We start from the raw sequence: 51,365 nt of genomic DNA on the forward strand, positions 1-51,365 counted from the left end.
CACCCGTCCGCCGCTAATCTCAAGGAGCAAGCTCCCATCGATTCGCTCGACTTGCATGTATTAGGCACGCCGCCAGCGTTCGTCCTGAGCCAGGATCAAACTCTCCATAAAAGAGAAATTCGAATAGCTCGAGTTTCTTGCTGGCATCTTGTTAAGATGTCAATTTTGAATCCGAAGATTCGTTTTGTCTCTTCCGCCGACGGGGTCGGCTTTGAGACTTTATTTGTTGACGTTTTGCTGTTCAGTTTTCAAGGTTCATTTCGTTACCTCTTAGAGAAGCAACTCTTATATAATATCACTTTGCGTTTTTCATGTCAACAACTTTTCTAAAAAACTTTTAAAGTTGTTTTTGTTTGTTTCGTTTATTGGAAACGCAACGTTATTTACTATATCAGCTTGTCTTTTTGAATGCAATACTTTTTCCGGAAAAAGAATATTCTTTTATTTCCTCGAAAAGAAAAGCTGCACAAGGCTTATGTATCCAGCATTGTACAGCTTTATAACTTATTCTTTTGAGCGCATCTGAGGGAATAGAAGGATATCGCGAATTGATTGTGCATTTGTCAACAGCATGACAAGACGATCGACACCTATGCCGAGTCCTCCTGTTGGCGGCAAACCATATTCTAATGCTTCTATGAAATCTTCATCCATTTCATGTGCTTCATCATTGCCTTGTTCTTTTTCAATTAACTGCGCTTCGAAACGTTTGCGCTGATCGATTGGATCGTTCAGTTCAGTGAAGGCGTTCGCATGCTCACGTCTTACAATAAACAACTCAAAGCGATCTGTGAATCGGCTGTCTTCTGAATTTTTCTTAGCTAAAGGAGAAATCTCAACCGGATGTCCATAGATGAATGTTGGTTGAACAAGTTGCTCTTCCACTTTCTGTTCAAAAAACTCATTTAAAATATGTCCGACTTCCATCATATTCGTAATTTCAATGCCGTGTTCCTTTGCAAGTTCACGTGCCTCTTCAACAGACATCTCTTTCCAGAAATCTACACCTGTATATTCTTTTACGGCATCCGCCATGTGCAGACGCTTCCAGCCAGGAGATAAATCAATGATATCTTCACCGTACTGCACTTGTGTTGTTCCTAAAACTTCTTGTGCAATATGGGCGATCATATTTTCCGTCAGTTCCATGATATCTTTGTAATCAGCATACGCTGCATATAGCTCAATCATTGTAAATTCCGGATTATGGCGAGTCGATATCCCTTCGTTTCGGAAAACCCGCCCGATTTCATATACTTTTTCAAGACCGCCGACAATAAGGCGTTTCAAATGAAGTTCGATCGCAATTCGCATATAGAGCGTCATGTCCAATGCGTTGTGATGAGTAATGAAAGGGCGTGCACTTGCTCCGCCGGCAATCGAATGCAACATTGGCGTCTCCACTTCAAGATAGCCTTGTCCATCCAAATAGCGGCGCATCGATTGGATAATACGACTTCTTGTAATAAACGTCTCCCTGCTCTCTTCAGAAGAGATTAAATCTAAGTATCTTTGGCGATATCTTTGCTCAATGTCTTTTAAGCCATGAAACTTATCCGGCAACGGACGGAGTGCTTTCGTTAAAAATGTAAACTCAGTTGCTTTAATGGAAAGTTCTCCAACCTTCGTTTTGAAAACATTCCCTTTTACTCCGACAATGTCGCCGAGATCAGCGTCAGTGAATAATTCATACGCTTCTTCTCCCACGGCATCTTGACGGACATATATTTGAATTTGGCCACCAAGGTCTTGAAGGTGGGCAAAGCCAGCTTTTCCTTTGCCGCGTTTTGTCATGATCCGTCCCGCAATGCTTACTTCATGAGGTGTTTCATCCAACTCCTCTTTAGAAAGTTCATCATATGCTTCACGAACCTCATTAGAAAGATGGGTCCTTTCATATCTTGAGCCGAATGGATCCAAACCTTTTTCCCTAAGTTCATCCATCTTCTGGCGTCTCACCAAAAGCTGATCGTTCAATTCATCCAAATGGGACATTTCCTTCACTCCTTCTTCAGTTATCCCTCACGCCGGATGGCATGTTCCTATTGTACACAATCTTTCTATGTAAAAAAAGCCGCCACAATTATGGCGGCATCGTTTGTCAACCACTTATAGCGGTCGTTCTCCTTTAGTCGTTTGCTTTCGACACCTATCATCACCGAGAATCCATCCTATATACCACAAACGAACTGAAGGAGAACTTGATAAATATGTAAGCCATTTATTTCAAAAAGCTTTCAGCTCCCGTTATTTTTTTCCAACAACGAACGCCGCTGTCATTTACAGCAGGTTCTTCTGAAAATGGCACACCTGTAGCTGGATGGCTAATTCCGGGAGCGATTTCTAACAAGGGTACAAGTACAAACGCTCGCTCATGCATGCGCGGATGCGGTACAACTAAGTTCTCCGTTTCAATATTGTCGTTATTATACAGCAAAATGTCAAGGTCTACAGTTCTTGGGCCCCATCTAATTTCCCGGACACGGCCAAGTCCGTTTTCGATCTGCTGGCAAACTTTCAATAGTTCTTGCACCTTTAGTTCAGTATTGACACAAACGGCTAAATTTAAAAAATCTGCTTGATCAATGTAGCCGACCGGGGATGTCTCGTAAATAGAAGATACATCCGCCACTTCAATCTTTTCATTGGAATGAAGTGCGTGAACTGCTTCCTTTAAATGTTCATATCGATCTCCTATATTGGAGCCGATCGATAAATAGGCTGTATTCAAACGAATTGCCCCCTTGTAATCTCAACAGATACAGAAGCATAATGTCCCGGAATGGGAGGGTCAGGTTTGATAAGCAATACTTTCACGCCGGAAACGAACTCCTTGAATTCCTTCAAAAGCGCATCGGCAATTTGTTCAGCGACCGCTTCGATCAGCTTATATGGCTTCCCTTCCACAATTGATCGACAAATTGCATATACTTCTGCATAATTCACTGTCTTGCCCAGATCATCCGATTTCCCCGCCTTACTCGTATCTACCGCAAGAGAGACGGTTGCTCGAAAACGCTGACCAATCTTTGTCTCTTCCATCAGTACTCCGTGGTATCCGTAAAACTCCATTTCATTGACGTGGATATAATCCATCTCCGCTGCCTCCTTCAGAAATCCTTATCTTCGACATTTGATTTTCCCGTCAGTACATCCATCATTCGGACCATGCGGCTAATCGCCTTCACATCATGCACACGCATAATGTGACAGCCATGCTCAACCCCATAGCAAACCGTTGCGCCTGTACCTTCCATTCTTTCCTCAACCGGCAAATTCAAAATATTGCCGATCATCGACTTCCGTGAAGTTCCTAATAAAACCGGGTATCCCATTTCTGCAATTCGGTCCAACCCTCTCATCGCCAACACGTTCTGCTCAGTGTCTTTCGCGAAGCCAATGCCAGGATCGAGCCAAATATTTCCTTCCGGCACTCCCGCCAACCGCGCAATCTCTATGCTTTCGGATAAGTCACTAATTATTTCTTCTATAAACGGACCAGCATACTTCGCTATTTCCCGGTTATGCATTAGTATGATCGGTGCACCATAAGTTGCCGCCACTTCCGCGATTCTGCGTTCACGTTTTGCGCCCCAAATATCGTTAATGATCTTCGCGCCAGCTTTTAGCGCTTCTTCCGCCACATCCGCCTTATATGTATCTATTGAGATGACGCAATCCAATTCCCTTGTCAATGCCTCGATGACTGGGGCTGTCCGTTCCATTTCTTCCTCCAATGAAACCGGCGCATGCCCCGGTCTTGTAGACTCCCCACCAATATCAATTATTTTTGCGCCATCCTTCAGCATTTGTTCTGCATGCTTTAACGCCGCATCGATCTGTGCATACTTGCCTCCATCGGAAAAGGAATCAGGAGTCACATTCAAAATTCCCATGATGACGGTTTCTTTTCCAAAATCCCATTCTGTATTTCCAAAACGATATCTTTCTTTTGCATTCGCCAATTCCAACACATTCATCCTTCTTTCATATTCTCGACAGCCTCGCTATATAGACCGTGCAAATTTTCATAATAAACCCCTGATGCTCCAGGAAATAGCCGATCTCCTATTTTTCTTAACGGTACAATCTCTTGAACCGCATTGGATACGAATGCTTCATCCGCATTCTCAACCTCTTTTTTATCAAAACACCCTTCATGAACAGCTATGCCAATCTCATTCGCTAACTGGATCATGTAAGCCCGGGTCGTTCCCGGTAAAATTCCAGTGTCAATAGAAGGAGTGAACAACTCTCCGTCCTTCATCCAAAAAACATTCGACGTCACACCTTCTGCCACGTAACCTTCTTTAGTTAAAAAGATGCCTTCCTTCTCCTTTAAAGAAGGCAATTCCAGCCGACCACGCACATTATTTAAGAAATTATGCGATTTCTGCCTCACACCGCTTTCCGGAAGATTCCTCGGCGTTTGAAGAAAAACAGCCTCTTTCTCGGTGCCTCTTGGCGCAACGAATAGTTCTTTTCGAAATAAAATTACGTTCGGTTCTTTATATTCCGAGGGAGATAGACCAATGTCATGGACGCCCGCCGAAACATTCAGCCGAAAATAGCCATCGGTGCCTCCCGAAAGGTGGTCTAATTTACCGACTGCCTCTAAAATTGCCTCATCGGTATATGGCATTTCAATTCGATATTCTAATAGCGCTTCCCGCAATCTGTCCATATGTGCTTTAAATAAAAACACCTTGCCCTCATACGTTCGGAATGTCTCAAAAAAACCGACCCCATACAAGAAACCGTGATCGAATGGTGAAATCCGCATTTCCTCCGATGGCATATATTTTCCGTTAAAAAAACAGTACGTCATTTAACCAAATCCTTTTCCGCCATGCGCTTCGCCTGCCAAAGCGCCTTTGCCTTATTTAAAGACTCTTTATATTCGGCTTCCGGAATCGAATCAGCAACGAGGCCGGCTCCTGCCTGAATATGTGCAACACCATTTTTTACATACGCTGTCCGAATAACAATGTTGAACTCCATATCTCCGTTAAACCCGATCCAGCCGATCGAACCAGTATATAAGCCTCTCCTGTTCGGTTCTAACTCTTCAATAATTTCCATCGTCCTAAGCTTTGGCTGCCCCGTAATTGAACCACCGGGAAAAAGTCCTTTTATAATTTCCGCATTTGACATGCCTTCTTTTGCAGTCCCTCTTACGTTCGATACTAAATGCATGACATGTGAATACCTTTCAATGACCATAAATTCATTTACTTCCACCGTATTATTTTCGCAAACTCGTTCAAAATCTTCGCGTTCCACTTCGACAAGCATTACATGCTCGCCTTTTTCCTTTTTATTAGACAATAATTCTTTTTCAAGATTGATATCTTCTTCATCAGTCTTTCCTCGCGGCCTTGTGCCTCCAATCGGACGAGTGCTCAATTCGGTGCCCCGTTTTTTAAGCAATAGCTCAGGCGAACCGGAAACGACAGCAAAATCTTCAGCTCCGATAAATGCCATATATGGCGATGGATTTACCTTCCGCAGTTGTTCATACATCGTTAGAGGCGTCACAGTTAATCTATCCGATTGGCGGACGGATAAATTCACTTGAGTCACTTCACCTTGCTCGATGTATGTTTGTACATCACGAACCATTTGCTCAAATTGCGGGCCGGAAACGGAAACATCAATCCTTTCTGGTGCCAAAATATCTCTCGGGATATCAGTATGTCTACATCCTTCATTTGCAGATGCCGCCTCCAACCACTGCTCTGCCAAACGATTAGGATCCAATCCACGATCTGGCAATGTCATGAAATATGCAGACTCCTTTTCAATATCCAAAACCGCCCAACGATCAAACAAATAAAATTGCAAATCCGGCGTCTGCAAATCGTCCACCGCAATATTGGGGATCGGCTCATACCTGCGTGCATAGTCATAGCTCACAAAACCAATCGGACCGCCTTGAAAATCGGGCAACTCCGAATCATACGCTATGTTCAGCGAGCTTACCCATTCATTAACAACAGAAAGCGGATCTCCATCTTTCTTCTCTTTTTTGCCATCACGCCAAATGAATTCCAATGATTCACCCGGCATCGCACGGAAAGTGACGAGCGGATCGATGCCAGCAATGCATAATTTCCCCGAACGGCCACTCTCTAATAGTGCATGCTGTAGGCTTTTCTTTGCCAATTCTTTGTACGCATAAAAAAACTGATCTTTTGTCATGTTTACCTTTTTATATTCAGGATTCATCGCCATTCCCCCATTAATCAATCTATCAACATCTTAACGTCTGCTTATCAATTTAGGATACCATTAAGCATAAAAAAAAGAGAGAGCATAAGCCCTCTCAAATAAGTTTTTATTCTTCGTCAAAATGATAAAGCGGGGTGCTTAAATAGCGCTCGCCATTGGACGGTAGAATGGCGACCACTTTTTTCCCTTTTCCAAGCTCTTTTGCCACTTGTAACGCTGCAAAAATAGCCGCTCCGGAAGAAACACCACCTAAGATCCCTTCTTCCCGCGCTGCACGTCTTGCAGTATCATATGCGTCATCATTTGACACTTGAATGATTTCATCGTAAATATCTGTATCCAATACTTTTGGAACGAAACCGGCACCGATTCCTTGGATTTTATGAGGTCCCGGCTGGCCTCCTGAAAGAACTGGAGAGTCGGAAGGTTCTACTGCGACGATTTTCACTTCTGGGAAACGCTCTTTTAACACAGAACCCGCACCTGTAATCGTTCCGCCTGTACCGATGCCTGAAATGAACGCATCCACCCTGTCCAATGCATCCGCAATTTCCGGGCCAGTCGTGAGGCGATGAACTTCAGGATTCGCTTCATTGTTAAACTGTTGAGGCATGAACCATCCATTTTTCTCGGACAATTCTTCAGCCTTGGCAATCGCGCCTTTCATCCCTTCTGCGCCTGGCGTCAACACTAAATCTGCACCATAAGCACGCAATAAATTCCGTCGCTCTAAGCTCATCGTGTCAGGCATGACGAGTACTGCCTTATATCCTTTTGCAGCTGCGATCATGGCCAATCCAATTCCGGTATTGCCGCTCGTCGGCTCAATGATTGTGCTGCCTTCCTTCAGTTCACCGGACTTTTCAGCTGCTTCAATCATTGCAAGTGCGATTCTGTCCTTTACACTTGATCCCGGGTTGAAGTACTCCAATTTCAAATAAATCTCCGCATCATCCGCCCCTGATAAACGGTTCAATTTGACAAGAGGCGTTTTGCCAACAAGATCTGCAATCGTGTTTCCGACTATACTCATTGTTCTTCCTCCCAATCCCTACTTGTTTGATATGATTTATTGTATTAATCATACAACTTCTTGGTGACAACTGTCAATCGCAAGTCTTCTCTCTCTTCCTTTCCCTTTACACAATTGGATTAATCTAAATTTTCGAGGCAAAAAAAACGTCCACGCCCTTTTTAGGCGCATGGACGGCATTTTTTATTTCCCATAAAACCACTTTGCGTCAAATTCTTTCCAAAATGCTTCTGGATTCACAGATTGTGAGAGTTGCTCAAGCGCCAATTCACGCTTAATATGCTCTTTCACATCCTTGAATGAAAACGATTGACCTTCAATCACTTCATTTACACGAACAATTGCATATGTACCATCTTCCAAACTTATGACTTTACTAACCTTGCCTTCTTTCGTTCCTTCGGCAGCTTTATAAATTGCCGGATCCACCGTTTCTGTCGTCGCATTAATATATCCGATATCTCCGCCTAAATTAGCTGATGACAAATCAACAGAACGCTCCTTCGCTAACGCATCGAAATTGGAGCCTTTAGATAATTCGTCGAGCGCTTGCTCCGCTTCCTTTTTCGTCGGTACGATTATAATGGAGGTTCTATATGCTGTTAAAATATTATATAGCTGTTCATTTTCCTCATAAAACTTCTTTGCGGATTCATCGCTAATGACGACATCATTCGTCAAAACCTTTTCCAGAATAAGTGTGGAGCGGATTTTCTGCCGTGTCTGTTCCACATCCAAGCCGGAATGGAACCTTCCATCTACAGAGGTGATCAGCGATAATTCAAGCTCTATTTCCTCGTCCGTAACCTTAATACCGTACTTTTCGGCAGCTGTTTCCATTACTTTTTCATTTACTAACTCCAAAAGCACTTCCCGTCCAACTTCTTTTTCCATTGCGGTCATCCATTCCTGCCGAGTAATCGGTTCCCCTGCCACCGAAGCAACCTCTTCAGGAGGCTGCTCCGATTTGTTAGGGATCAGAAAAGCGATGAACCATAGCAAGTTGCCGGCTAACAGTATGCCAATCAGTACTAATAACGGCTTCGTCTTCAGTCTTCTCTTCTGCCCCGGCGGATTCGGAGCAGAATTATTCCGATTTCGCCCGTAGTTCATCAATGAAACCTTCCAACTCGTCTTTTGCAAATAAATATTTCTCGCCGCAGAAATGGCATTCTGCTTCCGCTTGACCGTCCTCATCAATCATTTCGCGAATTTCCTGTTCCCCCAACCCAAGAATTGCCGTACCGAATCGTTCTTTTGAGCAATTGCATGAGAACTCAACATCCACTTTTTCAAGGATCTCTACATTGTTCGATCCTAATACTTCGCTTAAAATCTCTTCTGGCGTTAAGCCACGATCAATTAATTTAGAAATCGGCTCAACGTTGGCAATTCTCTCTTCTAAAAGACTAATCGTTTCATCTGTAGCTCCTGGCATCACTTGGATAATAAATCCTCCAGCAGCTTTTACTGTGTTGTCGGGATTTACTAAAACGCCCAACGCCACAGCGGAAGGAACTTGTTCGGATACAACAAAATATTGGGTAAAATCTTCTGCCACTTCACCAGAAACAATTGGAACTTGCCCTGTAAAGAAATCGCGCAACCCCAAGTCCTTTACTACTGTCAGCATACCTTCCGTTCCGACAGCTCTCCTGACATCCAACTTCCCTTTGTCATTTAAATCGAAATGAGTTTGAGGGGATGTTGCATAGCCACGGACCTCTCCTTTGGCATTTGCATCGACAACGATAGGACCAATCGGGCCTCCGCCTTCAATTTTAATCGTCAATTTCTCTTCGCCCTTCATCATGGCACCCATCATGACACCCGCTGTCATCGTACGTCCTAAAGCGGCTGTAGCAGTCGGCCAAACATGATGTCTTCTTTGCGCCTCTCCGACAGTTTCAGTAGTGCGGGCCGCATACGCTCGGATTGTCCCATTAAATGATAATGCCTTCACTAAGTAGTCTTTCATGTAATATCTCCTTTAAACGTTTCTTTCGTAGATCAAGTGCAATCCTTTCAAAGTAAGGAAATTGTCTACGATATCAATCGACTTCGTTTCGCTCGCGATCAGTTCAGCAAGACCGCCTGTCGCAATGACTGTCGGCTCCACCTTACTTTGAGCCTTCATCCTCTCTACAATACCCTCTACTAACCCGACATATCCAAAAACGATGCCCGATTGCATCGCCGAAACGGTGTTCTTCCCAATAATATGTTCCGGACGCGTCAGTTCAACACGTGGCAATTTCGATGCCCGGTCGAATAGCGCCTCCATGGAAATGCCTATGCCTGGTGCGATCGCCCCACCCATATATTCACTTTTTTCATTCACATAACAGAAAGTCGTTGCTGTCCCAAAATCAACGATCACTAACGGACTGCCATACTCATGGATTGCCGCCACCGCATTAACGATCCGATCAGCCCCAACTTCCCGGGGATTTTCATATTTAATATTCAAACCTGTCTTCAAACCTGGGCCCACGATCAGCGGCCGTAAATTAAAATATTTTTTGCACATTTGCTCCAACGGAAACATGACCGGCGGAACAACCGATGAAATAATGATGCCGTTAATATCTTCAAAACGGAGACCTACATGTGAAAACATCGACTTTACAGACATTGCATACTCATCTTCTGTCCGATGTCGATACGTTTCCATTCTCCAATGGTATTTCAAATCCCCTTGTTCATAAACGCCGAGGACAATATTTGTATTCCCTGTATCCAACACTAATATCATATTCTTTTCCTCGCTAACTTCGACATTTTCCAAAACATCATACCACAATGGACAGAGAGTATAAAAGCAACTGACAACATGCAATCAACTTCTATTTATTTTTGAATCCATCCGATCAAGGCAATTACTTGTAGTTTCCGCTTTGAATTAAGATGTTGCGCAAAGTCTATGCAAAATCTTTTTGACATCGCTTGATTTTTTTACGTGAAAATAAAAAGCACCCTATCAAAAAACAGCCAACCGCCATTAATCGGTTGACTGTTATAAGATCAATCTCTTCTTTGCTCATCAATTGGAGGGAGTGTGCGATCCGTCGATTCTTCCTTCGGTAAATCTGCAACGGAAGGATCATTCGGCGCACCCGTTGAATCCGGATTCACTTCATCGTCTGTATTTTCATCGGCTTGTTTGTTACCATTTCCGTTTTGTTCATACGAACGTTCTGGTAATGTACCGTGATCTTTCAAATGATTAATTTGTTCCGCATCCAATGTTTCCACTTCAAGAAGCGTAGTCGCAATCAAATCAAGCAATTTACGGTTATCCGTTAAGATTTTTCTTGTCCGCTCGTATTGCTCTTTAATGATCCGCTGCATTTCTTGGTCAATCTCATAAGCAATTGACTCGGAATAATTCTGCTCGGAATTAAAGTCTCTACCAAGGAACACATTTCCGCCTTGGCTTTGGCCAAATTGCATTGGACCTAACTTATCGCTCATCCCGTACTCAGTTACCATCGAACGGGCAATGCCAGTCGCACGTTGGAAGTCGTTATGAGCGCCAGTTGACACTTCGCCTAAAACGATTTCTTCAGCGACACGGCCGCCAAGCAAACCGGAAATTTTGTCAAGCAACTCCGGCTTTGTCATGAAGTAGCGATCTTCTTTCGGAAGCATAACCGCATATCCACCCGCTTGACCGCGCGGTACGATTGTAACCTTATGCACGATTTCCGCATCATCTAACATAAGCCCGACGACGACGTGACCTGCTTCGTGGAAAGCAACAATATTTTTCTCTTTTTCGGAGATGACTCGGCTTGTTTTCGCAGGACCAGCAATTACACGATCCGTCGCCTCGTCAATATCAGCCATATCAATCTTCGGTTTCTTGCGTCTTGCTGCGACGAGCGCAGCTTCGTTCAGCAAGTTTTCAAGATCCGCTCCTGAGAATCCTGGCGTGCGCTGTGCAAGTGCCTTCATATTGACAGAATCGTCAAGAGGCTTATTGCGTGCGTGCACTTTCAAGACTGCTTCGCGTCCTTTTACATCTGGACGACCGACTGTAATTTGACGGTCAAAGCGTCCCGGACGAAGCAATGCCGGATCTAAAATATCAGGTCGGTTCGTAGCAGCAACGATAATAATACCTTCATTGCCATCAAAGCCATCCATTTCAACTAAAAGCTGGTTCAATGTTTGTTCACGTTCATCATGACCGCCGCCAAGACCTGCGCCCCGTTGACGACCAACAGCATCTATCTCATCAATGAAAATGATACATGGCGCATTTTTTTTCGCATTTTCAAACAAATCACGAACTCGGGATGCACCGACACCGACGAACATTTCAACAAAGTCAGAACCAGAAATCGAGAAGAATGGAACGCCCGCTTCACCAGCTACCGCACGTGCCAATAACGTTTTACCTGTACCTGGAGGTCCTACCAGCAAAATACCTTTTGGAATACGAGCTCCCAATTCCGAGAATTTTCTGGAGTCCTTCAAGAAGTCAACAACTTCTTCAAGCTCAGCTTTCTCTTCATCCGCTCCCGCTACATCGGAAAAACGGACTTTTTTGCGGTCGTCTGTATGAAGCTTCGCCTTGCTTTTTCCGAAGTTCATCACACGTCCGCCACCGCCGCCTTGCGCTTGATTTAATAAGAAGAAGAAGAGGATGATAATGATGATAAATGGCACTAACCCAGTAAAGAAGGATACCCAAGCACTTGTTTCAGGTGCCTTCAAAATTTCGATTTGGGTGTTGTTCGCTTTGCCAATATCACTAATTTGGTCGATGATCGCTGTATCATTCATCAACGTATTGGTCGTAAACTGCTCACCCTTTTCGGCTCCCTTCAGCACACCTTTAACTTCCAAAACGCTTTGGACAGGTTGGAGCGTCATTTCTTCGACTGCGCCATTTTTTAGCTGTGTGAGAAATTCATCATACCGAATCTCTTTCATCTTCGGATTTGGATTATTTAGCGAACTGAATATCCCCATAATTGCGAGGAAAATCAATCCGTATAATAGAAAGTATCGAAGTATACGATTCATCCCAAGCCTCCTCATTTCTTTCAACAGAAAACTATTGTAAATCTTATCATATAACAGATTCCATCTACAACGAAAATGCCTTTTTCACTTAGGTTGAAAGAAGTGAAATCGGGCAATCACATGTCTCTTCAACAACATCATCAACTACCAACATCCGAATAGCGAACCATATTACGCAAAACGGCGGAAAAAGCTTTCCATCGCCCCTAAGAAAGGTTTGTTGAAAAACTTTCAAAAAGAGTAGATTTCTTTTTTTAATACACCAATATAGGGTAAGTTACGGTACTTTTCTGCATAGTCAAGTCCATATCCTACAACGAAGGCATCTGGAACGAGGAAGCCTACATAATCCGCTTTCAAATCCACTTTTCGGCCTGATGGCTTATCAAGCAAAGTGACAAGTTTGATGGATTTTGCTTTACGGTATTTAAACAATTCTACGAGGTAGTTCAACGTCTTACCGCTGTCAATGATGTCTTCAATAATAAGCACATCGCGTCCTTCGACACTTGTATTCAAGTCTTTTACAATTTTCACTTCGCCTGACGAAACAGTCGCATTCCCATAACTTGAAACATCCATAAAATCAAGCTCAATATGCGCGTCGATATGTTTGATCAAATCGCTCATGAACGGCAACGCTCCTTTTAGTATACCGATTGCAAGCGGAAACTTATCTTGATACTCCTCAGTGAGCTGTAAGCCTAATTCTTTTACTTTTTCTTGTATTTTCTCTTCAGAAATTAATATTTCTTCGATATCTTTCTTTAACATCGAAATTCCTCTCTTCCTAAATTGGGTGATGATGCCTCTTTCATCTTGAATATGTACTTTTCCCTACCCGTCCACTGGTGGGTGAACCGTGTCCCATATCGGATTCCCGGAACTGCGCATATTTCGTGTTGTGCAGTTAGCAGCACAGGTTGCTTCTCTCTCTGCAACGCACCAATTTTTTCATCAATAAATAGCCTCGATAGCCTTTTTGGCTTAGTCATTCCCGGCAGAAGTATCCGATCTCCATTCTGCTTCCCCCGAACATATAAAGGCAATTCGGATTCAGATAAATTAAAAAAGCGGTGCTCCGATGCTGCATCAGCATGCCCGACTCCATCAGCTTCTATTGTGTTCCAATAGAAAAGGACATCCGCCCAGCGTGTCCAAATTCCCTTTGGCAATAATATTACATCTTCACAATTGACTTTCTCATCTTTGACAATGGAAATTCTGCCATACTCCCTTACGAAACGTAAGCCGCGCGGAAGATCAATCGAAACGTTCCCTTCCGCGGATTGCATATGATATTGCAACTGTTCCAACAAGTCATGAGTAAACTCGACAGGTATACTTTCCCCATTATAAAGATACTTCAATAGTAGTGGAATGAGACGGGTTTGTAAAGCAGGGTGCATAGCTGCAAAACGATGTTGTTGGACGGTCGGAAAGCCTTTTTCTGAAATTGTTACGACCGATTGAAATTGTTTTAATGATAACTGCATCAACAAATCATCGTCCTGTTGCAATTTCTTGGTCATCTTCACCGAATTTAAAGCAGCTGCAGGGTTTTCAGATAAAAGCAAAGGCACAATATGGTGCCTAATACGATTTCTTAAATATGCATCGCTATCATTGCTCGGATCCTCTCTGAAAATAGCGCCCTTTTGTACTGTATAGGCATAGAGTTCCCCTTTCTTCGCCAAGAGAAACGGACGAATGAGTATTCCTTGCTCCATTTTCCTTACAGGAAGCATACCTTCCGGCAAACTCCCTTTTGAAATTTGCATAAGGACAGTCTCCAATTGATCCTCCGCATGATGCGCAGTAGCCAACGCATCATAGCGATGTGACTTTAAAATCCTCTTAAAAAATTCGTACCGTCCCTCTCTGCAAATCATCTGGAGATTACCGCCTTCTCTTTCGACAATTTCAGGGACAGGGACCGATCCACCGTAAAAAGGTACCTTTAACTGTTCGCATAACTCTTTAACGAATCTGCCATCCTCTTTAGATTCTTCTCCGCGCAACATATGGTCTACGTGAACGGCTCCAACCTCAATACCCAATTGTTGTTGGTGGTTGGCCATAAAAAGCAAAAGCGCCACCGAATCCACACCACCCGAGCAGGCGATGAGGATTCGCTGACCAGATGTAACGAGTTCTTCTTTTTCGATAAATGCCAAAACCTTGCGCTCGAACTGCTTCATTTTCGATCCTCCACTATTACGTACAATATAGTTTATCCGACGACCTTTTCCCGGGAAATAAATCGGCTTCCCAAGGTTTCTTTGGCATTTGGCTTAATTGTCTGCCATTTCGGCAATACATGATCTACCCTCATGACTAAAACGGTACGATCATCATCGACGACTCCGTGTTTCCGTTCCATCTCATGCATGATCCGATCCGCAATCGTTTCTGCGGTTGCAAGTTGATGTCTTTCTAATATACCGTACAATGTCTCTTCTTGCTTTTCAATCGTTACCCCTCCATTGAACATCCCGTCCGTCAACATGACAATTAAATCGCCCGATTTCAATTGTTCATTTTTCGCTTCTACTGAAAATGATGGCAGGAATCCTACAGGGACAGAGCGACTATCGAGCCGCAGAAAGTCTTGTCCCCTTTTTATATACGTACTCATCGACCCCGCTTTCCAAGACCAAAGCCTTCCGTCCTGCAAATCAATCAGTGCTAAATCCAATGTCGCATACATATCATCCAATCCATTTAGTGACATAATGTAATGCAATGTATGCATCGCTGTTTCCGGGTCCATTTTCCGATTCAAGCATTCCCGCATTAGTCGAATTACTTTTCTGCTCTCTCGGTATGCATTCAAGTCTTGACCCATGCCGTCCGACAGCAGAACAGCGGTAAGACCGTCGTGAATCGGAAATACCTCATATGCATCTCCAGCCTGAAAAGTCCCCCCTCCTGCTGTTGCAACAATGCCATATTCCAAGGAAAATCTTACAGCGGATGAAAAAGTCAATTGAATATGAGGGAAAGGATCTTGCTGCGCAGATGATTTCTCCACTTTAAAAGGTTCGTTATACATCTCCTCCAATATTGGCAGAATAAGCCGTTCCGCCACTGTCGTATCCGTTTCATAATCAGATCTTCTTTCCGGTATCGAGCAAACAACGCGATGTGAACCGGGCTCTTCCGATAAAATGTCCACTTGGAAAAACTCAATACCTTGACTCTTTAAGCGATTTGAAAACTCTTCTTCTGAATGTTTATGAATCGACAGCTCCCCTTTAATATCATTCATTACTTTTTCAAGATGGTTGCTCATATCTCTTAACTGCAGTGCCAACATTCTCCTTCCATGCTGTAGCTGGCCCATTAACAACCGATTTGCCGACTGTTCCTCCATTTCTTTAATTAATCCGTTGAAGCGTATGCATTTATATTTTATTTTCTCCTCCACCCGATGCCTCGCCGCTTTCTTTGTAGCGGAGTATGTCATGTCCCATTCATTCAATAAATCCGGCATTCCTTCATTGCCCTCCCAACACTTCGAATAACGGAAGCAAGACTGGCATATGGTTGGAATGGGGCGCGCCTCTTGAGCTTCATTTGAAGGGATTCGGTCACTGACAAGGTTGGACATGAATTCTGCAAACTGTTGAAAATCAGATAATTGTTCATCTAAACGATCCGCCATCCATTTTTGCCGTTTCTTAGAAAGATCCTGTTTTTCCGGGTATATGATGTTTCTAATCGGCTCCACCTTTTTTGCGGGAATCAAAAAGAATAAGATGGTTGCCACGCCAATCGATATGAAATGGGAAATATCCAAAGGCAGCATCAAGTCATATAGCAAGAAAAAGACAGATACCGCGAAAGCTCCTGTTGCAATACCCAATTTGCCCATGCGTTTCATGGCACCGGCAAAGAAACCGGTCATGCCATAAACAGCCATCATTCCGGTAAATGAAAGTTCTGCAATGCCTGCAATCGCTGCAATCATCATTGCGATTGTCGTTGAAAATGGCAGTCCGCCAGCTAAAGCAGCTAATAGTATTGTCAGATGAAGCAATACTCCCGAAATAGATACTGGACCGATCATTAATCCACCCATCCCAGTCGTAGCCATCGTTCCGATAATGCAAACAGCCCCTAGTCTTTCAGGTGTCCACTTGCCATAGAAAATTCGTTCTGATTGAGGGAATGCAATAAAAAGGAAGAACGTCATGAACAGAGCCAACACTGCTTCAAAACCGATCGTCAACTGGATCGGCACAGGCGTATGGCCGCTATACATAATGAACTGCCATAACACTTGTACGACAATTATTGTGCCGGCTACCGTCAAGGGAATTGATTTTCGGAAAAACGGATGTTTCACGACGACCGTAAATAATATGAGCTCAAATAAATGAATGACGGCTTGTCCAAGTCCTAAGAAAGCGCTTCCGGTCATCCCGCCAATAAAGACCCATAATAAATATTTACGAAAACGGGTCTGTGCAAGTGCCCATACCGGCAAAAAGAACGGAACCGCCGTGTCGAACAAAACTGCTTGCGATAAGAAAAATGAAACAGATAGAAATAGAGCCGTTAACAAAATATGCATCTTTCGTTTTCCAATTGATTCGATCGTCTGCCTGAATTGACTGCTAATCGGTCTTTCCAAATTACCTATCATCTTCATCTCTACATTCCCCCTATGCTTCCTTTGCAACGAGTATACATAGAGTCGAGAGAAGAATTTGTCCGTTCATGACAAGGCGGCCAAAAAACCTTTCGACTATTTACGAAGGTTTTTTATCATTTAAATGACAGTTAGAGCGATTCATTCAAAACCTTTTGTGCGTCAGCCACTTGCATTTATAAAGGGCGACGGGAAACTATGGAGGAGAATCCCATATTCCACGCACTCTCCACCACAATTTGAAAACGCGCGAAAACTTGGCGAATTAATTGGAATTTGGTAAGTTTTCCGCCTATCCATAACCTGAAAATATTCCATCCGACAACGTAAAGAATATATTGACAGACCGTCCCGGCGCATGTATTATGGGTATTGTTGTTCTGAAAAACATATTCAGACATAATGGCGGCGTAGCTCAGCTGGCTAGAGCGTACGGTTCATACCCGTAAGGTCGTGGGTTCGATCCCCTCCGCCGCTATAACAAAAAGCAGCTCCCATCGGGAAGCTGCTTTTTTCATCATTTACTTTTTGTCCTTTTCTTCTACAGGTCTTACCGACTCGACTTGCTCCTTATGATGCAAATCATGGTGAATGAAATCCGTGAAGTATTCACGTATCGACAATGCATGCCCGCCAATTTTAAACGATTCGTCCCACTGAGAATCATCTATCTTTTTTAATGCACTGATATTCTTTTGCCTTTGCTCCTTCGCATATTCAATCGTTTCGGCAAATGTCTGCTGACGGGCCAAACTTGCTGCGGCATCATTGAATGGCCCCCACGGAACATCCTCAAGTTCCTCCCCTTCTTTCATATACGGCAGCCGTTCTTCCCTTGTGAATCGATCCCATTCAGCCATATGCATGACAATTTCATTCGGCGACCACTTTCCCTCTTTATAGGGCAAGATAGCGATTTGTTCTGGTATCGTTTTTAACGATTCCACCCAAATAATGTAGTCATTCAACTTGCTAAGAACTTGTTCTTTCTCCATGATTTCTCCTTCTTTTTCTATGAAAATAAATCTGCACTTGGCCATTGAATAGAGTTAGACAAAATGGGAAAACCTAAGTCATGACCAAAAAGTAAGCATAGGTACCTGTTGTTGTGAGGTAACTTTGTATAAACCCTTTTGGATTTGATTATACCAATTAGCTTGTAGTTTTTTGAAAGGCTCCTTGGTAATTAGCATGGAGTAAATGATTCCAAGCATCGATGCGACATCGCAACGAGTACTTTTTTATTGCCCCTTCTTGATGCGACCTGCGAATATTTAATTGCCAACCACCGATTCTGACATCTTGAGACGGCCCATGCAGCTTCACACATGGCGGATTTAATATGCGGTTTCCCTTTGACAGTACGTGTACTTGTCCGTTGCCCTGCGCTTTCATAACTTCCAGGTGATATGCCAGCCCATGAAGCCAAGTGCTGTGCTGTGGGAACTGCGCCATGTCGATGACGATTTCCGCAATGATTACGGCTGCCGTTTCATTTTTGATTCCCGGAATTGTGATAAGCAACTGTAGTTTCTCCTGATGGTTCACCAAAAGCATATCAATCCGTTGTTCGATTTCCGCAATCGCCTTTTAACCCGTGTCGCAACAGCTTGGCATTTTTTTCAGATAGAATATTGTCCAAAAATTTTACATTAAATTAATTGAAGCTGATTTCTAATTGATTCTCTTGCTTATATTTCCCCTCTTTTAAAATAAATTCATCTAAAAAGAAATGGAAATTAGATTGGTTGTTAACAACTCTATTTAGAAGCATAATAAAGCCAGCACCACCAGTACTATAGTCGCAACTGAGACGATACATTAGTGAACCAGGAGTTCCTATTTCATTTTCATTAATATTAAGAAGAAGTTGTTTCATGTTATTAATTAATTCAAATGTTTTATACAGGTATTTTTTTTCGCGAGTAAACTGATATAAATCAAATAAAGAATTAGCTATGCCTGAAAGACCAGCATAGAGACCCATATCTACTGCTAATTCACAAAACAAGCCATTTCCTAGTTTCTTGACTTCATCTTCTAACCTTTTATCCTGTAGAACGTAAAGGTATCTTACTGCGACTGAAGCAATTCCCGCAGTTCCTGTCTTGAAGTATGGATAATAAAAATTTGATGTGTCTGTTTGCGATGGATATAAATACCCGTTATTAATTTCCTTTCCGGTGTATATTTCCTCTATTAATATTTCTTTTCCAAAAGAACTATATTTTTTATCCTCGCATACTTGGGAGAGATAGAGTAAAAATAATGCAATGCCAGATTTCCCTTGTGCATATCCAATCTGCTTTAAATTGGCAATAGCTTCCTTGTTTTCGTTAATCAAGCTTTCTCCAATCATCCTCGCCTTTTTGAGATAAGCTTTATCTCTAAATTGACTATAGAATTTTAAATACAGTAAACCAATCCCTGATAATCCCTCTGATAGATCTAAGGATTTGACAGTGTGTAAATCCGTTTCTATGATACTAATAAATTCTTTAGCCTTTTCCACTTCCCCGTTTTCAAGCATATACCAACATATCCCTGATAATCCGTAATGTAAACCTAAGCCAATCTTGTCGAAATTCTTTTCAACGTTATTACTAACAAACCTGTCAAGATCACGACTGTATTTAACTCCACAATAACTTAATGCACGTAATACACCTGTAGCCCCATGAGTGACCGAAATAAACTCTGTTGCATTAATATCACTTGGGAATAATTGATTATCGCTTTGAAGTTGGTTATTTAATATAAATCTAGCTACTTTTTCAATTATCTCATTTATTTCTTCTGTATTTATATGTGAGTCTCCACCAATTGTCATACTTACATTAATATCTTTTATTAAACTTATACAATCTTGAATTTCCTTACTGTAGTCCAAGCTAATTAATGACTCCGCTAAAATTCTAAATTCTCTAGGAAGTCCGTACTTCTTCTCCATATACTTTAAAAACCTAACATAAAAGTTATCATCCTGTTCAATCAAATTGCTACATGGCACAAGCATATAAAACAGTAAGTATCCTATACCAATTAGATCTCTTTTAAAATTATCTACTTGGTTATATTGATTTGAAAAACCAATTGTCCTAAAAATTTGTTTATCATATTCTGTGTCTAAATTTATCGAAGCATCAAAATCGATGAAAGTTGCGGTCCCATTTTCATGCAGTATAATATTATCTGCGCCAATGTCTCCAACTATAACATTTTCACTGTGAATTTTTAATAAACTTTCCAAAATACTAATCATTATTATTGCAACTTTTTCATAATAAGAATTCATATCTGTTGTACCGGAATTTGGAATAGAGAAAGGTGCATTGTGGGCAACAAACTGTTTAATTGTTTGGCCTTCAATAAAGTCCTCCACTAAAAAGGTATGTTCCCATTCCTCAAATATTTCAATTGGTTCGGGGGACACGTGTAAATAACCAATTTTCTTGAGAATGTTAAATTCTGTCTTTTTTAAATCTCTTGCGTCCTTCATATGACCATACTGAACAGTAAAAGGCCTCGCTTCTTTAATAATTACTTCCTTATTCGTTTTCATGTCATCTGCCAAATAAGTTCCTCCAGCATTTGTAAAGCGAATTGCAGACTTTATTTTATATCGATTATTCAAAAGAAAAGGCTTCTCTTTTTCAAGATGTTTTTCCGTATTTTCAAAAGGGTCTTTAACCCAGTTTGGCAATTGAAAAATTGGTTTCCTATCATCAATAAAGATGTCACCGTTAGGGGAAGTTAATAGGTGAATCGGTTGACCATCTTTGTATTTAGTATTTAGCGCAATTCCACCGTAACGATAATAGACAATTCCCTTTTCTCCATACCTTCTATCAGTAAGAATATAAGGGCCCTCATACTTCTCCAAAAGAAAAAATAAATCTTTTATTAGCATTAAGAAGTGTTCAGTGTCCTTAGGATAGATAGTTATAAATTTTCCGGAGCTACTTCTATTAATAGCTTTATTGTTGTTAATATCAAAGACTCTCTTGTCCATTAAACATTTAAAAGCTACAGCGTTAGTATAGCAATAGTGACTGACTTTCTTTAATATTTCCTCACTATCCCATATCTTACCAGATATATGTATTTTCCATCCGTGTTCGGGAAACACGTAATTTTTAGGAATACATGAGTAAAAAATTCTGTCTCTTGTGATTGTCCAAGATTTATTATTAATGATATTTGTTAAAATGCTGAGAAATTCTGGTTGAGGATTATAAAAATCGAAGGGTAAGTAAAATTTGCTGCTTGGCATATAAGCGAATGCACCAGACAAGCTTCTGACCTCCTCAAATAGTGTTTTGATTGAAGGGGAAAGAGTATATTATTAAAATTTATTTTTTAGTAAGTGACTCTAAATTTTTTTGTACTCTCTAAGAAGTTTAGTATTCGGGGGCACCTGTAACTTGACAATTTTTACAAGAAACACTTTGAGTGCTTGCTAAGAAAAGTTCTGGTTGAAGAGTCTCACATGGTAGAAGTTGCATTTGTAAAATATGCTCCATCTTTACACCTCCAATCCAACTCTTTCCCTTTCTGTTTTATATGGTATCATATAGTAAACTGTAATTTCAATATATTTATAAGATTTATTTTAATTGCAACTAATAAATAGTTTAGTTGATGGAATGTTTTTGGAGAAAAGGGGGTAGGAACTTTCCTGTTAGCGCTATTTTCAGGAACATGCATAGAAAATCCATCTTAGTATTTATACGGTACGTCGAATCTGTGTGAACCCACCTTAAATTTAGATACCAAGGAGAGGACGCCCCGGATATTAGAATATTCAGAGATAAAACACTGGTCATGGGAGAATTATCTCCAAGCGCCACACTTTATGCATATAGGGAGATAAGCATGTCTGCTCCTTGTGGAATCATTCCCTATACATTAATCTATTTAAGGGTTTAAATTCTTCTGAGAATGCATAACATAAAGAAACATTTTTCAAGGTTTGATGTTATTGTTGGTATCAACGTCCACTTTCGGCTCAATGTAGCTCTCTACAATAGGGGCATCCCCATCTCTGTCTGTAATTCGAAGTTTACGTTCTGAGGAACTTGGCGATAACCCCTATACATAAGAACGATGTCAATGATCCCTTCATCATCACTCGAATTTTTATCTGTTAAACAGCAATAAATTGACGCCCTTACAACGGGTCAAACCGTTGATACATCAACATTTATAGGGGGAGGAATAAAAGTGGAAACTCAAATGAATTCGGTTAAACAAAGAGAAAGGGATATACCCCATGTTAAAAGAAATATATATCTAATTTTAAGTTCAACGGCATTAGGAAATATTGCAGATGCCATTTATACTCTGAGCATTTCATGGTATATACTTGAACATACCGGTTCGGCCTTTTTAACAGCAACAATAACAGCTATTACTTATATTACAAATGTATTTGCTGGTCCTTTTGTGGGAGTCATTGTAGACCGTACAAATCCAAAGACTGCGATGCAAAAAGCATATATTATAATGGCTTTAATTGGTTTATTTATGGTCTTTAGTTATGTCTTTTTGATTGATTATATTGTTTTCTCTGTCATGGCAATGGTTATAATTAATGATTTAGCGCAGTCATTTATTTTTCCATCAAGAAATCGTCTTTTACCTCGGCTTATTGGTGTTAAACGTATAGCCGAAGTGACTGGATATTTGTCTTCAGCCAATAATACGTCATCATTAATTGGAAATGCTTTAGCAGGTTTTCTACTATCCATTATAGGATTCGTAGGGGTAATGCTAACACATACTGTACTTTTTTTGTTTGCAGCCTTATTAATTTCATGGTTGGTTCTACCAAAAACAGAAAAGCCACAGCAGATCCATAAAGTAACAATTGAAAGGAATTACTGGAACGAGTTTTTAGAAGGAGTTAAAGTATTGCGTGGACATTCAGCGTTGCTGACCCTAACTTTAATGAACATGGGAACTAATATTGTTTCTATAGGTTATCTTTATATGGTTATTCTAATTAAACAGTATAACGCAGTTGCTTTTCAGTTTGGGCTGTTTGAAGCAACAGGTGTAGCAGTTGCGATCATTACGGGGCTATTTGCTGGCAAAGTCACTAAAAGAATAAAGCCTGTAGTTATTTTATCTAGTGCTCAAATAATCGCATCTTTATGTATGATATTCTTTGGCATGGGAGATCGATTGGTATTTGCATTCATTCTATTTGCAATACAAACTTTTTTTAGTGTTTTACAAGCGGTAGTATTTGGTACACTCTTAATTACATTAGTAGAACCCCAATATCGTGCTCGTGTAGATTCTTTGGTTGTTAGCATTTCTGCAGTCGCCATGCCGGCCACTATTTTCTTAGGAGGCTACCTAGCGGATGTTCTACCAATTAAATATATTTTCTATGTTGCAGGCTCATGGTCTTTATTAATGGGTTTCACTCCATTATTCAGCAAAGATGTTCGTCAGCTGAAAAGTATATAACCCTGATTCTTCACCAACCCACGTAAAATCCCACTCAGAAGCATTCATGTCGGCTTTTGAGTGGGATTCTTCTGTTCACTTAAAAGATAAAAAAGAATCCGTTTCTGATAGGATGATTGCAACCAAACCAAACACCACAGAAAGGATTCCTCTGATATCTATTTTGACTCAAAACACCCTACATTTCAACAAATCCATTAAATTATCCAACGATGGAGGAGAACTGTCTTCTGACACCGGCAACGTCATCTTCCAAGAATTCGATGAAAAATCAGAATTCTCTGAGATTCTCCAGGAACATCTCCTGCTCCCTGATGAACGCACGTTTTGCATCCAAAAAACGAAAAGATACTTCTCCAAAAAATCTATCGGCTGATTGCCGGCTATCACGAGGACGATGCGGAAAATCATTTGACGACTGACCCTGTATTCACACTGATCCTTGCCAAGCCTGCGTTGGCATCCCAGCCGTCCCTATTCCGATTTCTTCACCGATTTGATTCGAACGCGCTTGATCGACTACAAGCGGTGAACCAAGTGTTGCTCACCCGGGTTCACCACGCACGGCAGGCAAAGGCGCTGATTGTGGACCTCGATTCCTCGCATGCCGATACGTACGGTCAACAAGAAGAGGCTGCATAAAACGCGCATTACCAGACGGTCAGCTTCCATCCGTTAGTCGCGTTCGATGGCTTGACAGGCGACTTCCTCAAAGCGAAGCTACAGCCCGAAAATGTCATTATTGAGATCGAGTCTTTCCTTGATGATCAGGGAGCCAAGTGCAAGTTGCACCGAGAACACTTTATTTCCTTGATTGGTATCACCGAGTGACTGGAAGATATTCCTCAAGGTCCGCTCACAAAATGATGGAAGCCATGCGAACCCAACGGTTATCAGGGATCAACTGCCCTCCCAATGGTAAAAAGAATTCGTGCGGCAGGATCATCTGTTTTGCGTTGTAATCATACACGGTAAGTCCTTCAATGCGATTTGCGGGTATTTTCGTCCGTTTACGAGTATTTTTCATACCATCATATTGCTCCAACCTTCGACAAAAAGGTTATGAAGCCCTTTATTTACACGAGATTTTAGGTTGTTCAGTAAACCCTAAGTGGGACCGGCATATTGGAAAAAGCGATTCTACAGCCGAAAATCGACTGTAAAATCGCTTTTGTGATCTATACCAAACTCAACTCTTAGATTGAAACAGCCAGCAAGTTATCCTCTTCTTGCACCACGGCCACCACGTTTAGACTCAGTTGCTCTCTTCAGAGTAGATAAACGTTCTTCACTGTCTTTCATAAACTTTGCCATTTTTTGCTCAAAGTTTTCTGGACGGTCTTGGTTTGGTCGACCGCCGCCGTGACGAGGACGCTGAGGGCGTTGAGGGCGTTCGGATTCAGGCTTCGCTTTACGAATCGACAACCCGATCTTGCCATCTGTTCCGACATTCATCACTTTCACTTCAACCATGTCGCCTACTTTTAAATGGTCATTAATATCTTTTACATAATTGTCCGCCACTTCACTAATATGGACCAGACCAGTTGAACCGTTCGGCAGCTCAACAAATGCCCCGAAGTTTGTGATTCCTGTAACTTTCCCCTGTAACTTGCTGCCTACTTCAATTGACATAAAAAAAATGCTCCTCCTTAAGATTTAAACGGCCCCTTGTTAGAAGCCTTTTTACCGTATGGGCGAGTCCTGCAAAATTGCAAGATCCTTACTTTCATTATAGCCAACAAAAAAAGAGTGTCAATAAGACTACTCTTTTCCGTCATCTTTTTTATCTGTCTTTTTCTTTTCAGGAACCGAAAAGATAATTTCATTTTTATCCGACAGGAAATATTCTTTTCGTGCAAGCTTGGCAATGTACTCCTCATCATCCAACTTCACAAGCTGCCTCTTGAGCATCTCCTGCTCTTCCTGAACTTCGCTTAGTTGTGCAAGCACTTTTTCTTTTTCAGCTTCTTTTGCGCTCAATGTCTGCTTTTGCTGGATAAACGTATTCGTTAATCCTCCAAATATGACGAATGTGATAACAGCGTAGACAATAAGCCTTTTTTGAAGACGTCTTTTCTGTTTATGTCTCCAAATTTCTTTTTTACGCAACGAGCGGACATATTCAGTTTCAATCGATGCAACGGTTGCGGATGGTTTCCTATTCCTTTGCTCCATGTCCTGCACTCCCTCTCATTACAACAGAAATTCGATAAGTCTATTAATTATACCTTATCCTTTAGTATTTTTAAAGACTTTATTCGAAATGTAATGATATAGCAATGTAAAAGGGGAGATGATGAGAAGAATGATTTTTATAATCATCCGTACAATAAAACGGATTATGTTGACGATTAGGCGGATGACGAATACGATCGGCCTAATCACCAACAGTTGGATCACTCTTCCAACGAAGCGGAAAGGACGATAGAATACAGACGCATACAGTAACATTCCAGAAATTTGTGCAAATGGATCATACATTCTCCAAGCTCCATCCCGAACAAGAAAAAGAATATAGAAAGACGCGCTGCCGATGATGATCCAGCCAATCACTTCAAACCATACGGCATGTCTACGGATGAAGGACCCTTTCCGAGTTGCTGAAACGCCGGTGCCGATCAAGTCCATTATTGCTCCGGCACCTATCCCTGTCCCGATCATCGCAAGCAAACTAAGAAACTGGACAGAGAGGCTCATCCAAATAATTTATGGAGGAAATTACGAGACCCTGACTCTTCTTCATCGTACTGTATTGTTGCTATCGTTCCCTCCAATGTGAGAAGACCCTTATCAACGTCTAAATGGACGATGCGCAGCTCCTCCCCGCGAATTTGCAAAACACCTTGCGATGTCCTTACGATAAACTCCTCTTGATCAAAACGATCAATCGTTTTTACAGATGTAATATCCATTCGTTTTCTGTTTCGCATCGTGACGACATGATCACCCGATGGAATTGCGTATGTTGGACTATCCGTCTGGATTTGCATACTATTCCTCCTTTGCTTGTACGTTCACAGCCATCTTATGCAAGAGGATAAAAAAACATGACAGGGAATTTTCCTGTCATGCGGATTGATTTCTATGCACTCCAATGGTTGCTGCAAAGTTTCCAAAACAATACCGAAATACTGCACAAGAACTTCAGCTATGAAATGACACAATTGCCTTTCTACTTAATCTTCATCATCAATAAATTCCGGTTCCACTTTTTCAAGCTTTTCCTCTTTTAAAATTGTATACATCGATGCGGCATCTTCTTTTTTTGTCGATTCCTTTAGTTCATCGACTCTTGCCGTAACCACTTTTTGCCCGAATCTGATGGACAGTTCATCACCTGCTTTTACGACCGAAGAAGCTTTAGAAACTTTTCCGTTAATTGTAATTCTTCCTTGGTCGGCCACTTGCTTTGCTAACGTTCTTCTTTTAATTAGCCTCGATACTTTCAAAAACTTATCTAATCTCATTTCTTTTCCCTTCCTTTCGCTCGCTGCCAAAATTCTTCCAATTCATCTAATGTATAGTTTTTAAAATCGCCTCTACCTGCTTTAACACATTGCTCAACATAGCTGAACCGCGATTTGAATTTTTGATTGGCATGCTGCATCGCCTCTTCTGGTGACAGCTTTAAGAAACGGGATAGATTGACCAATGTAAAGAGGACATCCCCCAACTCATCCGTTTGGCTCTGCTTCGTTCCATTCGCCACTTCTTCCTTGAATTCCTGCCATTCTTCCTCAAATTTGTCAAAAGCACCTGATATGTCCGGCCAATCGAAGCCGACTTTCGCTGCTTCCTTTTGGTAATTGAAAGATGTGAGCAATGAGGAGCTATGACGCTCTTGCCCTTCCAACAGAGTTTCAACCTGTGGCTTCTCAGCTTTTTTGATTTCCTGCCAATTCTTCAAAACTTCATCGGAATTTTCCACATTTCGATCACCGAATACATGCGGATGGCGACGGATCATTTTTTCTCCAACTGCCTGTAAAATGTCCTCCATTGCAAAATAGCCATTATCTTCCCCGATTTGCGCATGCAAAAATACTTGCAGCAGAACATCGCCCAACTCTTCGACCATTCCTTCATCGTCCTCTTGATCGATCGCTTGTAATAGTTCATGCGCTTCTTCAATCAAATAGCGTTTCAGCGATTCATGTGTCTGTTCACGATCCCAAGGGCACCCATCTGGGGCACGTAGTGTAGCAATGATTTCTCTAAATGCGGACCATTCCTTCAATCGCCTTTCCCGCTCGATAACCGGCGGTACATATACTGTCGTCAAATTGTCGATTTCCGTCTCGCGATCAAGTTCGAATAACGGCACTGTGCGGAGTTTTTCTGATGAAGAACCCGCTGCTGTTACAATTGTAACTGGATGATCGTATGCATACTTTTCCATAAGGGATAGCTTCACTTCGGAAGCAACAAATGCGTCATATACTTGTCCAATGAGCACATGTTGTGTCATCTGTACATCATCGCGCTTCATATCCGTTCCATCTACTAGCTGGAACCCTTCAATCGGATCAATTCGCAACGCCGCAAAAATCGGATCTAAAAAGCTGTTTCCGCCGGCAAACTGTAATTTCACGAAGCCTTCCCTTTCTTTTTCGATCAAAAGCTGCACGGTCCGCTCGGCTACTAACGGATGTCCAGGCACAGCATACGTGATGTGCTTTTCTTTAGATAGGGCCAACAGCCTCTCTGTTATTTCTTCATAGACTGTTTCAAACGCATCGTTTTCCACATACACTTCATCAAAGCTGTCGATTTTTATTCCTTCCGCTCTCAATTGCTCAATTGCCGGGTGTTGTTCCGTCCTAACAATAAGAAATTCCGCTTCCTTCAATTTTCGGTAGATACCTAAAGATAATTGGTCTAAGTCTCCGGCGCCAAGGCCGATTATTGTGATTGTATTCAATCCGTTCACCTTCTTTTTTTAGTAAGCCATAACTGAACATACGCCAATCTTCTTCCGAACGGCAGCAAATACCATTCTTTCTCCGCAAACAGGCGCGCTTTCATAATGATGATCAGAAATACGGATGCACCTAAAACTACAGCTGTCAAAGCTGTCAAGGCCGCCCCTATCCGGGAAGAAATGTTATCGAATAGATATCCGTCCGCTATGATCATCCATGGCAAGATGACTGCCGCCATCGCTACAGTTGCTAGTAACAGCCAACTGTAAAATCGCTTTGATGCTAAGTTGAGCGGCCACACTTTTTTAAAATAAAATAGCAGTCCCACGGCAATTATGACGAAGCCGATATTGCCGGCGATTGAAGCGCCAATAATATCGTATCGCGGAACAAGTAGTTTGTTCGCAAAAACCTTTACAGTTAGCCCGACAAAAAGCAATAACGTTGGTATTTTCACTTTCCCTGCCCCAATCAGAATAGCTGTCAACGGCAAGATGAGCGACAAAAAGAAAATTTGGAAGCAGAAAATGATGAGCGCAACGGAACCGTCCCGTGTTTCAAAAAGCATTTCATTTACATAAGGAAGAACGAGCGCTAGACCCATTGCAGCAGCCCATCCAAAAAGAAACGCGGTTCTATAGGTTAACTGAATAAACGGCTCCGCACCTCTCCCTTCTTTTTTAGAAGAGTGATGGGCAATTAGCGGTACAATCGCTAACGCTAATGTTGAAGAGATTAAAATCCCCATTTGAACTAGCGGCTGTCCCCGGTCGTAGACGCCCTTCAGTTCCATAGCTGTCTCACTAGTAATACCTTTCGCAAGCAAACTATTGAAAACCGTGAAAGAATCGACAAGCTGAAATAACAGTAAAATAAGGGAACTTGCGCTAACACTTAAACTGATGAGCGTTAGTTCCTTCACGATGTACCATCTGTTAACACGCTCAGCAGGACCTTTATATTCATTTCTGTAAAATAGCAGCAAAGTCAGAACGCCCATCGCTTGCCCGATTACCGCACCCCACATCGCCACTTCACCCGTTCTATAAAGTGAAGCACCGGCACGCACAGCTATCCATGTCCCAATCAAAATAATCGAGACGCGGAATACCTGCTCAGCAACATTCGATACAGCAACGGGCGTCATATTCCCTGTCGATTGGAACGATCCTTTCAATACTGCAAGCATCGGCATGACGAGAACGATATATGCACCTGCACGCAGCAAGGAAGTTAGTTCAGGATCCCCCATTGAACTTGATAGAAATGGAGCGAAAACCATTAATAAAGTAAAAAACAATACGGAAAGGCCCGACAAATAAAGCAAGGCGATGCGTTTTACCGTTTTGGATTCACGTTCACTTTTGCTGCTCGCAAGTAGCTTGGACACCGCGACAGCAAATCCATAGGATGTCCAAATGATGAAAATCCCGATAAACGGATACACTTGCTGATAAATATAAAATCCTTTATCGCCTACTAAATTTTGGAACGGAACTCGATACACCGCGGCAAGCAGCTTGACGATGATGGCCGAAATCGTCAAAATCGACGCACCTTTCATGAACGTTTTCATATTCCACTCTTTGCTGACCATTGTAATTCCTCGTTTACTATAGATTAGCCTTATTATATCATCGGCAAATTTACTCGTTAAAGCGATTCCAATTAAGAGGAATATAAACAGTCTATCGGAACACCAAAAAGAAAGCGATTCATTTGAAGTTTCGCAGCTTAAATGAATCGCTTTCCTGCAGAGCTTACGATTTTGTTTCTCATATTAAACAACGATTCTAAAAATAAATAGATTGTTTTTTCGAAAAGCGTTATATAATAGATTGATAACCAGTTGTATATGCTCTGCCTTTTATATTCTATTTTTATTCTTAGCCAAATACACTGACAGCATTGGGGGTTAAAGATAATGGGTTTTCCTTTATTAGAAACAGACAGGTTACAATTGATTCAAATAAAAGAGGAACATGCATGTCCTTATTTTGAAATTATGTCTAAAGATGAAGTTACGAAATACTATGGGATGGATAGCTTGCAAAGTATAGAGGATGCTACAAAAATAATCCAATCCATGCAAAGCACCTATGAAAGCAAAAGAGGCATCCGTTGGGGGATTGTATTAAAGGAGACAGGCGACTTTATTGGAACAGTCGGTTTGAATAATCTTAGCACATGGAGCAAGAAGGCTGAGATTGGGTATGAACTGCACCCTTCCCATTGGAATAAAGGCATAACGAGCGAAGCCGTGAAAAAGGTATTACAATATGCATTTGAAGATTTACATTTGTTTAGAATGGGTGCCATCACGTACCCGGAGAACGTGTCTTCGATACGCTTATTACACCGATTTGGTTTTGTTCAGGAAGGCTTATTAAGGGGATATCTCTATCAAAATAATGAATCTCACGATGCGCTCATCTTTTCATTGTTGCGGACGGAGTATAATGATAGCAATTGAATGAATTGTAAATACGACAATTTCATTGATTGATCGCCCCGATTATGATTCATAGCTTATCCAATCCAATACAGAAAGCAAAAAGTCACTTTTACAAATTACTCGTTGGTTAAAGGCGACACTTTGGAAAGAAGCTCGGTAATGGTTACGACAATTTAGGAAAGTTAGAGGCCCATAATGATGAACCTCTAACCGATTCCCTTAGTCTATTTGTAAAAAACTATGGACAGCGCTACCTCTATTAAGGTAATTGTCTTTTCGGCAAAATTTTATATATTTTTAAACCGAATACTCAATCATTTCTTTATGCAACATTAGTAATATGGAGTGAAACTTATAGTGTAACAGCAGCGCAGGCGCCTTCCAAGCGGCAGCCGAAGCCATAAGACTGTCAGAGTGCAAACGCTGGCGAGGCTTATAGCGGGAGGCATCCGTTAGCGCCGAAGCGGATTATCAAAGAGATAGTAGATAGATTTATGCGTTTGCATCTGACTTTATGAGTGGGACGGAAGCAGTTATGCGTGGAAAAGCAGTTTTATGCGTGCTTTATGAGCGTTATGCGTTTCGAATCCAATTTAATGCGTATTGAATGGTGGTTATGCGTTTCTGTAATTATTTGGGGAGAAAAGAATTATAAGTGTAACAGCAGCGCAGGCGCCTTCCAAGCGGCAGCCGAAGCCATAAGACTGTCAGCGTGCAAACGCTGGCGAGGCTTATGGCGGGAGGCATCCGCTAGCGCCGAAGCGGATTATCAAAGAGATAGTAGATAGATTTGAAGGCAATTGAATAAATCGCGGATATATTAATGAAAAACAGCCCACTTGCACCGAATTTTTGGTGCTTGCAGGCTGCTTTTTATTGTTCCATTTGTTTTGCGAGGAAGTGAGCCGCTGTTTCTGCTGCTTTTTGTTCAGCTTCCCCTAAAAAATGCACTTTGGACAGTAAGTAAACGGCTCCAATCGTATCGCCGCCAGCAACAATTGGCATGATGCAATATGATTTAACCTGTTCTACTTGTCCTGGTACCCATTCAACTGCTTTTTCAAGTTTTTCCATTACCATTGTGCGTCCAGACAGCACTTCTTCTACATCCGGAGTCAATTGCCTGTTTAAATAGTCCTTTTTCGATAAACCGGATACCGCGATCATTTCATCTCGATCGCTAATGAGAGCGGGCGTGCCTAATGTTTCATATAGTGTTTCTGCATACTCCTTCGCGAATTGACCTAATTCGGAAATAGGGGAGTATTTTTTTAAAATGACTTCTCCATCCCGGTCAGTGAAAATTTCCAGCGGATCTCCTTCTCGAATACGGAGGGTTCGTCTAATTTCTTTAGGAATAACAACCCTTCCCAAATCATCAATTCTCCGCACGATACCTGTTGCTTTCATGCATGATGCCTCACTTTCCCAAAATTGAAAACCGTCTTCCGTTCGGATATAGTATGCTTCATGCATGGACATTTTATGCAACAGTACCTTTACACGGCATTAGAGTTTTGTTCTTTCAACGCATTCTTTAGAATTTCCATCATTTCCTCTACAACATCGAACTCGGTCATTTTTCCAACATGTTTTTCGTCAATTGTTAGGATGAGTTTGCCTTCTTCCATTTTAAAACCAATTGCACGGCCAAATTTCATTGAATCCGATACAACTTTTCCGCCGTCAACACGGTTTGTTCCTTCCTGCGAAAGGATAATTTCAATAATGGATCGCTGTTTTTTGATGGATTCAACGCCTGCCAGTCTTCCCCACGCTTTTATTCTGCCAACACGAAGCAATAGATCAGCCTCTAAAGGTAAATCTCCGAAACGGTCTGTCATTTCATCGACAAGCTCTGTGTAATCTTCGTCCGTCTCTATTGCTTTTACTCGTTTGTACATTTGGATTTTTTGGAAGCCATCTCGTATATACGTATCTGGCAAATAAGCGTTAATTGGCAATGAAATTTCTACATCAGGAATTTCTGATTTCACAATGCCCGTCTGTTTTTCTTCAATCGCTTCTTGCAGCATTTGAGAATAAAGATCAAATCCAACCGAATCGATAAATCCATGTTGCTGGGCACCTAACAAGTTCCCTGCACCGCGGATCGATAAATCCCGCATGGCAATTTTAAATCCAGAGCCTAATTCAGTGAATTCCTTAATTGCCTGTAATCGGTTTTCCGCAACTTCTGTCAGCACTTTATCCCGCTGGTACAAGAAATACCCGTAAGCTACTCTATTGGATCGGCCAACACGCCCTCTGAGCTGATAAAGCTGTGAGAGGCCCATACGGTCTGCATCGTGGACAATCAATGTATTGACGTTCGGAATATCAATTCCCGTCTCAATGATCGTTGTCGTTACAAGAACATCGTATTCTCCTTCGAGGAAAGATAGGATAACAGATTCAAGCGTAGATTCTCCCATTTGGCCATGTGCAAAAGCAACGCGGGCATCTGGAACCAACTGCTTGATTTCATCTACCTTTTTCGCCATATCTTCGACGCGATTATATAGATAAAACACCTGTCCTCCACGTGCCATTTCACGTTCAATCGCCTCCCGGACAAGCGGCAAATTATGCTCCATTACATACGTCTGCACAGGGAATCGATTCGCTGGCGGAGTTTCAATAACAGACAAATCGCGCACGCCTAACATAGACATATGCAAGGTACGCGGTATCGGCGTTGCCGTCAACGTGAGGACGTCCACATTTGATTTCAATTGCTTAATTTTCTCTTTATGAGTTACACCGAAACGCTGCTCTTCATCCACAATCAGCAGCCCTAAGTCATGGTAAACGACATCTTTAGATAAAAGACGATGCGTCCCAACAACGACATCAATCGTTCCAGCTTTCAATCCTTTTAATGTTTCCGTCTGCTCTTTTTTTGTGCGGAATCGATTGAGCAATGACACCTCGACCGGGAATCCGGAAAAACGCTCTTTCATCGTTTCATAATGCTGTTGAGCCAAAATGGTCGTCGGCACTAAAAAGGCAACTTGCTTACCATCTGACACCGCTTTAAAAGCCGCTCGGATGGCAACTTCTGTTTTCCCATAGCCGACATCTCCACAAAGCAAACGATCCATCGGACGCTCTCTTTCCATATCCTGTTTTACTTCAATAATGGACCTCAGCTGATCCTCTGTTTCGTCATACGGAAAGGCATTTTCAAATGCCCGTTGCAAATCGTCATCAGGAGAAAATGCATATCCCTTCTCTGATTCCCGCTTTGCGTATAATTTGATCAAATCGTCTGCAATATCCTTTACTGCCGTTGTTACTTTCTTCTTTGTCTTCGTCCATTCAGTGCCACCCAATTTATGCAGCTTCGGTTCCTTTTCACCGGAGGCAACATACTTTTGGATAAGATCGATTTGATCTGCCGGAACGAATAGTTTATCTTCGCCTCGATATCTAATGTCCAAATAATCTTTATGGACACCATTAACTTCCAATGTAACAACACCATAGTATTTACCAATTCCGTGATGGACATGTACGATGTAGTCACCGGGCTTTATTTCCGAATAGCTTTTAATTCGTTCAGCATTCGTCATCTTTTGAGGGCGCGACTTTCGCTTTGTCTTCCCTTTGAACAGCTCGGCATCTGTTATGATAGCAAGGCGCTGAAAAGGCAATTCGAATCCCGCGGACAAGTCACCGTCTAAAATGGTTAAAGTTCCACCTTCTTTGGACGGCTTTGTGTTTAGCGAGAATTTCATATCATAATCCGCTAAAATCGCTTGGATCTTTTTCATCCGTTCCTCGCCATCAGCTATGACGAAGACATTGTATTTGCCTTGCTTCCATCGTTCAATTTCATTTTGCAATAAATTCATTTGTCCGTGAAATTCCTGCATTGGTTTACAGGAAAATGTAACCGTTTTTTTCAATGTTATTCCCGGAATGGCACGAATGAAAAGAGAGAGATATGATTTTTGTTGCTCGATCATTTTATGCATTTCATCAAAAGAAAAAGAAATTTTAGCATCGTGGAGGATTTTCCCCTCTTCTAAAAGGGTCAGATACCACTCCTTCTCCTCGGATTCGAGGGCATGTGCCACTTCTACAATCCTTCCAATTTCATCGAAAAGAACGACACCATTTTGCGGAAAGTAATCCCCTAAGTAGGCAGGCGGATGATCGGCAAATGAAATATATTTCATCATGCCATCAGGTATAATTCCTTCTTTCAACAAACCAATGTCTCGGTTCATATTTAGCATAAGCAGTTCTTTTATTTCATCTTTTTTAATCTTTTTCAAACTATTACTAAGCGCTTGTTCAAGGTTCGTTCCTATTTTAGCTAACTCTTCTTGACTAAAAATAAATTCAGTAGCGGGCAATATCGTCACGCGATCCAATTTTTCTATTGATCGTTGATCATCAGCCGAAAAAGTACGAATCGAATCTACTTCCGTGTCGAACAGTTCAATACGGATCGGGTTTTCCAATGTTATAGGATATATATCTAAAATACCGCCACGCAATGCAAAATCCCCAGGAGTCGTCACCATCTCCTGACGTGAATAGCCCATGGCAGATAGTTGATTTGTCCAATAATGAACATCTATCTCTCCGTCTGCTTCAACTGACAACGAACTTTTCAACCATTGTTCCTTAGCGGGCAGCAGTTTTTTCATTCCTGCAACAGGCGTTATATAAATACCTTTACCTACACATAATAGATGATCTATCGTGTCAATCCTGTTTGCACGAAGCTCATAGCTTGAAATGGAAAAATCTGCCGCAATCAGTTCTTCCGCAGGGTAAAGATGAACATGCGTTTCCCCAAGCATTTTGACCAAATCATCATATGTGCGTTGCGCCTGCAGCATATTCGGAGCGACGATCAAAATCGGCTTCGCCATAGATTGCTGCAAAGCTTTGAAAAAGACAGATTTTGCACCGCCAGACAAGCCGGATAAAAGATGCCGATCCTGTCCGTCCTTCAGATCTTCCACAACATTATGAATCTCTTTTTCTTGTAAAAATATATCTATAAGCGCATCCAATGATCTTGTTCCTCTCTTTATAAAAAATCGATCTCAGCTCGGCATAAGGGAATCCGTATTTTTACACGCTCTCATCTACCGAGGAATTTATTTTTATTCATCTGTGACGACGCGAAGAAATCATGCACTCCTTCGCACCTCATCATTTTGTCCGTAAACTACACCACTGAATAAAAATAATTTAAAGTAGAAAAAGCTTTGTGCGCTTATTTTGCGCCAAAGCAGAAACCTCTATTGTAACCATTTTTTTAAAGCGTAATAATTCGGAAACATTCGCAATGATTGTTCGCATTGTTCGCAAATGCATTTGACCGTCATGGATCCGTCTTGATCGTATTCCAAGAAGTGATCCCCTTGTCCTTCATCAGACTTTTTCAAGTCATTGATGACGTCCTTCACGGACTCGAACGGAATATTTCCGATCTCTGTGTTGCAATGTCTGCAAGCATAACGTATCGACATGTTCATCGGCCCCTTTTTATGAAAGTATAGGCAGATGACAATACGATTATTCCTTTAAAGTGCAACGATTCATTTCACAATGATTTTAATTTTCTTTTTGCTGATTAAATGTATTCATAACTTCCAAAAACGGCTTTTTCAACCATTCCTCACATGCGTCCGCACTTCTTTGCACCATATCCTCAATTAGAGGTAATTCTTCTTTGCTAAAAGTAGAAAGGACGTAATCAGGAACTTTCATGCCACCTGTCGGGCGGCCAATTCCCATGCGTACACGATTAAAAGTTAATGTCCCAATATGGGCAATTAACGATTTCATGCCATTATGGCCCCCAGCGCTCCCCTTTTGGCGCAACCGCAATTGACCAGGTGCTAAATCAAGATCGTCATACATCACGACAATGTCATTTACGTCAATGTCATAGTAATCCATCAGTGGCCTTACACATTCACCAGAAAGGTTCATATAAGTTAAAGGCTTCACTAATAACACTTTGCCTTCTGGCCGATGAAGGATTGTATAGGCTCCGTTGAATTTCAATTGCATTGGAGGAGCCGCAAATCGCTCGGCTAACTCATCAATAACTTGAAATCCAACATTATGACGCGTCTTTTCATATTGTTTTCCCGGGTTACCGAGGCCGATCATCATTTTCATATTTCGTCTTCCTTTGCGTTCTTTTGAATGAATCTTTGGCATAATTGATCCTTCACATCGAATCAAACTTTCTCATATAATTCCTTTCATAATCAAAAGTCTTTTGCCAAAGGTTTAACTTGAATCGGCATGGTGTATCGTCTCTCACTATTTGAAATGCTTTTAGACAGTTATCACAGTCGCGTGATTTCTACACCTGACGTAGTGCAATTGCACAATCAAGTTACAAAGCAAAAAGGGGCGCACGGCAAATCGTGCGCTCCTATTTATTCTGTTATCCTGCTTATGCTTCTTCTTTTTCTCCGATGACTTCTGGCTCTCCATCTGTTGCATCCGCTTCATCCAACTCTTCCTCTGTTCGAGGAGCAGAAATGGAAACGAGAGCAAAATCATCATCGTTTAGAATTTCAAACTTACTTTTTTGGCGAATATCTCCGACTGAAATCGTTTCTCCAATTTGCAAATTAGATACATCAACTTCAATGTTTTCCGGTATATCTGAAGGTTTTACTTTGATTGTCACCTCGCGATTAGGCTGCTGGACAATTCCGCCTTCCTTTTCACCGATCGATTCACCTGTTAAGTGTACCGTCACTTCGACTTCAAGCTCTTCTGTCATATTGATTGCTAAAAAATCCGCGTGGCGGATGTCGCCTTTAAGGGCATCTTCTTGGTAGTCGCCCAAAACGACATTTAATACTTTGCCATCGACGTTTAGCTTTATGACGCCGTTGCGTCCTACTTCACGCAATGTGCTGATCAGGTCTCTTTCCTGTATGGCAATTGGTGTAGACTCCGTTTGATAACCATATACAACGGATGGAATATAACCATCTTTTCTTAATGCGTTTAATGCAGATCGTGTTTTAACTTCTCTTGATTTCGACTGAATTGCTGTACTCATACGTTTAGTCACCTTTCCAGAAAAAAGTTATTCTAACTATTGAAATACCCAAAATCAGACGACATTAAACTAAGGTTGGTAGATTACTCAAACAATGTGCTGACGGATTTTTTCTCGAATACTCGAATGACCGCCTCGCCTAAAAGCTTCGCGATTGACAGCTGTTTGATTTTTGGTGATTTTTTGCTTTCCGGCAATTCGATCGAATTCGTAATGATCAATTCCTTGATCTTTGAATTGTCGATTCGCTCGATAGCAGGGCCGGAAAGTACAGGGTGTGTACAACAAGCATACACTTCCTTGGCACCATTTTCGATAATCGCGTTCGCTGCGATTGTAATTGTGCCAGCAGTATCGATGATGTCATCGATTAAAATAGCTGTTTTGCCTTCCACATTACCGACAATATTCATCACTTCCGCTACATTCGGTCGCGGACGACGCTTATCAATAATTGCAATTGGTGCTTTCATGCGGTCGGCCATTTTACGGGCGCGTGTTACCCCGCCGTGGTCAGGAGAAACAATGACTAAATCGTCCCCTTCCAAGCCTTTTCCTTTGAAATATTCCGTCAAGATCGGTTCTGCAACTAAGTGATCGATCGGAATATCAAAGAAACCTTGAATTTGCGGTGCATGCAAGTCAACAGCAATCACTCGAGTTGCACCAGCTTTTTCAAGAAGGTTCGCGACAAGCTTAGCCGTGATCGGTTCGCGTGAACGTGCTTTCCGGTCTTGGCGCGCATAACCATAATAAGGCATGACGACGTTGATCGTACGTGCAGAAGCACGCATCAATGCATCGATCATAATCAGGAGTTCCATCAAATTGTCATTGACAGGGTTAGACGTGGACTGGATGACAAAGACATCGCAGCCTCGGATACTTTCTTCGATATTGATTTGAATTTCACCGTCACTGAATCGTTTGACGGAGCACTTGCCAAGCGGGCGCCCGATTTCATCAGCGACTTCCTTCGCAAGTGATTCATTTGAATTTAAAGAGAATATCTTCAGTTTATCGTTAGGATAATGATTAGCCATCATGGTCCCCCTGTTTATTTTAGATTTAATTTTGTTACGTAACCTTCTTTATTCTCCTGCCGTGCACGACCAATTGCAAGTGAATGATTAGGTACATTTTTTGTGACGGTCGAGCCTGCAGCAACATACGCCCCTTTTCCAATAGTTACTGGAGCGATTAAGTTGGAATTGCAGCCTACGAATGCGTCATCTTCAATTGTTGTTTTATGCTTGTTTTTTCCATCATAATTCACTGTTATCGTGCCACAGCCGACATTGACATGGGTACCGACATCCGCGTCACCGATATAGCTAAGATGAGAAACTTTACTGCCTTCACCTAACTTTGATTTCTTCACTTCAACAAAATTGCCTATTTTGACATTGTCGCTGAGATTGGAATCCGGACGGATATGTGCGAACGGCCCTATTGTCGTACTTGACCCAATCGTGCTGTCTCGTATGACTGACGAATGAATGGTTGTTTCATTGCCGATTTCACTATTGACGATATGGCTGTTTGGACCAATTACGCATTTTTCACCAATTATAGATTGACCCTCTATCATTGTACCCGGTTGAAGCACTGTATCACGGCCGATTTTGACATCAACACCGATATACGTATTGCTCGGATCGATAATTGTGACACCGTTTCGCATATGATTTTCTGCAATACGGCGGCGTAATACTGCTTCAGCTTCCGATAGGATGACACGATCATTGATGCCAATCGTTTCACTAAAGTCGTCTGTGACATACGCAGCTATAAGCGCATTTTCATCCTTCAAGATACTGATCACATCAGGCAAGTAATACTCACCTTGCGCATTGTCATTTTTCACTTTTTTCAAAGCTTCAAAAAGTGCGCGGTTATCGAAACAGTACGTGCCAGTATTGATCTCAGTCACCTTGCGTTCTTCTGCTGTTGCGTCTTTATGTTCGACATTGCGCAAAACATTGCCATTTTCGTCACGGATAATACGTCCATAGCCTGTAGGATCATCTGCATTTGCAGTCAAAATCGTCGCTTTTGCATTCGTTTTTGTATGGTGATCCAACAACGATTGCATTGTTTCGGATTTAATAAGCGGAGTGTCTCCGCATACTACGAGCGTAACGCCTTCCAAGTCGCCTAATTTGCTTTCCGCTTGCTGAACAGCATGTGCAGTGCCTAATTGCTCCGCTTGAAGGGCATATTCGCTTTTATCGCCAAGCGTCCCTTCTACCATTTCAGCACCGTGGCCAATAATGGTAACGATTTTATCTGCACCGATGCCAATTACATGATCGACAACATGTTCGACCATCGGCTTTCCGCAAACAGGATGTAAAACTTTATATAAATCGGACTTCATTCTTGTTCCTTGTCCTGCAGCAAGGACGATTGCATATGTATTCGTCATGTGCTGGCCCCCATCCATAATTTCATTATTGACTATAGCTGAAAAGTATATTTTTTTCAACTATCCCCACTTGACAAGGATTATGTTTTATTTTACTATTATTCGTTTCATTTTCCTAATCTGTTTATACGATTTGCTCATCGCCTGTAAAAACAAAAAAGCTGCTCCTTATTCGGGCAGCTTACAATCAGCGCAGGAAGTTAATAGAATGCAATTATGCACATTCATATCCGGAATTTACAAACTCGACCCCAATCGATTGATCAAGTTTACCAGACCATTGAAGTATGTTGTTAAGCTCCCGCCTCTTCAAGAACTCCTTCCTCTTCTACCTGGTGATAAGCAGTTAGGATTGCTTCTTGAATTTTTGTTCTCGCATTCGAGTTAATCGGGTGGGCAACGTCCCTGAATTCTCCTTCAGGTGTCCGTTTGCTTGGCATCGCTACAAATAATCCTTCATTCCCCTCAATGACACGGATATCATGCACGACGAATTCCCCATCCAACGTGATCGATGCAATCGCTCTCATTCTTCCGTCTGTTTCTACCTTTCGAAGCCTGACATCTGTAACTTCCATTCTCTTTACCACTCCCTTTATATTTACAGGCACACCATCTATATTCTACAAAAGTATTTAATATCCTTTGTTTTTTCCAAAGTTTTTTTATCCGATTTTCATTATTGCAAATTCTTAATAAATAGGACTATAGAAGAAAATCAATAAAAGTGAGGAAGGAACTATATGAATCGCAAAAAAACTGTTCCACAGTAGCGGAACAGTTTTTTATTAATCAATTTTTGCGATGACTTCAATTTCAACCGGCGCATCTTTTGGCAATCTCGCTACTTCCACTGTAGATCTGGCAGGAGTGTGGGAGCCAAAGTGCTGTGCATACACATCATTAAGCGCCGCGAACTGATCCATGTCTTTAATGAATACCGTTGCTTTAACGACTTTATCAAGTGATGTGCCCGCCTCTGCTAATACAGCTTTCAAGTTTTCAAATACTTGGTTTGTCTGCTCTTCAACTGTTCCCTCAACGAGCAAACCATCCGGCGTCATTGGAAGCTGTCCTGAAGTGTAGACAAATCCGTTGGAAATGACAGCTTGTGCATAAGGCCCGATTGCTTGAGGCGCTTTTTCAGTAGCTACATATTTCATAACACGATTCCACCTTTCTCAAAATAATTTCCTTCTTCCAACTCAATTGTACGGTCTTTCTCGTTTACAGCGTGCAATTTAATGAGCGATATATAATCATCTACTAAAACTTCTTCCGTATGCTCTGCCTCGACAAGGACGGCAGTGCCAGCAAGTTCACAATCAAACTCTTCCAATAGATTTTTCATACCGATCATCGTGCCGCCCGCTTTCATGAAATCATCCGTAATCATTACTCGTTGACCGCTTTTCATGCTTCTTTTTGATAATACCATTGTTTGAATTCGACGTGTCGACCCTGATACATAATTAATGCTGACGGTCGATCCTTCCGTCACCTTACTATCTCGACGAACTATGACGACCGGCACATTCAAATGCCTTGCAATGGCGTTAGCAATAGGGATTCCTTTAGTCGCTACAGTCATTATGACATCCACTTCCGTTTCTGCAAAAGCGGAAGCAAACACTTTCCCAATGCGATCCATCATTTTAGGATCGCCTAAGAAGTCTGTCATATATAAGTAACCGCCAGGCAACAATCGATCAGTATGACTCAATATCCCTTTCGTTAGTGCCATTACTTCCCTTACTTCCGTTTCCGTTACTGTCGGGATATATTTGACACCTCCGGCAGCTCCAGAAACAGTAATTAACTTTCCAGTTCCATTCTCTTCAAACGTTTCTTTAACGATGACCAAATCTTCACTGATTGACGATTTGGCAGCTTGGTAACGTTGTGAAAAAAACGTAAGCGGAATTAACGAATGCGGATTTTCTAATAAATGACGTGTCATATCGACAAGTCGTTCGCTCCGTTTCCATTTCATAAAAAACAACTCCTATCAATCACGCCTCTGCGCCCGGAATTTTTGGGCTCGCTCTCAATCTTCTTTTGACGCTATCTCTCGAGGATAAACTGCCTCTGGGCTTTTTAAACCCCAAAATCCACAACATCCGCCGAAGGCTTTATCTTTGTCCAATTGTTTATTGAACATTAGCCGAATAGAGAACGATGTGTCACTCATCCCGCTAACCATATATGGGCGGAAGCCGCAATATGTATTAATCCGAATGTTTTAATTGAACATTAACATAATTGTACGTGTTTAATCAAGGTTGAGCCGTTCACCTAACATGCGAACAGCATGCACATCTGAACAAAAGCCTTTCAAGCCGTTATAAATACGGGATACTCGATACTCGTTTTTAACAAATCCAAACACCGTAGGACCGCTGCCACTCATTAAAACAGCATCTGCTCCGAATTTTTCCATCTTCTCCTTTAAATCAACAACTTGAGGATATAACCTCATCGTTACCGACTCTAAAACATTCCCTACAGAACTGCACATCTTGTCATAGTCACCTGATTTTAGAGCTGATATCATCGCTGAAGTGTCCGGATGGGCAATTGAATTCAAATCAAGGTTGCGATAAATATCTGCAGTAGAAACAGAGATGGAAGGTTTGGCTAAAATGACCCAACAATTTGGCGGTGCTTTTAAATGCTCAATTTTCTCTCCCCTACCTGTAGCAAGCGCCGTTCCACCGTGAACACAAAAAGAAACGTCCGAACCAATAGTAGAGCCGATCTGAGCCAATTCATCCGCACTTATGCCAAGATTCCAGAGACGATTCAATCCTCTCAAAACTGCCGCTGCATCAGAACTGCCCCCAGCAAGGCCTGCGGCGACAGGAATCTTTTTATCAAGCGTAATTTCAACACCCTTTACAACGCCGTATCGTTTTTTCAAAATTTCCGCGGCTTGGTATGCCAAGTTTTTCCGATCATTCGGCACAAACCGTTCAGAAACTTTGATTGTTATTCGGCCATCGTCCGTTTGACGCAGCCAAACACGATCCGCCAAATCGACTGTCGTCATGATCATCTCGACTTCATGAAAACCATCCGGACGTTTATGTAAAACATCGAGCGTCAGATTAATTTTTGCCGGTGCTTTTTCATACAACATCCAGCTTCCTCCATTCCAGCTTGTCATGTTCCCCTATTTTACCATAGGCCGTTCAAATTGTACCCGATAAATTCGTTCTTGGACGGAAATGGAACTGACTTGATTCGAAACGATTATTGGCTGGTCAAATCGACTCCGTTATAGAGAGAAACTTGGTACCCGTTACACAGAATTACGTACATCGGTCGCTCCAAACATCAATGCAATGATCCAAAGTCAAACTTCTACATTAAACGATGCTGTATAGAAAAAGCTGTCCAAGAAAGCTCCGCTTGGAAACTTTCCGGACAGCCTTTTTGTCAGCCGTTCGTGAGATGAAAGGTGAATCTATCCGTTGTTATTTCTTTCCGCCATTCCACGCTCTGCCATTTTGATGGCATGCTTAACCATATTACCGGCGTCTCGGGACTTGATGCCTCCCCAACCTTCTCGCTGAACAACATCGTAAAAGCCAAGCTCTTTCGCAATTTCCTCTTTCAAGTGCTCAGACATAATACCACGTCTTCTCGCCATTCGGTTTACCTCCTTTTCGACTGACAAAACTAGTATGGACATATAGAATAAAAAAACACCTATGCAAATGAATGCATAAGTATTTTTAAAAAAATAAATTGAAATAGAAATGCTATACTTATTTGATGACAAATGCTGTCGCATCGCCATCATCCAGAACTGTTATTTCGACTGCTTCAGTCAAAATATCTGCGTAGCTGTAAGATACCCTTTCAAAAGCATTTTCGTCCTGGTCCAGTTCTACAACAAAAACTGCCCGATACGTCTCACGTAGGACACCGGCCCGTTCGATTGTTTTCTTACGGCCGCCGTTTGCTCTCAAGTGCAAACGTTTCCCTAAGTGAGCATCCAATGACTTCTTAATGTCCGCTAATGTTTTCGGCATGTCGCTTACACCTCACTGGAAATAAGTATAACACTTTTAAAAAGTTCTGTCAATTAAAATAGAAATTTTAACAGTAACACAATCCTTTTGTCAATTGTTTTTTTACAATTATTGACCATTCTCTTCCTGCATCGCCACAATTTTGTTAAGATTTGTGCGAAAAATGGAAATCCCTGTAGAGAGCATTCGATAATTTCCCAAACTCTTCGATCGTCAAAGTTTCTCCTCTTCTAGCCGCTTCAATCCCGGTTTCATTCAAAGCTAATAAAATATCTTCTTTTTTCGCTTTTCCGTCTGGCAACGAAGTCTGCAAATTGTTCAACAAAGTTTTTCTACGCTGAACAAAAGATCCTCTTGCGACTTCAAAAAGAAATTCTTCATCGATGACATCAACGGGCGGTTCTGCCTTCTTCGTCAATTTCAAAACAGCAGATTCAACATTCGGTTGTGGCATGAATACCGTTTTAGGCACAATCATTGCAACTTCAGCATCCATATAATACTGAATAGCAATGGACAACGACCCATAAGATTTCGTGCCTGGCTCAGCCGTAATACGATCTGCAACCTCTTTTTGCATCATAATCACCATACCGCGCAATGGTATTCGTTCCAATAAGAATTTCATAATGATTGGCGTTGTAATATAGTAAGGAAGATTTGCAACGACTACTATGTCATCATAGTCTGACAACTTTTCATCGATGATCTTTTGCACATCAGCCTCTAAAATGTCTTGATTAATTACTTCCACGTTATGATAAGGAGAGAGCGTATCCTTTAGCACAGGAAGCAATCGGCCGTCGATTTCAAAGGCAACAACCTTTCCCGCTGCTCTTGCAATATGTTCCGTCAAAGCACCGATCCCCGGGCCGATTTCAATGACCCCTGTTCGCTCAGTCAACTCTGCATGGCCTACGATGTTCCGCAAAATATTTGGATCAATCAAGAAATTTTGCCCCAAGCTTTTTTTGAATGAAAATCCATGCTTCTCCAATATTTCTTTCGTCCGTATAGGTGTCGCAATATCCTTATTCATTCGCTTCTTCCTCCTCTAACACTGATAGGGCCTCCTTTAATTGCTGTTGCCCGATCCGGAACATCTCCAGCCTCTTCTTCAATCCTTTGCCATTCACATGCCCGATATGCAGCAGCTCGCCAATCCGTTCACGTCTTCTTTTCGCTTCAGGATGGCCGATCAGCCTTTCTTTCAATAAAAGAGCTAGTGGAATTTCTTCCACCTGTTCAGAAGCTGTAGTATAGACTAATTCCAAAGCTTTACGAATATCTTCATCTGAAGCATGCTCAATGCCAAGGCTCTGCCCATTTTTTGCAATCGTTTTGGATTTATTCAAAAAAGCGTGTTTTACGCCTGGAATTTTTTCTTCAATAATAGCCCGAATTCTTCTCCCCGGATAATCGGGATCTGTAAATACGATAACGCCTCGAGTTTCATACGCCAGTTGAATTTGCCTTAATGTTTTTTCATTAATAGCTGAACCGTTCGTTTCGATCGTATCCGCCCCAGTCGCACGCCGAATGGCTACCGTATCCGACTTTCCTTCCACAACGATAATCTCTTTGATTTTCACATGCATCCTCTTTTCACCATTTCACTATCTTTTAATTTTACGATGTCCACAAGCAGAAGTACAATTCTTCAATGCACAGAGATTGTAGAACGCCGATCCACACGTAACAATGCCTTATGCAGTCACTCTGCATTTGCACCCTCATGCTTATACTTCCCTCTGTTCTTTAAGCTATTTAGTTACAGCGACAAAAAAACTCCGCAGGACAATAGCTGTCCTGCGGATATATGTTCAATTCCAAATGCATGTAGATGATTTTAATTCATAACTTTTACTTTAACTTGCCGGCGTCCAAATTTGTAAGCGTCAGACTTCGTAGGCACATGCAGGTCGATGCGTTTTCCTTTAATTGCTCCGCCTGTATCGCCTGCAACTGCATAGCCATAGCCTTCTACCCAAACTTTAGAGCCCAAAGGGATAACATTAGGGTCAACCGCAATTACTTTCAAATTAGGGTTTGCACGCAAGTCAAGACCTGTAGCTGTTTTTCCACTGCAGCCATTACAGTAAGCAGTATATGCCGTAGCTGTCACATAGAACTCCTTGCCGCCGGAAGACGAGTTGTTACGTGACACAGTTGAATTGCCATTTGTCGAGGCGCTTGCCATCATAACACGCGTACCTACTGAGACAATTTTCTTTTGAGGTTCTTCGATGACATTTTCACTTAATAAAGTCCGGGAGACTTCTTTTCCGTTTTCTTTAACGATTTCGAACTTCCGCTCTACAGTACCTTTCTTGCCTTCTTGGACCACTTTTTCTCGGCCTTTGAGCAATTGGGCATCTTTTTGTGTCACAACTGCGAAATTCGTTGGTTCTTCCACTACATCGGTGACCTTTTCCACCCGCACGACCTCAACAACGGAGCCTGGTTTGACCATTCCATCCGCTTTCCGATTCAAGCGGTCGTGTTCATCCATTTGGATGTTCTCTCTCTTTAAAAAGTCAGCGACCGTAGTCGAAGTTGACCAGACCTGTTTTTCCTTCCCGCCATCTACAAGTGTAACTTGAAACGCTTTTTGGATTGTTATGCGATTGTCTTTCCCAATTTTCGCATCTAAATTAGGAAATACTTCATCGTGTTTTTGAAGCTTGACATTTGCCAGTTCCAAAATATCTCGGACTTTCTTTTCCGTCGTCCACAACGTTTCTTTTTCTGCATCTGTTTGAATCTCAACTAACTTTGCCTGTTCCCAGCTAATCGATAAACCTTCCTCGATCGGCGTATTCACTGAGGGTGTTACTTTATCATGTTCAGCAACTTCAATTTCCTCATTGGAAAGAAGTTGCCCAACTGTATGTGCATTTGTTTTAATGTCTATTTGCTCACCGTTCACGTTTAGCGTGACCGACTTTTTAGATCCCTCGAAAAGGACTAATGAAATAATTGAAACAAAAAGTGTGAATACAACTGCCATCACAGCAATTTGTTTACTCCTCAATGACGTAAAGAACAGATTTTCCATGGGTCGATTTGACATGAAAAAAACTCCTCCTTTATCACTCGGCTGATTATATAGGTTCCTTTTCGATGTGTCAACTAATCTATTACGCTATACGTAAATATGTTCGGGCTTCAATAGATGCAAGGTCGCCCAGACGATAGCCTTTCCAGGCATTATTGTTCTTTCAAAAAATCCGAAGGGCAAAACTTTTCCACCAGACGAATATATTTCAAAAATTGACCGCAAGCTTACTAGTTATTTTTAAAGAAAACATTGTTAATTGCCTCAACTGACGATGTCGTTCTTTATTCATTTATGCGGAATATTTTCAGTGCATTTTCTGTCGTCTTTTTAGCAATTTCATTTACCGATAACCCTTTTAAGCGAGCAATTTCTTCTGCTACCAATGGCACTAATGATGGCTCGTTTCGTTTGCCGCGATACGGGTGCGGTGCAAGATATGGGGCATCTGTTTCAATTAATAAATGGTCTAATGAAATTTCCTCTGCCACCTGCTTTGGCATTTTTGCATTTTTAAAAGTGACAGGTCCCCCGAGCGAAATCATGAAATTCATTCCGATACAAATTTTTGCTGTTTCTACACTGCCACCGAAGCAGTGCATAATGCCACCCGTTTTTTCAGCATGCTCCTCTTGCAAAATACGGACAACATCAGCGGTCGCATCACGATTATGAATAATAATTGGAAGATCCAATTTTTGTGCCAACTTTATTTGTTTTCTAAATAGCTCTTGTTGGATATCCTTTGGAGACTTGTCCCAATAATAATCCAATCCTGTTTCACCGATACCGACCACTTTGGGATGAGAAGCAAGCGACTCGATCCACTTTAAATCCTCTTCCGTGCAATCGATCGCATCGACTGGATGCCAGCCAATCACTGCGTATATGAATGGGTATTGTTCAGTCAGTTCCATAGCCTTTTCAATCGTCTTGCGATCAAACCCGACTACGACCATCTTTTCAACCTTCGCATCCAAAGCTCTTTGGATAACTTCTTTCACATCTTCTTCATATTGGTCTGCATTTAAATGCACATGTGTATCAATAAACATTATTTTCGCCTCACAATAGCTTCATTTTATTTGAACCGCTTATTTCTTTCGTTACAAACATATAACAAAATGATTAAAAAACAAAGACGGCGTAAAGTTCCGCCGTCTTTTTATATCCTTTGAAAGGAATTATTTCACTTTCGCACCATTTGCCAAACTTGGATCGACTGTCGCTAATTTCAATACACCATCCGCTTGTCCTGCTAAAATCATACCTTGGGAAAGCTCTCCTCGCAATTTCACTGGTTTTAGGTTGGCTACGACAATTACTTTTTGACCGATTAAAGCAGCTGGATCATAGTGCTCCGCGATGCCAGATACGACTTGACGCTGTTCGTATCCTAAATCAAGCTGTAACTTTAACAATTTGTCCGCTTTCGGCATCTTTTCACAAGCTGTTACTGTAGCTACTCGTAAATCAACATTCATGAAATCATCTATAGAAATTTCATCAATTTCCTCTTCAACTTTTTCCTGTTCTTTTTCTTGTGGAGCAGTAATTGCCATTTGATCTCTAATGTAAATAATTTCAATTTCTGGATCTAAACGCGGAAAAATAGGAACTCCTTTTTCTACTACTTTCGTACCTGTTGGAACGGCATTAAAGTCTCCCAATGTTTCCCATAATAGTAAATCATCATTGAGACCCAGTTGATCAATGATTTGCTTCGGAGCATTCGTCATAAAAGGTTGAAGCAATACGGCAATTTGTCGCAGGGAAGCAGACAAATTTGCCATTACCGCCCCCAATTTTCCTTTGTCTGTCTCGTCCTTAGCAAGTACCCAAGGCGTTGTTTCATCAATATATTTATTCGTACGCGATATTAGTGCCCAAAGTTCAGACAACACAACGCTGAATTGCATTTTCTCCATTGAAGCTTCATATTTGGAAATTGTCTCTCTTGTAAAACTCCTTAATGATTCGTCGAATTCTGTTGGTTCCAATCCTTCTGTTGGAATAATACCATCAAAATATTTATTGATCATTGAAATGGTACGGTTCAATAAGTTTCCGAGGTCATTTGCCAAATCGTAATTCGTTCTCTCTACGAACGACTCTGGGGAAAAAGTGCCGTCTTGCCCAAATGGAAGCTCTCTTAATAGGAAGTAACGTGTTGCATCCAATCCGTATCTTTCAACTAACATTTCAGGATAGACAACGTTTCCTTTCGATTTAGACATTTTTCCATCCTTCATCATGATAAATCCATGAGCAAAAACCTTTTTCGGCAACGGCAAATCAAGTGCCATCAAGAAAATTGGCCAATAGATAGTATGGAAACGAACAATATCTTTCCCAACAACATGAACATCAGCAGGCCAATATTTTTGGAATAGGGAATCATCATCGGAACCATACCCTAAAGCTGTAATGTAGTTCGTCAGTGCGTCTACCCAAACATAAATGACATGTTTTGGATCGCCAGGCACTTTAATACCCCAGTCAAAAGACATTCGGGAGACAGATAAGTCTTCAAGCCCCGGTTTAATGAAGTTATTGATCATTTCATTTTTACGCGATTCAGGTTCGATGAACGTCGGATTTTCTTCATAAAATTGAAGTAGTCGATCCGCATACTTCTTCATATTGAAGAAATACGATTCTTCCTTCACGCGGTCTACCGGCCGATTGCAGTCAGGGCAATTTCCATCGACGAGCTGCGCTTCAGTGAAGTAGGACTCACAAGGAACACATTTCCATCCTTCATACTCGCCTTTATAGATGTCGCCATTGTCCAAAAACTTTTTAAAAATTTTCTCAACAGCTTTTTTATGGCGCTCTTCAGTCGTTCGAATGAGGTCATCGTATGAAATATCCATTAAAGCCCAAAGTTTTTTCGCAGTTTCTGCAATTTGATCTACATATTCCTGTGGAGGAAGATTAGCTTCTTCTGCCTTTTCCTGTATCTTTTGACCATGCTCGTCCATCCCCGTAAGAAAACGGACATCGTATCCGCGGAGGCGTTTATAACGAGCCATTGCATCAGAGGCTACTGTTGTATAAGCAGTGCCGATATGAAATTTTCCGCTTGGATAATAAATAGGAGTTGTAATATAAAAAGTTTTTTGCTGTTCAGCCACGAAAATACCTCCAGTGTTTTATCTATGCTATCCATTTTATCTAAATTTCAACAAAAGTGCTATCAGTGAAACCTAATGTGTTCATATGCTAACAGAATAGATTCCTACATATAATAGTAGAGAATACTATATGTACTTAAATATGTCTTTGCGAGCAATATTTTTTCATTTATCAATCAAGTACTATACAATGAAATTAAGATTCATACGTATTTTCTTATAAATATCCACCATTCCGCCTTTTGTCGGCCTATTATTATGCGTAGAATAACAAGAAAAGAGAGTGTCTTTTCCAAAAATCTATTATATTTACTATAATGTATAAGTTCTATTATTGACGATAATTGGAAGAGTTGGTATGATGATTAATAGACAAGAGAAATATGTCGAATTTTGACGAAAATTTAATCATTTAGGAGGATTCTTGTCATGAAATCTACCGGTATTGTCAGAAAAGTTGATGAATTAGGTCGTGTCGTTATACCTATCGAGCTTCGTAGAACGTTAGGCATCGAACAAAAAGACGCTTTAGAAATTTACGTTGACGATGACAAAATTATTCTTAAGAAATACATGCCAAATATGACATGCTCGATTACTGGTGAAGTGTCTGACGATAATTTGCGTCTAATCGATGGTAAATTAATCTTAAGCCAAGAAGGCGCAAAGCAACTGATCAAAGAAATTGAAGAGAAGATGCAATAATATTATTATTATAATAGTAATAAAGGGGCTGTCCAGAAAGTCAGTGAAAACTGATTTTCTGTGATAGTCCCTTTCTGGTTGGAGAATAAATGGGGAACCCCTGACAACCGTCGCTTTCCGTTCCAGGCGCA

General features: G+C 41.4%; 45 protein-coding genes, 1 tRNA gene, 1 rRNA gene and 1 pseudogene. 5 read left to right on the plus strand and 43 right to left on the minus strand.

Going from position 1 to position 51,365, the window contains the following annotated elements; all coding sequences use genetic code 11:
• The 15 genes from WFH04_RS11840 to WFH04_RS11910 form a co-directional block, all read right to left on the minus strand.
• A 16S ribosomal RNA gene (locus tag WFH04_RS11840) occupies positions 1-111 on the minus strand; the annotation flags it as partial.
• Positions 112-504: 393 nt separating this feature from the next.
• Entirely contained in the window at positions 505-1,995 is a 1,491-nt protein-coding gene (lysS, locus tag WFH04_RS11845; RefSeq protein WP_336824266.1) for a lysine--tRNA ligase, read from the minus strand.
• A gap of 226 nt (positions 1,996-2,221) precedes the next feature.
• Complete coding sequence (folK, locus tag WFH04_RS11850) at positions 2,222-2,731, minus strand: 2-amino-4-hydroxy-6-hydroxymethyldihydropteridine diphosphokinase (protein ID WP_336824267.1); 510 nt, start codon at positions 2,729-2,731, stop codon at positions 2,222-2,224.
• On the minus strand, positions 2,728-3,096 hold the full coding sequence (gene folB / locus WFH04_RS11855) for a dihydroneopterin aldolase (protein WP_336824268.1): 369 nt from the start codon (positions 3,094-3,096) through the stop codon (positions 2,728-2,730). Before folB ends, folK begins: the two co-directional genes overlap by 4 nt.
• 14 nt (positions 3,097-3,110) lie before the next feature.
• A complete protein-coding gene (folP, locus tag WFH04_RS11860; protein ID WP_336824269.1) occupies positions 3,111-3,971 on the minus strand; it encodes a dihydropteroate synthase in 861 nt (286 codons plus the stop codon).
• A gap of 5 nt (positions 3,972-3,976) precedes the next feature.
• The gene (pabC, locus tag WFH04_RS11865; RefSeq protein WP_336824270.1) at positions 3,977-4,828 is read right to left on the minus strand and encodes an aminodeoxychorismate lyase; all 852 of its coding nucleotides are present in this window, start codon (positions 4,826-4,828) and stop codon (positions 3,977-3,979) included.
• Positions 4,825-6,228 carry an anthranilate synthase component I family protein gene (locus WFH04_RS11870; protein WP_336824271.1) on the minus strand — a complete coding sequence of 468 codons (1,404 nt, stop codon included), beginning with the start codon at positions 6,226-6,228 and terminating at the stop codon, positions 4,825-4,827. Before WFH04_RS11870 ends, pabC begins: the two co-directional genes overlap by 4 nt.
• Before the next feature lie 109 nt (positions 6,229-6,337).
• On the minus strand, positions 6,338-7,264 hold the full coding sequence (gene cysK, locus WFH04_RS11875; RefSeq protein WP_336824272.1) for a cysteine synthase A: 927 nt from the start codon (positions 7,262-7,264) through the stop codon (positions 6,338-6,340).
• A 183-nt stretch (positions 7,265-7,447) separates the two neighbouring features.
• Positions 7,448-8,377 carry a peptidyl-prolyl cis-trans isomerase gene (locus tag WFH04_RS11880; RefSeq protein WP_336824273.1) on the minus strand — a complete coding sequence of 310 codons (930 nt, stop codon included), beginning with the start codon at positions 8,375-8,377 and terminating at the stop codon, positions 7,448-7,450.
• Positions 8,352-9,242 carry an Hsp33 family molecular chaperone HslO gene (hslO, locus tag WFH04_RS11885; RefSeq protein WP_336824274.1) on the minus strand — a complete coding sequence of 297 codons (891 nt, stop codon included), beginning with the start codon at positions 9,240-9,242 and terminating at the stop codon, positions 8,352-8,354. The genes WFH04_RS11880 and hslO overlap by 26 nt, the downstream gene beginning before the upstream one ends.
• A gap of 12 nt (positions 9,243-9,254) precedes the next feature.
• Complete coding sequence (locus WFH04_RS11890; RefSeq protein WP_336824275.1) at positions 9,255-10,019, minus strand: type III pantothenate kinase; 765 nt, start codon at positions 10,017-10,019, stop codon at positions 9,255-9,257.
• A gap of 269 nt (positions 10,020-10,288) precedes the next feature.
• The gene (gene ftsH, locus WFH04_RS11895; protein WP_336824276.1) at positions 10,289-12,298 is read right to left on the minus strand and encodes an ATP-dependent zinc metalloprotease FtsH; all 2,010 of its coding nucleotides are present in this window, start codon (positions 12,296-12,298) and stop codon (positions 10,289-10,291) included.
• A gap of 231 nt (positions 12,299-12,529) precedes the next feature.
• On the minus strand, positions 12,530-13,072 hold the full coding sequence (gene hpt / locus WFH04_RS11900) for a hypoxanthine phosphoribosyltransferase (RefSeq protein ID WP_336824277.1): 543 nt from the start codon (positions 13,070-13,072) through the stop codon (positions 12,530-12,532).
• Positions 13,066-14,499 (minus strand): tRNA lysidine(34) synthetase TilS, encoded by a 1,434-nt coding sequence (gene tilS, locus WFH04_RS11905; protein WP_336824278.1) that lies wholly within the window; start codon positions 14,497-14,499, stop codon positions 13,066-13,068. The genes hpt and tilS overlap by 7 nt, the downstream gene beginning before the upstream one ends.
• A 32-nt stretch (positions 14,500-14,531) precedes the next feature.
• Entirely contained in the window at positions 14,532-16,955 is a 2,424-nt protein-coding gene (locus WFH04_RS11910) for a SpoIIE family protein phosphatase (protein WP_336824279.1), read from the minus strand.
• Between the two features lie 404 nt (positions 16,956-17,359).
• On the opposite strand from WFH04_RS11910, the gene WFH04_RS11915 reads away from it, so the two are divergent.
• A tRNA-Met gene (locus WFH04_RS11915) sits at positions 17,360-17,433 on the plus strand.
• A gap of 43 nt (positions 17,434-17,476) precedes the next feature.
• On the opposite strand, the gene WFH04_RS11920 is transcribed toward WFH04_RS11915, so the two are convergent.
• The 3 genes from WFH04_RS11920 to lanKC all read right to left on the minus strand — a co-directional run bounded on the left by WFH04_RS11920 (position 17,477) and on the right by lanKC (position 21,249).
• Positions 17,477-17,950 carry a DinB family protein gene (locus WFH04_RS11920; RefSeq protein ID WP_336824280.1) on the minus strand — a complete coding sequence of 158 codons (474 nt, stop codon included), beginning with the start codon at positions 17,948-17,950 and terminating at the stop codon, positions 17,477-17,479.
• Between the two features lie 157 nt (positions 17,951-18,107).
• Positions 18,108-18,479: a hypothetical protein gene (locus tag WFH04_RS11925; RefSeq protein WP_486377086.1), complete on the minus strand. Its 372-nt coding sequence runs from the start codon at positions 18,477-18,479 to the stop codon at positions 18,108-18,110.
• Positions 18,480-18,612: 133 nt separating this feature from the next.
• Positions 18,613-21,249 carry a class III lanthionine synthetase LanKC gene (lanKC, locus tag WFH04_RS11930; RefSeq protein WP_336824282.1) on the minus strand — a complete coding sequence of 879 codons (2,637 nt, stop codon included), beginning with the start codon at positions 21,247-21,249 and terminating at the stop codon, positions 18,613-18,615.
• A gap of 929 nt (positions 21,250-22,178) precedes the next feature.
• On the opposite strand from lanKC, the gene WFH04_RS11935 reads away from it, so the two are divergent.
• Both WFH04_RS11935 and WFH04_RS11940 read left to right on the plus strand, forming a co-directional pair.
• Positions 22,179-23,432: an MFS transporter gene (locus tag WFH04_RS11935; protein ID WP_336824283.1), complete on the plus strand. Its 1,254-nt coding sequence runs from the start codon at positions 22,179-22,181 to the stop codon at positions 23,430-23,432.
• 154 nt (positions 23,433-23,586) lie between these two features.
• Positions 23,587-24,170: pseudogene (locus tag WFH04_RS11940) on the plus strand (transposase); the annotation flags it as partial.
• A gap of 480 nt (positions 24,171-24,650) precedes the next feature.
• On the opposite strand, the gene WFH04_RS11945 reads toward WFH04_RS11940, so the two are convergent.
• From WFH04_RS11945 to WFH04_RS11975, 7 genes are all read right to left on the minus strand, one after another.
• Positions 24,651-25,067, minus strand: coding sequence for a S1 domain-containing RNA-binding protein (locus WFH04_RS11945; protein ID WP_336824284.1), 417 nt, complete (start codon positions 25,065-25,067; stop codon positions 24,651-24,653).
• Between the two features lie 129 nt (positions 25,068-25,196).
• A complete protein-coding gene (locus tag WFH04_RS11950) occupies positions 25,197-25,610 on the minus strand; it encodes an FtsB family cell division protein (protein WP_336824285.1) in 414 nt (137 codons plus the stop codon).
• Positions 25,611-25,664: 54 nt separating this feature from the next.
• On the minus strand, positions 25,665-26,132 hold the full coding sequence (yabQ, locus tag WFH04_RS11955; RefSeq protein ID WP_336824286.1) for a spore cortex biosynthesis protein YabQ: 468 nt from the start codon (positions 26,130-26,132) through the stop codon (positions 25,665-25,667).
• On the minus strand, positions 26,129-26,425 hold the full coding sequence (gene yabP, locus WFH04_RS11960; protein WP_336824287.1) for a sporulation protein YabP: 297 nt from the start codon (positions 26,423-26,425) through the stop codon (positions 26,129-26,131). The genes yabQ and yabP overlap by 4 nt, the downstream gene beginning before the upstream one ends.
• Before the next feature lie 186 nt (positions 26,426-26,611).
• Positions 26,612-26,902, minus strand: a complete 291-nt coding sequence (locus tag WFH04_RS11965; protein ID WP_336824288.1) for an RNA-binding S4 domain-containing protein — start codon at positions 26,900-26,902, stop codon at positions 26,612-26,614.
• Positions 26,899-28,356 carry a bifunctional methyltransferase/pyrophosphohydrolase YabN gene (gene yabN, locus WFH04_RS11970; protein WP_336824289.1) on the minus strand — a complete coding sequence of 486 codons (1,458 nt, stop codon included), beginning with the start codon at positions 28,354-28,356 and terminating at the stop codon, positions 26,899-26,901. Before yabN ends, WFH04_RS11965 begins: the two co-directional genes overlap by 4 nt.
• A 5-nt stretch (positions 28,357-28,361) precedes the next feature.
• Positions 28,362-29,954: a putative polysaccharide biosynthesis protein gene (locus WFH04_RS11975; protein WP_336824290.1), complete on the minus strand. Its 1,593-nt coding sequence runs from the start codon at positions 29,952-29,954 to the stop codon at positions 28,362-28,364.
• A 327-nt stretch (positions 29,955-30,281) separates the two neighbouring features.
• Between WFH04_RS11975 and WFH04_RS11980 the strand changes: the two genes are divergently transcribed.
• Entirely contained in the window at positions 30,282-30,830 is a 549-nt protein-coding gene (locus tag WFH04_RS11980; protein ID WP_336824291.1) for a GNAT family N-acetyltransferase, read from the plus strand.
• Positions 30,831-31,685: 855 nt separating this feature from the next.
• Here WFH04_RS11980 and spoVT read toward each other — a convergent pair.
• The 18 genes from spoVT to metG all read right to left on the minus strand — a co-directional run bounded on the left by spoVT (position 31,686) and on the right by metG (position 50,529).
• Entirely contained in the window at positions 31,686-32,222 is a 537-nt protein-coding gene (gene spoVT, locus WFH04_RS11985) for a stage V sporulation protein T (RefSeq protein ID WP_336824292.1), read from the minus strand.
• A gap of 89 nt (positions 32,223-32,311) precedes the next feature.
• The gene (mfd, locus tag WFH04_RS11990; RefSeq protein ID WP_336824293.1) at positions 32,312-35,845 is read right to left on the minus strand and encodes a transcription-repair coupling factor; all 3,534 of its coding nucleotides are present in this window, start codon (positions 35,843-35,845) and stop codon (positions 32,312-32,314) included.
• A gap of 231 nt (positions 35,846-36,076) precedes the next feature.
• Complete coding sequence (locus WFH04_RS11995) at positions 36,077-36,307, minus strand: anti-sigma-F factor Fin (RefSeq protein ID WP_336824294.1); 231 nt, start codon at positions 36,305-36,307, stop codon at positions 36,077-36,079.
• Between the two features lie 85 nt (positions 36,308-36,392).
• Positions 36,393-36,965, minus strand: a complete 573-nt coding sequence (pth, locus tag WFH04_RS12000) for an aminoacyl-tRNA hydrolase (RefSeq protein WP_336824310.1) — start codon at positions 36,963-36,965, stop codon at positions 36,393-36,395.
• A 283-nt stretch (positions 36,966-37,248) separates the two neighbouring features.
• Positions 37,249-37,869, minus strand: coding sequence for a 50S ribosomal protein L25/general stress protein Ctc (locus tag WFH04_RS12005; RefSeq protein ID WP_336824295.1), 621 nt, complete (start codon positions 37,867-37,869; stop codon positions 37,249-37,251).
• 83 nt (positions 37,870-37,952) lie between these two features.
• Positions 37,953-38,912, minus strand: coding sequence for a ribose-phosphate diphosphokinase (locus WFH04_RS12010; RefSeq protein ID WP_336824296.1), 960 nt, complete (start codon positions 38,910-38,912; stop codon positions 37,953-37,955).
• Between the two features lie 14 nt (positions 38,913-38,926).
• Positions 38,927-40,297, minus strand: coding sequence for a bifunctional UDP-N-acetylglucosamine diphosphorylase/glucosamine-1-phosphate N-acetyltransferase GlmU (glmU, locus tag WFH04_RS12015; RefSeq protein WP_336824297.1), 1,371 nt, complete (start codon positions 40,295-40,297; stop codon positions 38,927-38,929).
• Positions 40,298-40,590: 293 nt separating this feature from the next.
• A complete protein-coding gene (spoVG, locus tag WFH04_RS12020; protein WP_336824298.1) occupies positions 40,591-40,875 on the minus strand; it encodes a septation regulator SpoVG in 285 nt (94 codons plus the stop codon).
• A gap of 210 nt (positions 40,876-41,085) precedes the next feature.
• Positions 41,086-41,460 (minus strand): RidA family protein, encoded by a 375-nt coding sequence (locus WFH04_RS12025; RefSeq protein WP_336824299.1) that lies wholly within the window; start codon positions 41,458-41,460, stop codon positions 41,086-41,088.
• The gene (gene purR / locus WFH04_RS12030; protein ID WP_336824300.1) at positions 41,457-42,290 is read right to left on the minus strand and encodes a pur operon repressor; all 834 of its coding nucleotides are present in this window, start codon (positions 42,288-42,290) and stop codon (positions 41,457-41,459) included. The genes WFH04_RS12025 and purR overlap by 4 nt, the downstream gene beginning before the upstream one ends.
• Before the next feature lie 279 nt (positions 42,291-42,569).
• Positions 42,570-43,436 (minus strand): 4-(cytidine 5'-diphospho)-2-C-methyl-D-erythritol kinase, encoded by an 867-nt coding sequence (gene ispE / locus WFH04_RS12035; protein WP_336824301.1) that lies wholly within the window; start codon positions 43,434-43,436, stop codon positions 42,570-42,572.
• Positions 43,437-43,763: 327 nt separating this feature from the next.
• Positions 43,764-43,949, minus strand: coding sequence for a small, acid-soluble spore protein, alpha/beta type (locus WFH04_RS12040; protein ID WP_336824302.1), 186 nt, complete (start codon positions 43,947-43,949; stop codon positions 43,764-43,766).
• A 118-nt stretch (positions 43,950-44,067) separates the two neighbouring features.
• A complete protein-coding gene (veg, locus tag WFH04_RS12045; RefSeq protein ID WP_336824303.1) occupies positions 44,068-44,334 on the minus strand; it encodes a biofilm formation stimulator Veg in 267 nt (88 codons plus the stop codon).
• A 145-nt stretch (positions 44,335-44,479) separates the two neighbouring features.
• Complete coding sequence (rsmA, locus tag WFH04_RS12050; protein WP_336824304.1) at positions 44,480-45,373, minus strand: 16S rRNA (adenine(1518)-N(6)/adenine(1519)-N(6))-dimethyltransferase RsmA; 894 nt, start codon at positions 45,371-45,373, stop codon at positions 44,480-44,482.
• Positions 45,366-45,926, minus strand: a complete 561-nt coding sequence (rnmV, locus tag WFH04_RS12055) for a ribonuclease M5 (protein WP_336824305.1) — start codon at positions 45,924-45,926, stop codon at positions 45,366-45,368. Before rnmV ends, rsmA begins: the two co-directional genes overlap by 8 nt.
• A gap of 257 nt (positions 45,927-46,183) precedes the next feature.
• Complete coding sequence (locus WFH04_RS12060; RefSeq protein ID WP_336824306.1) at positions 46,184-47,407, minus strand: resuscitation-promoting factor; 1,224 nt, start codon at positions 47,405-47,407, stop codon at positions 46,184-46,186.
• 269 nt (positions 47,408-47,676) lie between these two features.
• The gene (locus tag WFH04_RS12065) at positions 47,677-48,447 is read right to left on the minus strand and encodes a TatD family hydrolase (RefSeq protein ID WP_336824307.1); all 771 of its coding nucleotides are present in this window, start codon (positions 48,445-48,447) and stop codon (positions 47,677-47,679) included.
• Between the two features lie 129 nt (positions 48,448-48,576).
• A complete protein-coding gene (metG, locus tag WFH04_RS12070; protein ID WP_336824308.1) occupies positions 48,577-50,529 on the minus strand; it encodes a methionine--tRNA ligase in 1,953 nt (650 codons plus the stop codon).
• A 429-nt stretch (positions 50,530-50,958) separates the two neighbouring features.
• Here metG and abrB point away from each other — a divergent pair, with 429 nt between their 5' ends.
• Positions 50,959-51,234 carry a transition state genes transcriptional regulator AbrB gene (abrB, locus tag WFH04_RS12075; protein WP_336824309.1) on the plus strand — a complete coding sequence of 92 codons (276 nt, stop codon included), beginning with the start codon at positions 50,959-50,961 and terminating at the stop codon, positions 51,232-51,234.
• Positions 51,235-51,365 lie beyond the last annotated feature (131 nt).

Source organism: Sporosarcina sp. USHLN248, from assembly GCF_037144575.1.
GTDB lineage: Bacteria > Bacillota > Bacilli > Bacillales_A > Planococcaceae > Sporosarcina > Sporosarcina contaminans.

Bases quoted from the DNA above. Each gene is read 5' to 3' on its own strand.
- WFH04_RS12025 (WP_336824299.1), bottom strand. From the start codon at position 41,460: ATGAAATATGTAGCTACTGAAAAAGCGCCTCAAGCAATCGGGCCTTAT.
- WFH04_RS12005 (WP_336824295.1), bottom strand. From the start codon at position 37,869: ATGAGTACAGCAATTCAGTCGAAATCAAGAGAAGTTAAAACACGATCT.
- purR (WP_336824300.1), bottom strand. From the start codon at position 42,290: ATGAAATGGAAACGGAGCGAACGACTTGTCGATATGACACGTCATTTA.
- cysK (WP_336824272.1), bottom strand. From the start codon at position 7,264: ATGAGTATAGTCGGAAACACGATTGCAGATCTTGTTGGCAAAACGCCT.
- spoVT (WP_336824292.1), bottom strand. From the start codon at position 32,222: ATGAAAGCAACAGGTATCGTGCGGAGAATTGATGATTTGGGAAGGGTT.
- hpt (WP_336824277.1), bottom strand. From the start codon at position 13,072: ATGTTAAAGAAAGATATCGAAGAAATATTAATTTCTGAAGAGAAAATA.
- hslO (WP_336824274.1), bottom strand. From the start codon at position 9,242: ATGAAAGACTACTTAGTGAAGGCATTATCATTTAATGGGACAATCCGA.
- folB (WP_336824268.1), bottom strand. From the start codon at position 3,096: ATGGATTATATCCACGTCAATGAAATGGAGTTTTACGGATACCACGGA.
- lysS (WP_336824266.1), bottom strand. From the start codon at position 1,995: ATGTCCCATTTGGATGAATTGAACGATCAGCTTTTGGTGAGACGCCAG.
- veg (WP_336824303.1), bottom strand. From the start codon at position 44,334: ATGCCGAAAACATTAGCGGACATTAAGAAGTCATTGGATGCTCACTTA.
- yabQ (WP_336824286.1), bottom strand. From the start codon at position 26,132: ATGAGCCTCTCTGTCCAGTTTCTTAGTTTGCTTGCGATGATCGGGACA.
- rsmA (WP_336824304.1), bottom strand. From the start codon at position 45,373: ATGAATAAGGATATTGCGACACCTATACGGACGAAAGAAATATTGGAG.
- yabP (WP_336824287.1), bottom strand. From the start codon at position 26,425: ATGCAAATCCAGACGGATAGTCCAACATACGCAATTCCATCGGGTGAT.
- WFH04_RS11890 (WP_336824275.1), bottom strand. From the start codon at position 10,019: ATGATATTAGTGTTGGATACAGGGAATACAAATATTGTCCTCGGCGTT.
- WFH04_RS11920 (WP_336824280.1), bottom strand. From the start codon at position 17,950: ATGGAGAAAGAACAAGTTCTTAGCAAGTTGAATGACTACATTATTTGG.
- tilS (WP_336824278.1), bottom strand. From the start codon at position 14,499: ATGAAGCAGTTCGAGCGCAAGGTTTTGGCATTTATCGAAAAAGAAGAA.
- WFH04_RS11995 (WP_336824294.1), bottom strand. From the start codon at position 36,307: ATGTCGATACGTTATGCTTGCAGACATTGCAACACAGAGATCGGAAAT.
- abrB (WP_336824309.1), top strand. From the start codon at position 50,959: ATGAAATCTACCGGTATTGTCAGAAAAGTTGATGAATTAGGTCGTGTC.
- WFH04_RS12060 (WP_336824306.1), bottom strand. From the start codon at position 47,407: ATGTCAAATCGACCCATGGAAAATCTGTTCTTTACGTCATTGAGGAGT.
- WFH04_RS11945 (WP_336824284.1), bottom strand. From the start codon at position 25,067: ATGTCAATTGAAGTAGGCAGCAAGTTACAGGGGAAAGTTACAGGAATC.
- WFH04_RS12065 (WP_336824307.1), bottom strand. From the start codon at position 48,447: ATGTTTATTGATACACATGTGCATTTAAATGCAGACCAATATGAAGAA.
- WFH04_RS12040 (WP_336824302.1), bottom strand. From the start codon at position 43,949: ATGGCGAGAAGACGTGGTATTATGTCTGAGCACTTGAAAGAGGAAATT.
- pth (WP_336824310.1), bottom strand. From the start codon at position 36,965: ATGAAAATGATGATCGGCCTCGGTAACCCGGGAAAACAATATGAAAAG.
- ftsH (WP_336824276.1), bottom strand. From the start codon at position 12,298: ATGAATCGTATACTTCGATACTTTCTATTATACGGATTGATTTTCCTC.
- WFH04_RS11975 (WP_336824290.1), bottom strand. From the start codon at position 29,954: ATGGTCAGCAAAGAGTGGAATATGAAAACGTTCATGAAAGGTGCGTCG.
- glmU (WP_336824297.1), bottom strand. From the start codon at position 40,297: ATGACGAATACATATGCAATCGTCCTTGCTGCAGGACAAGGAACAAGA.
- WFH04_RS11910 (WP_336824279.1), bottom strand. From the start codon at position 16,955: ATGAAGATGATAGGTAATTTGGAAAGACCGATTAGCAGTCAATTCAGG.
- pabC (WP_336824270.1), bottom strand. From the start codon at position 4,828: ATGACGTACTGTTTTTTTAACGGAAAATATATGCCATCGGAGGAAATG.
- WFH04_RS12010 (WP_336824296.1), bottom strand. From the start codon at position 38,912: ATGGCTAATCATTATCCTAACGATAAACTGAAGATATTCTCTTTAAAT.
- WFH04_RS11965 (WP_336824288.1), bottom strand. From the start codon at position 26,902: ATGAGATTAGATAAGTTTTTGAAAGTATCGAGGCTAATTAAAAGAAGA.
- WFH04_RS11870 (WP_336824271.1), bottom strand. From the start codon at position 6,228: ATGAATCCTGAATATAAAAAGGTAAACATGACAAAAGATCAGTTTTTT.
- spoVG (WP_336824298.1), bottom strand. From the start codon at position 40,875: ATGGAAGTTACAGATGTCAGGCTTCGAAAGGTAGAAACAGACGGAAGA.
- WFH04_RS11950 (WP_336824285.1), bottom strand. From the start codon at position 25,610: ATGGAGCAAAGGAATAGGAAACCATCCGCAACCGTTGCATCGATTGAA.
- ispE (WP_336824301.1), bottom strand. From the start codon at position 43,436: ATGTTGTATGAAAAAGCACCGGCAAAAATTAATCTGACGCTCGATGTT.
- WFH04_RS11880 (WP_336824273.1), bottom strand. From the start codon at position 8,377: ATGAACTACGGGCGAAATCGGAATAATTCTGCTCCGAATCCGCCGGGG.
- WFH04_RS11980 (WP_336824291.1), top strand. From the start codon at position 30,282: ATGGGTTTTCCTTTATTAGAAACAGACAGGTTACAATTGATTCAAATA.